We start from the raw sequence: 55903 nt of genomic DNA on the forward strand, positions 1-55903 counted from the left end.
CCTATGTAGCCGCCAGCCAAGGCGTGGCGGCCATCGCGGGCGTGCGGGCAGGTCAGCGGGTAGGCGGGGGAAGGCGCCACGCCCGCCTGGGCACGGTTGATACGGTCGATCAGTTCGGCATCAAACGGCGCAACGAGCCACATGAATGCTTGCTCCTACGAGGCGACTCCCAACTGGAGCCGTTGCTGGAGCGCAATTGTGCGGGCCCTTGCCGTCCTCCCCAAGGCGGCCTTGCAATGCCAAACGCTTGTTACACCCCGTTACGCGGCGGCGTCGCATCGCCTGTGTCGGGGGTCAGGCGCAGCCAGCCTCCTGCCGGGTCAGCCCCCAGCAAGCCGGTTTGGCAGTAGAGAGTGAGCTTGTCGCGCGTGTCGGCGATGTCGAGGTTGCGCATCGTCAACTGCCCGATGCGGTCGCGTGGACTGAACGCAGCGGCGCCCTTTTCCATCGTCAGCCGCTCGGGGTGGTAGGTCAGATTGGGGCTTCGGGTGTCGAGGATCGAGTAGTCGTTGCCGCGGCGCAGCTCCAGCGTCACCTCCCCGGTGATGACGCGCGCCACCCAGCGCTGCGCCGCCTCGCGCAGCATGATGGCCTGCGGATCGAACCAGCGGCCCTGGTAGAGCAGGCGGCCGAGCTTGCGGCCATTGTCGCGGTACTGCTCGATGGTGTCCTCGTTGTGGATGCCGGTGAGCAGCCGCTCGTAGGCGATGAACAGCAGCGCCATGCCGGGGGCTTCGTAGATGCCGCGGCTCTTGGCCTCGATGATGCGGTTCTCGATCTGGTCGCTCATGCCCAGGCCGTGGCGCCCGCCGATGCGGTTGGCCTCGAGGAACAGCTCCACCAGGTCCGGGTATTCGCGCCCGTTCAAGGCCACCGGGCGGCCCTCCTCGAAGCGCACCGTGACCTCCTCGGGGCGGATGTCGCAGTCCTCGCGCCAGAACGGCACGCCCATGATCGGGTTGACGATGCGGATGCTGGCGCTCAGGTGCTCCAGATCCTTGGCCTCGTGCGTGGCGCCCAGCATGTTGCTGTCGGTGCTGTAGGCCTTTTCCACCGACATGCGGTACTCGAAGCCGTGACGGATCAGAAACTCGCTCATCTCTTTGCGGCCGCCCAGCTCGTCGATGAACGCCTGATCCAGCCACGGCTTGTAGATCTGCAGTCCGGGATTGGTCAGCAGGCCATAGCGGTAAAAGCGCTCGATGTCGTTGCCCTTGTAGGTGGAGCCGTCGCCCCAGATGTGGACGTCGTCCTCCTTCATGGCCGCCACCAGCATCGTGCCGGTCACGGCGCGACCCAGCGGCGTGGTGTTGAAGTAGGTCACGCCCGCGGTGCTGATGTGGAACGCCCCGCACTGCAGCGCCGCCAAGCCTTCGGCGGCCAGCTGCGGCCGGCAGTCCACCAGACGCGCCTTCTCGGCCCCGTAGGCCAGCGCGCGCTTCGGGATGGCATCGTAGTCCGGCTCGTCGGGCTGGCCCAGGTTGGCGGTGTAGGCATAAGGGATGGCGCCTTTCTGGCGCATCCACAGCAGCGCGGCGCTGGTGTCCAGGCCGCCGGAGAAGGCGATGCCGACCTTGCGGCCAACAGGCAAGCTTTGCAGGATGACGGACATGGTGGTTGGTTATGTAATCAAGCGTCAATCGTGAGGAGCGAACCCCGCCGGACGCCATATGACGTTAGCCCCGTTGGCGCACAGGCCGAGGCCGTGTGGCGGGGCGTCCGACGTGGTTGCCGCCCCCATTGTAGGGGGGCGAAGGCGTCTGGCCAGGCGCAGCCGGCGGCTCTAGTGTCGCTGCGCCCACGCCTGTGCATCGAAGCCTGCGCTGATGGCGCCATCGCTCCATTCCACCACCGGGCGGCGAATCACGCTGGGCTTGGCCAGCATCAGTGCGCGGGCGCTGGCGGCGTCGGTGACGCCGGCCCGCGTGGCTTCATCGAGTTGGCGCCAGGTGGCGCCACGGCGGTTCAGCAGCGCCTCCCATCCCAGCGCGGCCAACCATGCGTCCAGACGGCTCTCGGGCACGCCTTGCTTTTTGAAGTCGTGAAAGGTGTAAGCACGCTGCTGCGCTTGCAGCCACGCGCGCGCTTTTTTGACCGTCTCGCAGTTGGGGATGCCATACACGGTGATCATGGCCGCCATCGTAGCGCAGCGCAAGGCGGGCGGCGGTGTTGGCACAATGCGGGCGGTTCGCGTTGCCCCCCTCCAAGACCATGACCGACCCGACCCCGACCTCCGTCGATGCTCCGTCCGCCGATGCCCCGCTGGCCGTCTGGCTGGCGCATCTGGAGCGCCTGCACGGGCAGCGCATCACGCTCGGGCTGGAGCGCGTGCGCGCGGTGGCCGCGGTGATGGGCGCGGCGCTGCAGCCGGTCTGCCCGGTGATCACGGTGGCCGGCACCAACGGCAAGGGTTCCACCTGCGCGATGCTGGAGGCCATCGCCCGCGCCGCCGGCTACCGCACCGGGCTCTACACCTCGCCGCACCTGGTGCGCTTCGAGGAACGCGCGCGGCTGGACGGCCAGCCGCTGGCCGAGGCGCGGCTCGCGCCGTCGTTCGCGGCGGTGGAGGCGGCGCGCCGCGTCGCTGGCGACGTGGCGCTGAGCTACTTCGAGTTCACGACGCTGGCCTGCGTGCACGCGCTGCTGGCGCAGCGGCCCGAGGTGCTGATCCTGGAGGTCGGCATGGGCGGACGGCTCGACGCCGTCAACCTGTGGGACGCCGACTGCGCCGTCATCACCAGTATCGACCTCGACCACATGGAGTACCTCGGCCCCGACCGCGAGGCCATCGGCTACGAGAAGGCCGGCATCCTGCGCACCGGCCGGCCCGCCATCGTGGCCGACCCGGCGCCGCCGCGCAGCGTGATCGACCGCGCGCGCGAGATCGGCGCCGACCTGTGGCTCGCGGGGCGCGACTTCCGCCACGGCGGCGACCGTCAGCAGTGGCACTGGCAGGGACGCGCGCGTCGCTACGCCGGGCTGGCGTTTCCGGCGCTGCGCGGCGTCAACCAGCTGCTCAACGCCAGCGGCGCGCTGGCGGCGCTGGAGGCGCTGCGCGCGCGCCTGCCGGTCACCGCCCAGGCGGTGCGGCAGGGGCTGGCCACGGTGGAGTGGGCGGGGCGTTTCCAGGTGGTGCCGGGGCAGCCGGTGCTGGTGCTGGACGTGGCGCACAACCCGCACTCGGCGGCGGCGCTGGCGGACAACCTCGACGCGATGGGCTTTTACCCGCAGACGCTGGCGGTGTTCGGTGCCATGGCCGACAAGGACGTGGCGCCGATGCTGGCGCGGCTCGACGCGCTGGTGGACGGCTGGCATTTCTGCGACCTGCCGACGCCGCGCGCCGCGCCGGCCGAGGCGCTGCGCCAGCGCTGGCAGGGGCTGACGCGCCGCGCCGACGTGGCCGCGCAGGTGCACCCCGGGCCGGCCGAGGCGTTGGCCGCCGCCGTGGCCGCCGCGGACCCCGCTGGTAGAATCGTGGTCTTCGGATCGTTCTACACGGTGGGGGGCGTGCTGCAACATGGGTTGCCGCGCCTGGGCGCCAAGCACCTGCAAGCCTGAAGCATGTTCCAATTTGGCTCGCGCTCGTCCCGCGCCGCTGCCTCGTCGGCGGGCGATGCGCCCCCCGACGCCCCCAGCCTGGAGGCGCTGCGCCGCCAGGCGCGTCGCCGGTTGATCGGCGCGGCGGTGCTGGTCGGGGCCGCGGTGATCGTGCTGCCGTGGCTGCTGGAAGCGCAGCCGCGTCCGGTGCCGGTGGACGTGGCGATCGAGATCCCGCCGCGCGACGCCGCAGCGCCGCTGCCCGCGCCGGGCGTCGCGCCGGCCCCGGCGGCCGAGCCGGTGGAGCAGGTGGTGCTGCCGTCGCCGCGAGCGGCGCAGGCGCCAGCCCTCGCTGCCCCGGGCTCCCCGTCCGTGGCATCGGCGTCCCCGGCTGACTCGGCTGCTGCGCCCGCCCCGGCCCGTCCAGCGCCGCTGGCTGCGGTGTCGGCGCCGCAGCCTTCGGCCACAACGTCAGCCACGCCTCCTGGCCCGGCAATGGAGGCCGCGAAGGTGCGCGTCGTCGTGCAGGTCGGCGCCTACGCCGAGGCCGCGCGCGCGCAGGAAGTGCGTCGGCGGCTGGAAAGCGCTGGCCTCAAGACCTACACCCACGTCGCCGACACCCCTCAGGGCAAGCGTATCCGCGTGCGCGTGGGGCCGTTCGACAGCCGCGCCGAGGCCGAGAAGGTGGCCGAAAAGGTCAAGGCGTTGGGCCTGCCGGCGGCGGTGCTGACGCTGTGACGATGGCGCTGGTGGACTTGGGATTGCTCCTCGTGATGAGCGCCTCGGTGCTGATCGGCGGCTGGCGCGGCTTGCTGTTTGAGGCGGTGTCGTTGATGGGGTGGGTGGCGGCCTTTGTCGTCGCGCAGCACGCGGCGCTCCCCATCGGCCAGGCGCTGCCGCTGGAAGGCTGGGGCGAGCCGCTGCGCTACGCCGTCGGATTTGCGCTGGCGTTTGTGGCCGTGGCGCTGGCGGCCGGTTGGCTGGCTTGGCTGTTGCGCCGCGGGGCCATGGCCTTGGGCTTGCGTCCAGCCGATCGAGCGCTTGGCGCCCTGTTCGGCGCGTTGCGCGGGGTGGTGTTGTTGCTGGGGTTAACCTTGCTGGTCTGGCAAACTCCGTGGGCTCAATCGACGCCCTGGCGCGCGTCGGTGGGCGTGCGTTGGCTGGAGCAGGGCTTGCAGGCGTTGCGTCCTTACGTGCCGCCGCCGGCGGCGGTGTATTTTCCGTAACGAGCGGCAAGGGGCCGATTCATGTGTGGCATCGTCGGGGTGGTCAGCACCCAACCGGTCAACCAGCTGATCTATGACGCGCTGCTGCTGCTGCAGCATCGAGGGCAGGACGCTGCGGGCATCGTCACGCAGCTGGGGCACAAATTTTTCATGCACAAGGCCCGCGGCATGGTGCGCGACGTCTTTCGCACCCGCAACATGCGCGCGCTGCCCGGCAATTGCGGGCTCGGTCAGGTGCGCTACCCCACGGCCGGCAACGCCAACAGCGAGGAGGAGGCGCAGCCGTTCTACGTCAACGCGCCATTCGGCGTCGTGTTGGCGCACAACGGCAACCTGACCAACGCGCAGCAGCTGCGCCAGGAGCTGGTGCAGACCGACCACCGCCACATCAACACCGAGAGCGACTCCGAGGTGCTGCTCAACGTGCTGGCGCACGAGCTCGGGCGCGCTTCGCAGGGCGGCGCGCTGCAACTGGAGTCGATCTTCGCGGCGGTGGCGGCGGTGCACCGCCGCGTGCGCGGCAGCTACGCGGTGGTGGCGCTCATCGCCGGCCACGGCATGCTGGTGTTTCGCGACCCGTATGGCATCCGCCCGCTGTGCATCGGCCGCGGCCCGGACGGCACGGTGATGGCGGCCAGCGAGTCGGTGGCGCTAGAGGGCACCGGCCATCGTTTCGAGCGCGACGTCGCGCCGGGCGAAGCGATTTGGGTCACGCTCGATGGGCAACTTCACGCGCGCCAGTGCGCCGACGCCCCGCGTCACCACCCCTGCATCTTCGAGTTTGTCTATCTCGCGCGGCCCGATTCGGTGATCGACGGCATCTCGGTCTATCAAGCGCGGCTCAACATGGGCCAAGCGCTGGCCACGCGCGTGGTCTCCACCATGCCGCCCAGCGAGATCGACGCCGTGATCCCGATCCCCGAGTCCAGCCGCCCAGCGGCGATGGAGGTGGCGCGCCTGATTGGTCGTCCCTATCGCGAAGGTTTCGTGAAAAACCGCTACGTCGGGCGCACCTTCATCATGCCCGGGCAGGCGGTGCGCAAGAAGTCGGTGCGCCAGAAGCTCAACGTGATTGCCAGCGAGTTCGCCGGGCGCAACGTGCTGCTGGTGGACGACTCCATCGTGCGCGGCACCACCAGCCGCGAGATCGTGCAGATGGCGCGCGAGGCCGGCGCGCGCAAGGTCTATTTGGCCAGCGCCGCGCCGCCGGTGCGCTATCCAAATGTGTATGGTATCGACATGCCGACGCAGCAGGAGCTGGTCGCCCACGGTCGCTCGGTGGAGGAGGTGCGCCAGCTGATCGGCTGCGATGCCCTGATCTACCAAGATTTGGAGGCTATGAAGCGCGCGGTGGCGGCGCTCAACCCTCACCTGCAGGGGTTTGAGGCCTCGTGCTTTGATGGCCACTACATCACCGGCGATGTGACGCCTGAGCAGGTGGAGGCGATGAATGCGCCGCGTTGCATGCCTGCGCTCGAAGAAGACGACGGCGGCGGCTCGCGTTTGACGCTGCCCAGTGTTCAGGAGGTTTGACTGCGTGGCGCTGCATCCCGAAACCGCCGCGGTGCGCGTGGCCGTGCCGCGCTCGCCGTACGGCGAAAACGCCGAGGCGCTGTTTCTCACCAGCGGCTACGTGCAGCCCAGCGCCGAGGCCGCCGCGGCGCGCTTCGCCGGCGACGAGGACGGCTACACCTACGGCCGCTACGGCAACCCCACGACCGCCAGCTTCGAGCAGCGGCTCGCGGCGCTGGAAGGCACCGAGGCGGCGATCGCCACCTCCTCCGGCATGGCGGCGATCCTGATGCTGGCGCTGGGCTTGCTGCAGGCCGGCGACCACGTGGTCTGCTCGCGCTCGATGTTCGGCGCCACGATCAAGCTGATCGGCAGCGACCTGGCCAAGTTCGGCGTGCAGGCCACCTTCGTGCCGCAGACCGATCTGGACGCCTGGCGCGCGGCGGTCACACCCCGCACGCGCCTGCTGCTGGCCGAAACCCCCACCAACCCGCTGACCGAGGTCTGCGACATCGCGGCGCTGGCCGACATCGCCCACGCCGCCGGCGCCTGGCTGGCGGTGGACAACTGCTTTGCCACGCCGGCGCTGCAGCGCCCGGCCGAATTCGGCGCCGACATCGTCATCCACTCCGGCACCAAGTTCCTCGACGGGCAGGGGCGGGTGATGGCCGGCGCGCTGTGCGCCAGCCGCGCGCTGGTGGAGGAGAAGTTCCTGCCGGTGCTGCGCAGCGCCGGCATGACGCTGGCGCCGTTCAACGCCTGGGTGGTGCTCAAGGGCTTGGAGACGCTGCACCTGCGCGTGCGCGCGCAAAGCGCCACGGCGCTGGCGCTGGCGCAGTGGCTGCAGGCGCACCCGGCCGTGGCGCGCGTGCATTACCCCGGGCTGCCCGGCCACCCGCAGCACGCGCTGGCGATGCGCCAGCAGGGCGGCTGCGGTGGCGCCATCGTCGCCTTCGAGGTCAAGGCCACCGGCCCCGAGGAGGGCCGCGCGCGGGCGTTCGCGGTGCTGGATGCGCTGCGGCTGGCGTCGCTGTCCACCAACCTCGGCGACACCAAGACGCTGTGCTCGCATCCGGCCAGCACCTCGCACGGGCGCCTGACCGAGGCGCAGCGCCAGGACGCCGGCATCACGCAGGCGCTGATCCGCGTCTCGGTCGGGCTGGAGCATCTGGACGACCTCACCGCCGATCTGGCGCGCGGCCTGGACGCGCTCGTCTGACGCGCCGGAGCCACCTTCCGATTCCGATCCATCATGACGCCACGAGTCCGCACCCGCTTCGCCCCGTCGCCGACGGGCTTCATCCACCTCGGCAACATCCGCTCGGCCCTCTACCCGTGGGCATTCGCGCGCGCGCACGGCGGCGACTTCATCCTGCGCATCGAGGACACCGACCAGGAGCGCTCCACCGACGAGGCGGTGCGCGTGATCCTGGAGGCGATGGAGTGGCTGGGCCTCACCCCCGACGAGGGGCCGTACTACCAGATGCAGCGCATGGAGCGCTACCGCGAGGTCATCGCGCAGATGCTGCAGGCGGGGCTGGCCTACCACTGCTACATGACGCCTGAGGAGCTCGACGCCCTGCGCGAGCGTCAGATGGCCGCCAAGCTCAAGCCGCGCTACGACGGCACCTGGCGCCCGGAGCCGGGCAAGGTGCTGCCGACGCCGCCCAGCGGCGTGCTGCCGGTGATCCGCTTCAAGAATCCGCTGTCGGGCAGCGTCGTGTGGGACGACAAGGTCAAGGGCCGCATCGAGATCCGCAACGACGAGCTCGACGACCTGGTCATCGCGCGCCAGGCGCCGGTGGGCGAGATCGGCGTGCCGACCTACAACTTCTGCGTCGTCGTGGACGACATCGACATGCGCATCACGCACGTCATCCGCGGCGACGACCACGTCAACAACACCCCGCGCCAGATCAACATCATCCGCGCGCTCGGCCACGAGCCGCCGGTGTACGCCCACCTGCCCACCGTGCTCAACGAGCAGGGCGAGAAGATGAGCAAGCGCCACGGCGCCAAGCCGGTGACGTGGTACCGCGACGCGGGCTTTTTGCCCGACGCCATGATCAACTACCTGGCGCGGCTGGGCTGGAGTCACGGCGACGACGAGATCTTCACGCGCGAGCAGTTCCTGCAGTGGTTCGACCTCGACCACCTGGGCAGGAGCGCGGCGCAGTTCGACGAGGCTAAGCTGCGCTGGGTCAACGCGCAGCACCTGAAGATGACGCCCAACGAGCGGCTGGCGCCGCTGGTGGCCGAGCAGCTGGCGCGCCGCGGCGTGCAGGCCGACGAGCGGCTGCCGGCGATCTGCGGCCTGTTCAAGGACCGTTGCGACACCACGGCGGCGCTGGCGGACTGGGCGCAGCCCTACTACTTGGCGCCGACGCCGCGCGCCGAGGACTTGGCGCAGCACGTCACCGGCGCGGTGCGCCCGGCGCTGGCGGAACTGCGTCAGCGCCTGGCCGACGCGCCGTGGACGGCGGCCGACATCGCCGCGGCATTGAAGGCGACCCTTGCCGCCCACGGCCTGAAGATGCCGCAGCTGGCCATGCCGGTGCGCGTGCTGGTGATGGGCGTGGCGCAGACCCCGTCGGTGGACGCGGTGCTGGCGCTGCATCGGCGCGAGGACGTGCTGGCGCGGCTGGCTGCGGTCTGAAGACGCTGGCGCTGGCAAGGTCGGACGGCCTTTTTGCAGCCGAGGCCGAAAACGTGTCGAATTTATGGCTATAATTCAAATCTCGACAGCGCACGATGGCTCAAAGGCGTTAACGCTTAAGCCGTCCAAGCTTCGATTCCCGTGGGGGTATAGCTCAGCTGGGAGAGCGCTTGCATGGCATGCAAGAGGTCAGCGGTTCGATCCCGCTTACCTCCACCACCGGATACCCGACCCTATCGTCTAGAGGCCTAGGACATCACCCTTTCACGGTGAGTACCGGGGTTCGAATCCCCGTAGGGTCGCCACGGATTTTGCTGGAGCGGTAGTTCAGTTGGTTAGAATACCGGCCTGTCACGCCGGGGGTCGCGGGTTCGAGCCCCGTCCGCTCCGCCAGTCGTTTGTGACTCGACGACCCTATCGTCTAGAGGCCTAGGACATCACCCTTTCACGGTGAGAACCGGGGTTCGAATCCCCGTAGGGTCGCCATTGATCGTGCTGGAGCGGTAGTTCAGTTGGTTAGAATACCGGCCTGTCACGCCGGGGGTCGCGGGTTCGAGCCCCGTCCGCTCCGCCAGCGCGAATCAACCGCAAGCCGACCACCGCCCGCGCGGTGGTTTTTTTACGGGCGCGCCGTCGGCATGACCGCAGGGGCTCAACCGCATGGTGTTCTTGGGTATTGAAACCTCGTGCGACGAGACCGGTGTCGGCGTGGTGCGGGCGTGCGGCTCGCAGCCGCCTCAGCTGCTGGGCGCGGCCTTGCACAGCCAGGTCGCCATGCACCGCAATTACGGCGGCGTGGTGCCGGAGCTGGCCAGCCGCGACCACATCCGCCGACTGCTGCCTCTGCTGGACGAGGCGCTGGGGCAGGCCGGCTTGACGCTGCACGATGTGCAGGCGGTGGCTTACACGCGCGGCCCGGGTTTGGCCGGGGCGCTGCTGGTTGGGGCCGGCGTGGCCTGCGCGCTGGCCTGCGCGCTGCAAGTGCCGGCGCTGGGCGTGCACCACCTCGAGGGGCATTTGTTGTCACCGTTTTTGAGCGCCGACCCGCCCGCGTTTCCATTCGTGGCGTTGTTGGTCTCCGGCGGACACACCCAGTTGATGCGGGTCGAGGGCGTGGGGCGTTACCAGCTTTTGGGGGAGACCATCGACGACGCCGCCGGCGAGGCGTTTGACAAAGCCGCCAAAGTGCTGGGGCTGGGCTACCCTGGCGGGCCGGCGCTGGCGCGGCTGGCCGAGCAGGGCGATCCGGCGGCGTTTGCGCTGCCGCGCCCGCTGTTGCACAGCGGCGGCCTGGATTTTTCTTTTGCCGGGCTCAAGACCGCGGTGCTGACGCAAGCGCGCAAGTTGGGCCCGGAGCTGGCCGCGCGCAAGGCCGACCTGGCCGCCTCCACGCAGGCGGCGATCGTCGAAGTGCTGGTGCATAAGGCGTTGGCGGCGCTGCGCTTGACGGGCCTGAAACGGTTGGTGGTGGCTGGCGGTGTGGGCGCCAACCAGTGGTTGCGGGCTCAGCTTGCGCAGGCGTGCGCGCGCCAGGGGGTGCGGGTGCATTACCCGGAGCTGACGCTGTGCACGGACAACGGCGCGATGATCGCGCTGGCCGCTGCCATGCGCTGGCAGGCCGGCGGCTGGCTGCCGCAAGGCGACGGTTGGGCGTTCGATGTCAAACCGCGCTGGCCGCTGGAGCCATGGTCGCTGGCGGCGCCGGCGCGTTAGCCGACTTAAGACCCCACTCGGCTGGCGCACCTCTATCTGTAATTATGAATTACGAAATGCTACAATCGCCGTGCATGTCAACCTGATCGACTTGTTGTCCACGGAGCAAGCATGACCCCAAGTCTGGCAACCATTTCATCCAAACCAACGCGCCGCGCTGCGCTGGGAGCCCTGGCGGGGCTGGCGGGGGCGTGGGCAGCCTCGGCCTTCGCAGCGTCTGCTCGCGCTGCGGCGCCTATTCGTGTGGCGTTGGTGGAGGCGCTGTCCGGCCCGATAGGCAACGCGGGCGAGGCGGTTTTTCGCAACTTGGTCTGGGCATGCGAGCGGGTCAACGCGCGCGGCGGCGTCGATCTGGGCGGGGGCGTGCGCCGACCGCTGCAGATTGTGCGCTACGACAGCAAAGGTCAGCCGCAGGAGGCGCTGTCGGCGTTGCAGGCGGCGCTGGACGATGGCATCACCATCGTCGCTCAGGGCAATTCCTCGGCGGTGGCGGCGGCGTTGATCGAGGCCATCCATCGCCACAACGAGCGTGATCCGCGGCGTCAAGTCGTGTTCCTCAACTACGCGGCGGTCGATCCGGTGTTGACCAATGAACGCTGCAGCTTTTGGCACTTCCGCTTTGACGCGCACGCCGATATGCGCATGGCGGCGCTGATGGGGGTGTTGCGGCGCGACGCCGAGGTCAAAAGCGTTTACTTGATCGGGCAAGATTACAGCTTTGGTCAAGCGGTGTTGCGCGAGGCGCGGCGTCAACTCGCGCTGCAGCGTCCCGATGTGCGCATCGCGGGCGAGGACTTGCACCCCCTGGCCCGCGTCAAAGACTTTGCGCCTTACGTGACCAAGATCAAGGCCAGCGGCGCGCAGGCCGTCATCACGGGCAACTGGGGCAACGACTTGACACTGCTGGTGCGCGCGGCGCGCGAGCTGCAATTCGAGGGCAAGTTTTACACTTTTTACGGCAACGCACTGGGTGCGCCGGCGGCCATTGGCGAGGCCGGCGTCGGCAAGGTGATCGCGGTGGCGGACTGGTTTCCAAACGCCCCTGGGGAGGAGTCGCGCCGCCTGGTGGAGGCGTTTCGCCAGCGCTTTCCGAATCCGGCAGATGATTACATCCACTTGCGCATGCAGCTGATGATCGAGGCGCTGGCGCAGGCGCTGGCGCGCGCGGCGCGTGCAGGCGGTGCGCTCGGGCCTGATGGCGCGCCGACGGCGCTGGCGCTGGCGCGCGCACTGGAGCAGGCCGATGTCACCCTGGCTGGTCAGCGCCTGCGCATGCGCGCCGAGGATCATCAAGCGCAGCAACCCTTGATGGTGGCGGTCATGGAGCGTCAAGGCGCCCCGGGCGTGCCGTTTGATGTGGAGGGTTCAGGCTACGGTTTTCGGGTGTTGCAGCGCATCGAGGCGGACGAGGCGCAGCAGCCTCACACTTGCCGCATGACTCGACCCGCCGCGGCGGGCGCTGAGAAGATATAATCCTAAGCTTACCTGGCCTTTGGCAAGTAGAGGCTAGGCGCACGTGACGTTGCGGCAACAAAAGGCGCGGTCAGTCCTCATGGCTGCGCGTGCTGCGTGTCACGCAAGTTGGCAAGGAGTTGATAGGCATGATCACATCGAAGGATAAAGCGCAGGTCATTGCAGAGCACGCCCGCGGCGAGCGCGACACCGGCAGCCCCGAGGTCCAGGTGGCGCTGCTGACGGCGCGCATCAACGACTTGACGCCGCATTTCAAGGCGCACCCGAAAGATCACCACGGTCGTCGCGGCCTGCTCAAGCTCGTCAGCCGCCGCCGCAAACTGCTGGACTACCTCAAGTCGAAGGATGCGCAGCGGTATCTGGCGTTGATTCAGAAGCTGGGTTTGCGCAAGTAAGATTAAGATACGCCACGCTTGCACGGTGGCGTGGATGGCTTGATGAGGCTGCCGGCGCCCGGGTTATTTGCCGCGGGCGCCTTTTGTCATCCAAACCCGTTCGAGCGATGGTTGGTCCTCTTGTCGCCGCCCAGAGCGAAGCTGTGTCATTCCAGCGCTGGCTGCACGCCGGCTCGCGCTGGAATGGCATCGTGTTCTGAGCAGGCGACGTCCCTTGAAGGAATCGTTCCATGAGCCTGTTTCAGAAACACACCAAAACTTTTCAGTGGGGCCGTCATACGGTCACCATGGAGACTGGCGAGATCGCCCGCCAGGCCACCGGCGCCGTGCTGCTCGACATGGACGGCACCGTCGTGCTGGCCACCGTCGTCGCCCGTCCCGAAGCCAAGCCGGGCCAGGACTTCTTCCCGCTGACAGTCGATTACGTCGAAAAAGCCTATGCTGCCGGCAAGATTCCCGGCAGCTTTTTCAAGCGCGAAGGTCGCCCGAGCGAATACGAGACGCTGACCAGCCGCCTGATCGACCGCCCGATCCGGCCGCTGTTTCCGGACGGCTTTTTCAACGAGGTGCAGATCGTTGTCCACACGCTGTCGCTGAACCCGGACGTCGATGCCGACATCCCGGCGATGATTGCCTCCAGCGCCGCGCTGGCCATCAGCGGCATCCCGTTCAACGGGCCGATTGGTGCGGCGCGCGTCGGCTACATCAACGGCGAGTATGTGCTCAACCCCGGGCCGGCGCAGCGCGCCAACTCGCGTCTGGATCTGGTGGTGGCCGGCACCGAATCGGCGGTGCTGATGGTGGAATCGGAGGCCGATCAGCTGCCCGAAGATGTGATGCTGGAGGCCGTCATGTTCGGCCACGAGCAGGGCAAGGTGGTCATCGAAGCCATCCACGACCTCGTGCGCGTGGCCGGCAAGCCGGCGTGGGACTGGCAGCCGCCGCCGCGCGACGAGGCACTGATCGCCAAGGTCACCGAGCTGGGCGAGCAGCGGCTGCGCGCGGCCTACCAGATCCGCAACAAGCAGGCCCGCACGCAAGCGTTGCGCGAAGCTTACGCGGCGGTCAAGGCCGGCTTGACGGAGCAGGGCGTCGCGTTCGACGAGGTCAAGGTTGACGGCCTGCTGTTCGAGATCGAGGCGCGCATCGTGCGCCAGCAGATCCTCAGCGGTGAGCCGCGCATCGACGGCCGCGACACGCGCACCGTGCGCCCGATCGAGATCCGCACCGGCTTGCTGCCGCGCACCCACGGCTCGGCGCTGTTCACGCGCGGCGAGACGCAGGCGCTGGTGATCGCCACGCTGGGCACCGAGCGCGACGCGCAGATCATCGACGCGCTGTCGGGTGAATACCAGGACCGCTTCATGCTGCACTACAACATGCCGCCGTTTGCCACCGGCGAGACGGGGCGGGTCGGCGCGCCGAAGCGGCGCGAGATCGGCCACGGTCGCCTGGCCAAGCGGGCGCTGGTGGCCTGTCTGCCAAGCAAGGATGAGTTCCCCTACACCATCCGCGTCGTCTCCGAGATCACCGAGTCCAACGGTTCCTCGTCGATGGCCACCGTTTGCGGCGGGTGCCTCGCGCTGATGGACGCCGGCGTGCCGATGAAGGCGCACGTGGCCGGCATCGCCATGGGCCTGATCAAGGAAGGCAACAAGTTCGCGGTGCTGACCGACATCCTGGGTGACGAGGACCACCTCGGCGACATGGATTTCAAGGTCGCCGGCACCACGCAGGGCGTCACGGCGCTGCAGATGGACATCAAGATCCAGGGCATCACCAAGGAGATCATGCAGGTGGCGCTGGCCCAGGCCAAGGAGGCGCGCCTGCACATCCTGGCCAAGATGCAAGAAGCCATCGCGGGTGCGCGCGAAGAGATTTCGATCTACGCCCCGCGGCTTTATACGATGAAGATCAACCCGGAGCGCATCCGCGACGTGATCGGCAAGGGCGGCGCCACCATCCGCGCCATTACCGAGGAGACCGGCACGACGATCGACATTGCCGAAGACGGCACCATCACCATTGCCTCCACCGACGCCGACCGCGCCGCGCTGGCGCGCAAGCGCATCGAGGAGCTGACCGCCGAGGTGGAAGTGGGGCAAGTCTATGAAGGCACGGTCACCAAGCTGCTCGACTTTGGCGCCCTGGTCAACATCCTGCCGGGTCGCGATGGTCTGCTGCACATCAGCCAAATCGCCAACCAGCGCATCGAAAAGGTCAGCGACGTGCTGCAAGAGGGCCAAGTGGTCAAGGTCAAGGTCATCGAGACCGACGACAAAGGCCGCGTCAAGCTGTCGATGCGCGCGCTGCTGGAGCCCGGCGCGCAGGCGGCGCAGCAGCAGCAACAGCAGCAGCAGTGACGCACGGTTCCACGACGGCGCGCGGGGGACGGCGATGGCTCACCTGATGAACGCGATTGAGATCAGCGCCCCGGGCGCGCCCGACGTGCTGCGGCTGGCGCAGCGCCCTAGGCCGCAGCCGCGCGACGGCGAGGTGCTGATCCGCGTGAGCGCCAGCGGCGTCAACCGCCCCGACGTGCTGCAGCGCCGCGGCGCCTACCCGCCGCCGCCCGGCGCCTCCGACGTGCCGGGGCTGGAGGTGGCCGGCGCCATCGAGAGCGGCGACGTCAAGGCGATGGAGGCTGCCGGGCTGCGCATCGGCCAGCGCGTCTGCGCGCTGCTGGCCGGCGGCGGCTACGCCGAATATTGCGTCGCACCGGTCGGCCAGGTGCTGCCGGTGCCGCGCGGCTGGACCGACGTCGAGGCCGCCGGGCTGCCGGAGACCTTTTTCACCGTCTGGAGCAACGTGTTCGACCGCGGCCGGCTGCAGGCCGGCGAGACGTTGCTCGTGCACGGGGGCGCCAGCGGCATCGGCGTGGCGGCGATCCAGATGGCGCGCGCCTTTGGCGCGCGCGTGCTTGTCACCGTCGGCAGCCGCGACAAGGCAGAGGCCTGTCGGCAACTCGGGGCTGAGCACGCGATCCTCTACCGCGAGCAGGATTTCGTCGCCGAGGTGCAGCGCCTGACCGCCGGCCGCGGCGCCGACGTCATCCTCGACATGGTCGCCGGCCCCTACGTGGAGCGCGAGATCGGCTGTCTGGCCGACGATGGTCGGCTGGTCATCATCGCGGTGCAGGGTGGCGCCGAGGCGCGCTTCGACGCCGGCCAGGTGCTGCGCCGGCGGCTGACCATCACCGGCTCGACGCTGCGGCCGCGCCCGGTGGCGTTCAAGGCGGCGATCGCGCACGCGCTGCGCCAGCGGGTCTGGCCGCTGTTGGAATCGGGAGCGATCCGTCCGGTGGTGCACCGTGTGCTGCCGGCGGCGCAGGCCGCCGAGGCGCATGCCTTGATGGAGTCCGGCGCGCACATCGGCAAAATCATTCTGGATTGGACGGCGCCGCCGTCCTGAACACGCTCTGGAGGACGCTTTCGTGACGCGCAAGCTGATTGCAGGCAACTGGAAGATGAACGGCAGCCTCGAGGCCAACGAGGCGCTGCTGCGCGCTGTGCTGGCCGGATTGCCAGCGGCGCTTGGGGCCGATGTGGCGGTGTGTGTGCCGGCGCCTTACTTGGCGCAGGTGCAGGCGCTGTGCCAGGGCAGCCCGGTGGCCTGGGGCGCGCAGGACGTCTCTGCGCACGAGCGCGGCGCTTACACCGGCGAAGTGAGCGCCGCGATGCTGTGCGACTTTGGTTGCCGCTACGTCATCGTTGGCCATTCGGAGCGGCGTCAATACCACGGTGAGACCGATGAGGTGGTCGCGGCCAAGGCGCAGCGGGCGCTGTCCGCGGGTTTGACGCCGATCGTCTGCGTCGGCGAAACCCAGGCGCAGCGCGACGCAGGGCAGACGGAAACGGTGGTGCAACGCCAGCTCGCCGCCGTGTTGCAGTCCGTGGGCGCTGCGGCAGCCGGCATGGTGGTCGCCTACGAGCCGGTGTGGGCGATCGGCACGGGCCGCACCGCTACGCCAGAGCAGGCGCAGGCGGTGCACGCGCTGCTGCGCGCGCAGCTGCGCGCGGCGCTGCCGGATGATCGAGCGGTGCGCATCCTCTATGGTGGCAGCATGAACGCCAGCAACGCCGCGGCGCTGCTGGCTCAGCCCGACATCGACGGCGGTCTGGTTGGCGGGGCCTCCCTGAAGGCGGACGAATTTCTGCGCATCGTGGCCGCCGCAGCTTGATGCGGCTCGATCGATGGGCCGGGCCGCCCGCGGGTGAGGCAGGCTGTTTGGCCAGCGCGGTCGATCTTTCTCGAACCCAAGAAAGGGCAAGCATGAACGTTTTGCATACGCTGCTGGTGATCGTGCAAGTGCTGTCGGCGCTGGCGATGATTGGCTTGGTGCTGGTGCAGCATGGCAAAGGGGCCGATGCGGGCGCGGCCTTTGGCGGCACCTCCGCCAGCCTGTTCGGCGCCAGCGGCGGGGCCAATTTTTTGTCCCGCAGCACCGCGGTGCTGGCCACGGTGTTTTTGGCTTCCACCTTGGGGTTGGCCTTCATCGGCTATCAGCGTCCCCAAGCCGCCGCACCTGGCTCCAGCGTGCTGGAGCGGGCTGCGCCACCGGCGCCGGCGGCCCCGGCTGCGCCAGCCGCGCCGCCTGCAGGCGCAGCCGATCAGGCGTCGCAAATTCCGGGCAAGTGAAGGTGGCAAACGGGCTGTGACGAAGGGCCCGTCAAGCGCTGGGTTTTCCGGCTACAATTCGCGGGTTCGTCGTCGATGGATGCGCTGCGCAGCCGGTGAGGTGCAGCCAGATCCGGCCCTCGACGATGCCGCCCTTGCCGACGTGGTGGAATTGGTAGACACGCTATCTTGAGGGGGTAGTGGCGAAAGCTGTGCGAGTTCGAGTCTCGCCGTCGGCACCACAGAACCATCACAACAAGGGCGCCTTCAGGGCGCCTTTTTTCGGAGACGACCGTGAGCCTCGAGCAGTATCTGCCCGTGTTGCTGTTCCTATTGGTGGGATTGGCGGTGGGCGTGCTCCCTCAAGTGGTGGGCTATCTGCTCGGGCCGCAGCGTCCCGACCCTGAAAAAAACTCCCCCTACGAATGCGGCTTCGAGGCGTTTGAAGACGCGCGCATGAAGTTCGACGTGCGCTACTACCTCGTGGCTATCCTGTTCATTCTGTTCGATCTCGAAATTGCCTTCCTGATCCCGTGGGCGGTGGCGTTTGCCGATATTGGCGCCACGGGCTTTTGGGCCGGGGTCATGTTTTTGATGATCCTGGTGGTGGGCTTTGTTTACGAATGGAAAAAAGGGGCGCTGGACTGGGAGTGAGCATTGAGGCTCTCCCGCCGGCGCTCGCGCGCCGTCCGACAGCTTAGGACGGCGCAGGCCAGGAGCAGACGCATGATCGAGGGTGTGTTCAAGCAGGGTTTTCTCACCACCAGCTACGACGCGGTGGTGAATTGGGCCAAGACCGGCTCCCTGTGGCCGATGACGTTTGGTCTGGCGTGCTGCGCGGTCGAAATGATGCACGCGGCCACCGCGCGCTACGACATCGCCCGCTTCGGCGCCGAGGTGTTCCGCGCCAGCCCGCGCCAGTCGGATTTGATGATCGTGGCCGGCACGCTGTGCAACAAGATGGCCCCCGCGCTGCGCAAGGTGTATGACCAGATGGCCGAGCCGCGCTGGGTCATCAGCATGGGCTCGTGCGCCAACGGCGGCGGCTACTACCACTACAGCTACAGCGTGGTGCGCGGCTGCGACCGTATCGTGCCGGTGGACGTTTACGTGCCGGGCTGCCCGCCGACGGCGGAAGCGCTGCTGTACGGGATCATCCAGCTGCAGCACAAGATCCGGCGCACGCAAACCATCGCGCGCGTCTGACGGACAAGGCTGGGCAGGAGGGGCAAGCGATGACACAAAGCTTGGATGTCGGGCGCTGGGCCGCGCTGGCGCAGCAGACCGAGCGCCCAGCGCCGGAGGCGGTGCATGACGCCGTGCAGGCGGCGCTGGACGGTCTCGAGGCGCGCGTGGAGCTGCAGCGCGGCGAAGTCACAGCGGTCGTGCCGGCGGCGCGCTACCACGAGGCGATGCTGAGGTTGCGCGACGCCGACGGCTGCCGCTTCGAGCAGCTGATCGATTTATGCGGGGTGGATTACTCCACCTACGGCGACGGCCGCTGGGAAGGCCCGCGCTTTGCGGTGGTGGTGCATCTGCTGTCGGTGACCTTGAACCAGCGGGTTCGGGTGCGCACATTCTGCCCGGATGATGACTTCCCCATGATCGATTCGGTGGTTGATGTGTGGCCTTCCGCGAATTGGTATGAGCGCGAAGCGTTCGACCTGTTCGGCATCGTCTTCGAGGGCCACCCCGACCTGCGCCGCATCCTGACCGACTACGGCTTCATTGGGCACCCGTTCCGCAAGGATTTCCCGCTGTCCGGGCACGTCGAGATGCGCTACGACCCTGAGCGGCGCCGCGTGGTGTATGAACCCGTGACGATCGAGCCGCGCGAAATCACCCCGCGCATCATTCGCGAGGACGCCTACGGGGGGCTGCACTAAACGGCGCGCCTGCGGCGCCCGAGCTGGATCGCAGACATGGCAGAGATCAAGAACTACACCCTCAACTTCGGCCCGCAGCACCCCGCCGCCCACGGTGTGCTGCGCCTGGTGCTGGAGCTCGACGGCGAGGTCGTGCAGCGCGCCGACCCGCACATCGGCTTGCTGCACCGCGCCACCGAGAAGCTCGCCGAGCACAAGACGTATATCCAGTCGCTGCCCTACATGGACCGGCTGGACTACGTCTCGATGATGTGCAACGAGCACGCCTACTGTCTGGCGATAGAGAAGTTGCTCGGCATCGAGGTGCCGATCCGCGCGCAATACATCCGCGTGATGTTCGCCGAAATCACGCGGCTGCTGAATCACTTGATGTGGCTCGGCTCGCACGGCAACGACTGCGGCAGCTCCACTATTCTCCTCTACTGCTTCCGCGAGCGCGAGGATCTGTTCGACATGTATGAGGCGGTGTCTGGCGCGCGCATGCATGCGGCTTACTTCCGCCCGGGCGGGGTGTATCGTGACCTGCCGGACACGATGCCGCAGCACAAGCCCAGCCGCGTGCGCAGCGCCCGCGCCACCGAGGAGCTCAACCGCAACCGCCAGGGCTCGCTGCTGGACTTCATCGACGACTTCACGCAGCGCTTCCCCAAGTACCTGGACGAATACCACACGCTGCTGACCGACAACCGCATCTGGAAGCAGCGCACGGTTGGCATCGGCGTCGTGCCGCCGGAGAAGGCGCTGGCGCTGGGCATGACCGGCCCGATGCTGCGCGGCTCCGGCATCCCGTGGGATTTGCGCAAGAAGCAGCCGTACGAGGTCTATGATCGGCTGGATTTCGATATTCCAGTCGGCACCAATGGCGACACCTACGATCGCTACTTGGTGCGCATGGAAGAAATGCGCCAGTCCAACCGCATCATCAAGCAATGCGTGGATTGGCTGCGCGCCAACCCCGGCCCGGTCATCACCGATAACCTGAAGGTGGCGCCGCCGAAGCGCGAGGCGATGAAGGCCGACATGGAGGCCCTCATTCACCACTTCAAGCTGTTCACCGAGGGCTTCCACGTGCCGCCCGGCGAGGCCTACGCCGCGGTGGAACACCCCAAGGGCGAGTTTGGCATTTACCTGATCAGCGACGGCGCCAACAAGCCCTATCGCCTCAAGATCCGCGCGCCGGGGTTTGCGCACCTCTCGACGCTGGACGAGCTGGCCCGCGGGCACATGCTGGCCGACGCGGTGGCTATCATCGGCACGCTGGACATCGTGTTTGGAGAGATCGACCGATGAGCACCGACACCCCCCGCCCCGTCGAGCCGATGGCGCTGTCGGAGGCGACCAAGCAGCGCTTTGCGCGCGAGGTGGCCAAGTACCCGGCGGATCAGCGGCAGTCGGCCGTGATGGCGTGCCTGGCCATCATCCAGCAAGAGCAGGGCTGGGTCAGCCCCGCGGCGGAGCTGGCGGTGGCCGACTACCTTGGCATGGCGCCGATGGCCGTGCACGAGGTCACGACCTTCTACAACATGTTCAACACCCAGCCGGTGGGGCGTTTCAAGATCAACGTCTGCACCAACCTGCCGTGCGCGCTGCGCGACGGGGCGCGCACGCTGAAGCTGCTGGCCGACAAGCTCGGCGTGGAGCCGGGCGGCACCACCGCCGACGGCTGTTTCACGCTGCAGCAATCGGAGTGCCTGGGCGCGTGCGCCGACGCGCCGGTGCTGCTGGTCAACGACCGGCACATGTGCAGCTTCATGACGCCGGAGAGGCTGGATCAGCTGATCGAGGGGCTGCGCGCGGCGGCTGCGGAGGAGCGGGCATGAAGGTCGAGGCTTTGCTGAAGCAGTTCCAGGCCACTGGGGTGCAGACCTGCTTCCACGGGCGCCACATTCAGCCGCAGATTTACGCCGGGCTTGACGGCACCAATTGGCGGCTGAAAGACTACGAGGCCCGCGGCGGCTACCAGGCGCTGCGCAAGGTGCTCGGCAAGGATGGCGGGCCGGGCATGACGCCGGATGAGGTCATTGCCGAGGTCAAGACCAGCGCCCTGCGCGGTCGCGGCGGCGCGGGCTTTCCCACGGGCCTCAAGTGGAGCTTCATGCCGCGGCAGTTCCCGGGGCAGAAATACCTGGTCTGCAACTCTGACGAGGGCGAGCCCGGCACGTGCAAGGACCGCGACATCCTGATGCACAACCCGCACATCGTCATCGAGGGCATGCTGATCGCCGCCTACGCGATCGGCGCTTCGGTCGGCTACAACTACATCCACGGCGAGATCTTCCAAGTTTATGAGCGCTTTGAAGAAGCGTTGGAAGAGGCGCGCGCCGCCGGCTACCTCGGCGACAACATCCTTGGCAGCGGCTTCAGCTTCCAGCTCTACGCCCACCATGGCTGGGGCGCTTACATCTGCGGCGAGGAGACGGCGCTGCTGGAGTCGTTGGAAGGCAAGAAGGGCCAGCCGCGCTTCAAGCCGCCGTTCCCAGCGAGTTTTGGCCTCTACGGCAAGCCGACCACCATCAACAACACCGAGACGTTCGCCGCGGTGCCGTGGATCATCCGCCACGGCGGCCAGGCCTACCTGGAGGTCGGCAAGCCCAACAACGGCGGCACCAAGATCTTCTCGGTCAGCGGCGACGTCGAGCGCCCCGGCAACTACGAGATCCCGCTGGGTACGCCGTTTGCCAAGCTGCTGGAACTCGCCGGCGGCGTGCGCGGCGGGCGCAAGCTCAAGGCTGTGATCCCCGGCGGTTCCTCGGCGCCGGTGCTGCCGGCCGAGATCATGATGGACTTGACGATGGACTACGACGCCATCGCCAAGGCCGGCTCGATGCTGGGCTCCGGCGCCGTCATCGTCATGGACGAGACGCGCTGCATGGTCAAGTCGCTGCAGCGGCTAAGCTACTTCTACATGCACGAATCGTGCGGCCAGTGCACGCCGTGCCGCGAAGGCACCGGCTGGCTGTGGCGCGTGGTGGATCGGATCGAGCGCGGGCTGGGTCGTCCGCAGGATCTGGAGCTGCTCGACAACGTCGCCGAAAACATCATGGGCCGCACGATCTGCGCGCTGGGGGATGCGGCGGCGATGCCGGTGCGCGGGATGATCAAGCACTTCCGCCACGAATTCGAGTACCACGTCGAACACAAGACCTGCATGGTTCCGGCCTATGTCTGAGGGAAGCCCCGCCATGGTGGAAATCGAAATCGACGGCCAAAAGGTGGCGGTGCCGCCCGGCAGCATGGTCATGCATGCGGCCGAGAAGGCCGGTGTCTATATCCCGCACTTCTGTTACCACAAGAAGCTGTCGATCGCGGCCAACTGCCGCATGTGCCTGGTCGATATTGAAAAGGCCCCCAAGCCGATGCCGGCCTGCGCCACGCCGGTGGCGATGGGCATGGTGGTGCGCACCAAGAGCGACAAGGCGGTCAAGGCGCAGAAGGCGGTGATGGAGTTTTTGCTCATCAACCACCCGCTGGACTGCCCGATTTGCGATCAAGGCGGCGAGTGCCAACTGCAAGATTTGGCGGTGGGCTACGGCGGCACGCGCTCGCGTTACGAGGAGGAAAAGCGCGTCGTCTTTCACAAGAACGTCGGGCCGCTCATCGCCATGGAGGAGATGAGCCGCTGCATCCACTGCACCCGCTGCGTGCGCTTCGGGCAGGAGATCGCCGGCGTCATGGAGCTCGGCATGAGCCACCGCGGCGAGCATTCCGAGATCGAAACTTTCCTCGGCGCCTCGGTGGATTCCGAGTTGTCAGGCAACATGATCGACTTGTGCCCGGTGGGAGCGCTGACCAGCAAGCCGTTCCGCTACGCGGCGCGCACGTGGGAGCTGGCGCGGCGCCGCAGCATCAGCCCGCACGATTCCACCGGCGCCAACCTCGTCGTGCAGGTCAAGGGCGACCGCGTGCTGCGCGTCGTTCCTTACGAGAACGAGGCTGTCAACGAATGCTGGATCGCCGATCGTGACCGCTTTAGTTACGAGGCGCTCAACAGCCCCGACCGCTTGACCCAGCCGATGGTCAAGCAAGGAGGGCAGTGGAACGAAGTGGACTGGAAGACGGCCCTGGAATTCGTCGCCCAGGGCCTACAGGGCGTGCGCGAGCGCCACGGCGCCGGCGCGCTCGGCCTGCTGGCCAGCCCGCACGCCACGGTGGAGGAGCTGTGGCTGGCGCGCGCGTTGATGGCGGGGCTCGGCAGCTCCAACATCGACCACCGCCTGCGCAGCCACGCATTCGATCACGCCGCGCCGGCCGGGCGGGCGCGCTGGCTCGGGCTGCCGATTGCCGAACTGTCCTCGCTTGACCGCGCGCTGGTGGTCGGCTCCAACCTGCGCAAGGATCATCCGCTGTTCGCGCAGCGCATCCGCCAGGCGGTGCGCAAGGGTGCACAGGTCTCGGCGCTGGCGGCGCAGCGGCCGGACTGGGCGATGCCGTTGCACGCGGTGCTGCAGGCGCCGGCCACGCACTGGGCCGAGACGTTGGCGCGCGTGGCGGTGGCGCTGGCCGAGGCGCTGGGCGTGGCGCGCCCGGCCGGCACCGAGGGCGTGACGGCCGACGAGACGGCGCGCGCCATCGCCGCCTCGTTGCGCGGCGGCGAGCGCAAGGCGGTGCTGCTCGGCAACGCGGCGGCGCACCACGAACGGGCCGCGAGCCTGCTGGCGCTGGCGCAGTGGATCGCGCAGCACACCGGCGCGCGCTGGGGCTACCTGACGGAGGCCGCCAACACGGTGGGCGCGCAGCTGGTCGGCGCGCTGCCGGGCGAGGGTGGGCTGGATGCGCAGCGCATGCTCGGCGGGGGTCTCAAGGCTGCCGTGCTGCTCGGCGTGGAGCCGGGCGCCGACACCGCCGGCGACGGGGCGGCGCTGCGCGAGGCCGAGCTGGTGGTGACGCTGAGCCCGTTCAAGACCAACCTCGAGCTCAGCGACGTGCTGCTGCCGGTGGCGCCGTTCACTGAGACCTCGGGCTCGTTTGTCAACGCTGAGGGACGGCTGCAGAGCTTCCAGGCGGTGGTCAAGCCGCTGGGGCAGACGCGCCCGGCGTGGAAGGTGCTGCGGGTGCTGGGCAACCTGCTGCAGCTGAGCGGCTTCGACTTCGAATCGTCGGCGCAGGTGCTGGCTGCGGCGCTGCCGGGCGTGGCCGACGGCGGCTTCGTGCCGGCGGCGCGGCTGGACAACGCGACGACGGCGCCGATCGACCTGACGCCGGCGCAGCGCGTGCCGTGCGTGGCCTCCATCTACCAGCTTGACGCGTTGGTGCGCCGCGCGCCGGCGCTGCAGGCCACCGCCGACGCCCGCGCCGCGCGTGTCGCTGCCGCTGAAGGAGTGTGCGCATGATCGACGCCATCTACCAAGGGGGCTTGGGTCTGAGTCAAGCGGCGTGGTGGACGCAGGCCGGCTGGCCCGTGCTGTGGATCCTGATCAAGATTGCGGTGCTGCTGACTCCCCTGATGCTGTTGGTTGCCTACCTGACATGGTGGGAACGGCGTCTGCTGGCGTGGATGCAGGTGCGACTCGGTCCCAATCGCGTTGGGCCGTTTGGGCTGCTGCAGCCGATTGCGGACGCGCTCAAGCTCCTGACCAAAGAGCTGATTCGTCCGACCGCGGCCAATGGCGGGCTGTTTCGCCTGGGGCCGGTGCTGGCCATCATGCCGGCGCTGGCCGCGTGGGTGGCGGTGCCGTTTGGGCCCGACGTGGTGCTGGCCAACGTCAACGCCGGTTTGTTGGTGATTTTGGCCATCACCTCAATCGAGGTCTATGGCATCATCATTGCCGGCTGGGCGTCCAATTCCAAATACGCCTTTCTTGGCGCACTGCGTGCGTCAGCCCAGATGGTCAGTTATGAAATCGCCATCGGCTTTTGCTTCTTGGTGGTGGTGATGACGGCCGGCAGCTTGAATCTGGCGGACATCGTGGCCTCGCAATCGCGCGGTGTGGGCGCCGAGATGGGGTTGAGCTTTCTCTCGTGGAATTGGCTGCCGCTGTTGCCGATTTTTATGGTTTACTTGATTTCGGCGGTGGCGGAAACCAACCGTCACCCGTTCGACGTGGTCGAGGGCGAAGCTGAGATCGTGGCCGGCCACATGGTTGAGTATTCCGGCATGGGCTTCGCAATCTTCTTCCTGGCCGAGTACGCCAGCATGTGGCTGGTTTCGATCCTGGCGGTGCTGATGTTCTTGGGCGGCTGGCTGCCGCCAATCGACCATCCGGTTTTCCACGCAGTGCCAGGCTGGATTTGGCTGGGTCTCAAAACGTTCATCGTGGTGTCGATGTTCATCTGGATTCGCGCAACATTCCCGCGTTTCCGTTATGACCAGATTATGCGGCTGGGATGGAAAATCTTCATTCCAGTTACGCTGGTTTGGCTGCTGTTGGTGGGTGCTGTCATGCAGACACCGTGGAATCCTTGGAAATAAACCTGGAGGCACGCCGCATGTCCGCCAATGCCGTCGCGCCGTTTTCGCTGAAAGATTTCTTCAAGAGCTTTCTGCTCCTGGAGCTGTTCAAGGGCATGGCCCTGACCGGTCGTTACGCGCTGCGCCCCAAGGTCACGCTGCAGTATCCGGAAGAAAAAACGCCGCTGTCGCCGCGTTTTCGCGGCCTGCACGCGCAGCGTCGTTATCCCAACGGCGAGGAGCGTTGCATCGCCTGCAAGTTGTGCGAAGCCGTGTGCCCGGCGATGGCCATCACGATTGAGTCGGCTCAGCGCGAGGATGGCACGCGCCGCACCACGCGCTACGACATTGACCTGACCAAGTGCATCTTCTGCGGTTTTTGCGAAGAGGCCTGTCCGGTCGATGCGATCGTCGAGACGCACATCTTTGAATACCACGGAGAAAAGCGCGGCGACCTCTATTTCACCAAAGAGATGTTGCTGGCGGTGGGCGATCGCTACGAAAAAGAAATCGCCGCGGCAAAAGCAGCCGATGCCAAATACCGCTAAACTTCAAGCCGCCTCCTGACCGGATTGACCATGGACTTTGTTGCCGGCTTTTTTTATGTTTTTTCAGCGGTGCTGCTGTTTTCCGCATTGCGCGTGATCACGGCGCGCAACCCGGTGCATGCGGTGTTGTATTTGATGCTGGCGTTTTCGCAGGCGGCGGCGCTGTGGTTGTTGCTGAAAGCCGAGTTTCTCGGCATTGCGCTGGTTTTGGTGTATCTCGGCGCGGTGATGGTGCTGTTTCTGTTTGTCGTCATGATGCTGGATCTCAACGTCGATGCCATGCGCGCTGGCTTTTGGCGCCATCTGCCGCTGGCGCTTATTCTGGGCGGGGTGGTCAGCATCGAGTTGATCGCCGTGGTGTGGGCGGGTTTTCCCACCGCCGTGGCGGATCCTTCGGTGGCTGCGCGCGCCATGCATGCACCGGATCACAACAACACTTACGAGTTGGGGCGGCTGTTGTTCAGTGAATACCTTTACCCTGTGCAGGCGGCAGCCGTGATCCTGTTGGTGGCGATGGTGGCGGCGATTGCGCTGACGCTGCGCGGGCGTAAGGACACCAAGACGATCGATCCCGGCGTGCAGGTGCGGGTCAAGGCTGAGCAGCGGCTGCGGGTGCTGCCGGTGCCGGCGGCCCGGGTGGCGGCGCCCGCGTCCACGCCGCAGAAGGAGGAGGGGGCATGAGCTCGCTCGGTGCTTTGAGCGTTGGCCATTTTTTGGCCGTGGGTGCGCTGCTGTTTGCGCTGTCCGTGGTTGGTATTTTTCTCAATCGCAAGAATCTGATCGTGCTGCTGATGGCCATCGAGCTGATGCTGCTGGCGGTCAATCTCAATTTCGTCGCCTTCGCCCACTACCTTGGTGATTTGCACGGACAGGTGTTCGTGTTTTTCATCCTGACCGTGGCCGCGGCCGAATCGGCGATCGGTTTGGCGATTCTGGTGCTGTTGTTCCGCAACCAAGCTTCGATTGACGTGGAGTCGTTGCACAGCCTGAAGGGCTGATCGATCAGTCGGCCTTCCATCGACGGCGCAAAACATCATGACCACTCTCTCTGCAAGCATGCTGCTGGCCGTGCCGCTGGCGCCTCTCGCTGGCGCCGCTGCGGCCGGTATTTTGGGGACCCGCCTCGGTGGCAACGTGCTGGGTCGGCGCGCCGCGCACAGCTTGACCATCCTGGGCGTGCTGGTGTCGTTCATCCTGTCGGCGATCACGCTCAAGCGCGTCGCGCTCGACGACGCCTACTTCGACCAGACGATTTACGAGTGGATGGTCATCGGCGGCCTGAAGATGGAGATTGGCTTCCTGGTCGATGGCCTGACCGCGATGATGATGTGCGTGGTGACCTTCGTGTCGCTGATGGTGCACATCTACACCATCGGCTACATGGAGGACGACCCGGGCTACAACCGCTTCTTCGCCTACATCTCGCTGTTCACGTTCTCGATGCTCATGCTGGTCATGAGCAACAACCTGCTGCAGCTGTTCTTCGGCTGGGAGGCGGTGGGCCTGGTGTCGTACCTACTGATCGGCTTCTGGTTCAACAGGCCGACGGCGATCTTCGCCAACATGAAGGCCTTTCTCGTCAACCGGGTCGGCGACTTCGGCTTCATCCTCGGCATCGGGCTGCTGGCGGCCTACACCGGCACGCTGAACTACAACGAGATCTTCGACCAGGCCGACAAGCTCGCCACGATCGAATTCCCGTGGTACGTCTTCGGGCAGGAGGCGATGCTGGTGACGGTGATCGGCATCTGCCTGTTCATCGGCGCGATGGGCAAGAGCGCGCAGTTTCCGCTGCACGTCTGGCTGCCGGACTCGATGGAAGGCCCCACGCCGATCTCGGCGCTGATCCACGCCGCGACGATGGTGACGGCCGGCATCTTCATGGTCGCGCGCATGTCGCCGATCTACGAGCTGTCGGATGCGGCGCTGAACTTCATCCTGGTGATCGGCGCCATCACCGCGCTGTTCATGGGGTTCCTTGGCATCATCCAGAACGACATCAAACGCGTGGTGGCGTATTCGACGCTGTCGCAGCTCGGCTACATGACGGTGGCGCTGGGCGCGTCGGCCTACTCGGTGGCGGTGTTCCACCTGATGACGCACGCGTTCTTCAAGGCGCTGCTGTTCCTGGCGGCCGGCTCGGTCATCATCGGCATGCATCACAACCAGGACATCCGCTGGATGGGCGGCGTGCGCAAGTACATGCCGATCACCTGGATCACCTTCCTGCTCGGCACGCTGGCGCTGATCGGCACGCCGTTGTTCTCCGGCTTCTATTCGAAGGACGCGATCATCGAGGCGGTGCACTTCAGCAACCTGCCGGCCTCGGGCTTCGCGTACGCCGCGGTGCTGGCCGGGGTGTTCGTGACGGCGTTCTACTCGTTCCGCGTGTACTTCCTGGTCTTCCACGGCGCCGAGCGCTACGACCAGAACCCGGACGCGCACCACGGCCACCATGACGACCACGGCGATGGCAAGCCGCACGAGTCGCCGTGGGTGGTGACCGCGCCGCTGCTGCTGCTGGCGGTGCCGTCGGTGGTGATCGGCTACTTGACGATCCAGCCGATGCTGTTTGGCGAGTTCCTCGCTGCCTCGATCGAGGTGCACGCCGACCAGCACCCGGCGATGGCCAAGTTCGCGGAAATCTTCCACGGCCCGCTGGCGATGGCGCTGCACGCCTTCAGCACGCCGCCGTTCTACCTGGCGCTGGCCGGGGCGGTGTCGGCCTGGTACCTCTACATGGTGCGGCCTGAGCTGCCTGGCCGCATCGCGCAGGCGCTGCGGCCGCTGGTGGTGGTGCTGGAAAACAAGTACTACATGGACTGGATCAACGAGCACGTCATCGCGCGCGCCGCGCGCGCCATCGGTGTGGGACTGTGGAAGGGGGGGGACCGCGGCGTCATCGAGACCGGCGTGGTCAACCTGAGCTGGAAGGTCGTCGGCGCGCTGGCCGCGGTGGTGCGGCGGCTGCAAACCGGCTTCCTGTACCACTACGCTTTCGTGATGATCGTCGGCGTGGTGGCGCTGATGACCACCTACGTCTGGCTCGCCCGCTGAGGAGAACGCACGCATGGGTCTGCTGAGTCTGGCGATCTGGACGCCGATCGCTTTCGGGACGGTGCTGCTGGCGCTGGGGCGCGACGAGCACGCGCGCGCCGTGCGCTGGATCGCGCTGGTGGGGGCGCTGCTGGGGCTGGCGGTGACGGTGCCGCTGGTGGCCGGCTTCGACGCCTCCTCCGCCGCGATGCAGTTCGTCGAGAAGGCGCCGTGGATCGAGCGCTTCAACGTCCACTACCACCTCGGGGTCGACGGCATCTCGCTGTGGCTGGTGCCGCTGACGGCGTTCATCACGGTGATCGTCGTGCTGGCCGGCTGGGAGGTGATCACCGAGCGCGTCAACCAGTACATGGGCGCGTTCCTGATCCTGTCGGGCCTGATGATCGGCGTGTTCGCGGCGCTGGACGCGATGCTGTTCTACATCTTCTTCGAGGCCACGCTCATCCCGATGTACATCATCATCGGCATCTGGGGCGGCCCGAACAAGATCTACGCCGCGTTCAAGTTTTTCCTCTACACGCTGCTGGGCTCGCTGCTGATGCTGGTGGCGCTGGTCTACCTCTACAACGTCTCCGGCAGCTTCGACCTGGCGACGTGGTGGGCGCTGCCGCTGCCGGCGGGCGTGCAGACGGCGCTGTTCTTCGCGTTCTTCGCGGCGTTCGCGGTCAAGGTGCCGATGTGGCCGGTGCACACCTGGCTGCCGGACGTGCACGTGGAGGCGCCCACCGGCGGCTCAGCGGTGCTGGCGGCGATCATGCTCAAGCTCGGCGCCTACGGCTTCCTGCGCTTCTCGCTGCCGATCACGCCGGATGCGTCGCACGAGTGGGCGCCGCTGGTCATCGGCCTGTCGCTGGTGGCCGTCATCTACGTCGGCCTGGTGGCGATGGTGCAGCATGATATGAAAAAGCTTGTGGCCTACTCGTCGGTGGCGCACATGGGCTTCGTCACGCTGGGCTTTTTCCTGTTCAACGACCTGGGCGTCAGCGGCGGCCTGGTGCAGATGATCGCGCACGGCTTTGTGTCGGCGGCGATGTTCCTGTGCATCGGCGTGCTCTATGACCGCGTGCATTCGCGCGAGATCAAGGACTACGGCGGGGTGCTCAACACGATGCCGGCGTTCGGGGCGTTCGCGGCGCTGTTCGTGATGGCCAACGCCGGCCTGCCGGGCACGGCCGGCTTCGTCGGCGAGTGGATGGTGATCCTGGCCGCGGTGCGCGAGAACTTCTGGATCGGTCTGCTGGCAGCGACCTCGCTGATCCTTGGCGCGGCGTATTCGCTGTGGATGTTCAAGCGCGTCTATCTTGGCGCGCCGGTGCACGAGCACGTCAAGGTGCTGAAGGATCTCAACGCCCGCGAGTACCTGATCTTGGCGCTGCTGGCGTTGATGGTGCTCTACCTCGGCATCCATCCGAAGCCGTTTACGGACGCCATGGAGCCGTCGGTGCAGCAATTGCTGCGCCACGTGGCCGTCTCCAAGCTGATTTGAACCGACTGGGCCACCGGTCCAACTTGACAGCCTGACCAAGAAAGCGACTTGCCGATGATCGATGCCATCAGTTGGGCGACCGCCGCACCGGAATTGCTGCTGTTGGTGATGGCGTGCGTGATCGCCCTGTTCGACCTTTTTGTCGATAGCCCGCATCGCGAAGCGACTTACCGCCTGACGCTGCTGACCCTGGCGGCGGTGGCGGGCCTGGAAGGCTACCTTGCCGTCAGCGGCGCCACCTTGGTGGGGTTTGGCGGCATGATCGTCAGCGACCCGATGGCGGCGTGGCTCAAAGCCTTTGCCAGCGTGGCCTTGATGGTGACGCTGGTGTATGCCCGCCCGTATGCGGGCGCGCGCGACATGCTGCGCGGCGGCGAGCTGTTCACGCTGTCGATGTTCGCGCTGCTGGGCATGTTCATCATGATCAGCGGCCACCACTTTTTGGTGCTGTACCTCGGCCTGGAGTTGCTGACGCTGTCGAGCTACGCGCTGGTGGCGCTGCGCCGTGACGATGCGCGTGCCACCGAGGCGGCGATGAAATATTTTGTGCTTGGCGCGCTGGCCAGCGGCTTTTTGCTCTACGGCCTGTCGCTGGTGTATGGCGCCACCGGCAGCTTGCACGTGCCGACGGTGGCGCAGGCGGTGGCCGCTGGCGTGCGCGAGCCGCTGGTGTTGACGCTGGGCGTGGTGTTCGTCGTCGCCGGGCTGGCGTTCAAGCTCGGCGTGGTGCCGTTTCACATGTGGGTGCCGGACATTTATCACGGGGCGCCGACCGCCATTACGCTGCTGATCGGTGGCGCGCCCAAGCTTGCGGCGTTTGCGATCTTGGTGAGGCTGCTGGCCGAGAGCCTGCCCGGCGTGGCGACGGACTGGGAGTCGATGCTGGCGGTGCTGGCGGTGCTGTCGCTGGTGGTCGGCAACCTGGCCGCGGTGGCGCAGCGCAACGTCAAGCGGATGCTGGCGTTTTCCACCATTGCGCAGATGGGCTTTATGCTGCTGGCGTTGGTTGGCGGCATCGGCGGCGGCGCCGGCTTGGCCGGCGAAGCCTGGGGCGCCGCGATGTTCTACGTCGTCACCTATGTGCTGACGACGCTGGCCACCTTCGGCGTGATGCTGCTGCTGACGCGCACCGGTTTTGAGTCGGAGGAGCTGGGGGATTTTGCTGGTCTCAACCAGCGCAGTCCGCTGTATGCCGGCGTGATGGCGGCCTGCTTGCTGTCGCTGGCCGGCATCCCGCCGCTGGTTGGCTTTTACGCCAAGTTGGCGGTGTTGCAGGCGCTGCTGGCGGTTGGGGGAGGGCTTTACGTAGGGCTGGCGGTGTTTGCCGTGCTGGCCTCGCTGGTCGGCGCGTTCTACTACATTCGCCTGATTAAGGTGATGTATTTCGATGCCCCGCAGCAAAGCGCGCCGATCGAGGCGCCGCTGGAAGTGCGTGCGGTGCTGTCGGCCAATGGCGCGCTGGTGTTGCTGCTGGGGCTGTTGCCGGGCGGGCTGATGGCGCTGTGCGTCCAGGCCGTGCGCGCGGTCTTGTAACGCCGGCTACACTCCCGGCATGAGTCTGCAAGCCGCCGTCTGGCTGGTCATCGTTTTGGCTCTCGTGGGGGCCAATTTGCCGTTCATCAACCAACGCTGGTTGGCAGTGCTGCCGGCGCGGGGGGGTGTGAAGCCTTTGTGGGGCCGGCTGCTGGAGCTGGCGCTGTTTTATTTTCTGGTGGGCGCGGTCGCGCTGGCCCTGGAAGCCCATCTGGGTCAAATCTATCCGCAGCGCTGGGAGTTTTATGCCGTCACCGCGTCGATGTTTGCGACCTTGGCCTTCCCGGGCTTCGTCTGGCGCTATTTGGTGCGGCGTTAAATACCGTGCATTTCGATCCTCAACCTGACCATTTGGTGGAAACCCCGCTGCGGCAGGAGACGCTGTGGCAGGGCAGCTTTTTGTCGCTGCATCGCGACGAGGTGCGCCTGCCCGATGGCGGTACGGCGCGGCGCGTGTACCTGACCCACCCCGGCGCGGTGATGGTGGTGCCGCTGCTGGACGATGGCCGGCTGGTGGTGGAGCGCCAGTATCGTTACGCCGTTCGACGCGCGTTCATGGAGTTTCCCGCGGGCAAGCTCGATGCCGGCGAGGGCGGCTGGGCGTGCGCCGCGCGCGAGCTGCGCGAGGAGACCGGCTACCAGGCCGACGAGTGGGCGCGCGCCGGCGTGCTGCACCCCTGCATTGGCTACGCCAATGAGGTCATCGAAATCTGGTTTGCGCGCGGGCTGCGCCACGGTGCGCGCACGCTGGACGAAGGCGAATTCCTCGACGTGCTGGCGCTGACGCCGCAGGAGCTATTGGACGCGGTGGCGCGCGGCGACCTCACCGACGGCAAAACCCTGGTTGGGTTGCTGTGGTGGCAAAACGTGGCCAGCGGGCGCTTCGTCCTCGACTGGCGTCCGGCTGCGCACTGGGCACCCTCGGCCAGTGGTGGCGCATCATGAAGGTGCTGGATTTGAGCTGCGCGCACGGCCACGTGTTCGAAGGGTGGTTCGCTTCCGAAGAGGACTACCGCCAACAGCGCGAGCGCGGCCTGATCGAATGCCCAGTGTGCGGCGACCGTGCGATCGACAAGCGCCTAAGCGCCCCCTATGTGCAGACGCGCCGGGTCGCAGAGCAGCCCAACGCTGCCGCTTCGGTTGCCGATCCGCAAGCGGCGCAACTGGCTGAGCAGCTGCGCCGCTTGCGCGCGTGGGTGCGCTCAGCAGAGGATGTGGGGGAGCGTTTCGCTGCCGAAGCGCGCGCGATGCACGAAGGCCACGCGCCGGCGCGGCGCATTCGCGGGCGCGCGAGTCTGGCCGAAGCCGTCGAGTTGTGGGAGGAGGGCATCGCGGCGCTGCCGCTGCCCGACAGCCCGCTGCTGGATGACCAAGCGCTGCACTGAGAGCGCCTGGCCTGAGGCCCTTGGAGCGGCGGTCGAGCATCGTCCCGTTGCTTTATGGATACAGTCCGCGCAAGTCTCGCGCGCGCAAAATGCGCTCGCAGGCCACGATGAAGGTGGCGGTGCGCAGCGTCACGCCCTTGTCATCGGCCACCTGCCAGACGGCGTCCAGCGCTCCCTTCATGACGGCCACCAGGCGCTCGTTGATCTCCTGCTCGCTCCAGAAGAAGCTGGAGAAGTCCTGCACCCACTCGAAATAGCTCACCGTCACGCCGCCGGCATTGGCGATGACGTCGGGCACCACCAGCACGCCGCGCTCGGTCAGGATGTCGTCCGCGGCCGGCGTGGTGGGGCCGTTGGCGCCTTCGATGATCAGCCGCGCCTGGATGCGGCCGGCGTTGGCCTCGGTGATCTGCTGCTCCAGCGCCGCGGGGATCAGGATGTCGCACGGCGTGTCCCAGAACGCATCGCGCGCCAGCGGCTCGGCCTCGGCAAAGCCCGCGACGCTGCCAGTGGCCTTGACGTGGCGCAGCAGCGCCGGGATGTCGAGCCCCGCCTCGCGGTAGAGGCAGCCGGCGTGGTCCTGCACCGCCACCACGCGCGCGCCGGCCTCGGCGAACAGCCGCGCCGCGATGCCGCCGACGTTGCCGAAACCCTGCACCGCCACGCGCGCGCCGGCCACGTCCAGCCCGATGCGCCGCGCCGCCTCCGCGCCGACGGTGAAGACGCCGCGGCCGGTGGCCTCATGCCGCCCCAGCGAGCCGCCCAGGCTGATCGGCTTGCCGGTGACGACGCCGGTGACGGTCTCGCCGACGTTCATGGAGTAGGTGTCCATCATCCACGCCATCACGCGCTCGTTGGTGTTGACGTCGGGGGCGGGGATGTCCTTGGTCGGGCCGATGATGAGGCCGATCTCGCTGGTGTAGCGCCGCGTCAGACGCTCCAGCTCCGGCAGCGACAGGCGCTTCGGATCGACGCGGATGCCGCCCTTGGCGCCGCCGAACGGCACGTTGACGGCGGCGTTCTTGATCGACATCCAGGCTGCCAGCGCCATCACCTCCGACAGCGTGACGTCCTGGTGGTAGCGCACGCCGCCCTTGCCGGGGCCGCGCGAGGTGTTGTGCTGCACGCGATAGCCTTCAAAGTGCGCCACCGTGCCATCGTCCATTTGGATCGGCACATCGACCACCAAAATGCGCTTGGGGCGCTTTAAGGTTTCGACCCAGCGCGCCAAATTGCCCAGATAAGGCGTGACGCGATCGACCTGTTGCAGGAAAATGCCCCAAGGGCCGAGATGATGGACGTCCAGGTAGGACGGCAAGGCATGGGGTTGGGCCACGCCGGGGACGGTGTCGCTCATGGCAAACCGCATCAGTGGTTGAACACGGCGTGCAGCTTAGCGGCGGGCAGGAGTGTTGTCCAACGCCAGTGTGAGATGAGGCCATGCAGGCCATGCATAGCTCGCAAGGGTTCTTTTTTTACAACCATGGACCATGCATTTTCGACCGGCAAGCCAGCTGAGGCGCCCGGGCCGTGCGCCGACTGCGGCCAAGAGGTGAGCGTTTCCAATTCGCCGGCGGCGTTGTCGGGCCTTCAGCCGGCAAGGTTGCGGGCTTGGTTTGCCAACCCGCCTGAATGGCAGCCTGATGCGTGGGCGCAGGATACGCCGCCCGCCGGCGCGCGCCGCTGCGCGGCGGTGCTGCTTGGCCTGGTGGCGCGGGCCCAGCCCAGTGTGCTGATGATCCGCCGCCCGGCCCACATGCGCACCCACGCTGGCCAAATTGCATTGCCGGGCGGACAATGGGACCCTGAGGATCAAGGCGATCCGTGGCGCTGCGCGCTGCGCGAGGCGCAGGAAGAAGTTGGCCTTGACCCCCGCCAAGTGCAGCGCCTGGGTGAGCTGCCGATTCACCGCACCCACACCGGCTTTGACATCACTCCGGTGGTGGCCTGGGTCCAACCCAGCCCGTCTTGGCGCGCCCACCCGCAAGAGGTGCAGGAGGTGTTCGAAGTGCCGTTGCACTTTGTGCTTGATTCCGCCCACCACCATCGGCACGAAGGGTGGATCGGCGGGCAGCAGCGCCGCTGGTGGTCGATGCCTTACCGCGACGAGGGCGGACAGGAACGGCTTATCTGGGGAGCCACCGCGGCCATTTTGCGTAACTTTTATCTTTTCGTGCGGGCGGCCAGCGCCGCTATGATGCGGGCATGACGCTGTTTGCCCTGCTGCTGACGCTGTTGATCGATCAAGCCTGGCGCCCGGCGCTGGCGTGGCAGCCAACGTGGAACGCGTGGGGCTGGTGCGATGTGGTGCGTCGTCAGCTCGATGCGGGGCACAGCGCCCATGGCTGGCTGGTCTGGGCCGCCGCGGTCGGCGTGCCGGCCCTGGCAGTCGCCGCGGTGCACCACCTGTTGTGGCAACTGCATGGATTGCTGGCTTTTGCCTGGAACGTGATGGTCCTGGTGGCCACGCTGGGCTTTCGTCACTTTAGCCACCCGTTCACCGAAATTCGCCTGGCGCTGGAAAGCGGCGATGAAGGGCGCGCGCGCGCGCTGTTTGCGCAATGGCGCGGCGGCACGGCGGTGGATTGGCCGCGCCAGGAGTTGCTGCGCCGCGTGATTGCCTATGCTGCGTTGGACGCCCATCGATACGTGCTGGGGGTGGCGGTGGCTTTTGTGCTGCTGGCGGCGCTGGGGCTGGGGCCGGCCGGCGCGTTGGCGTATCGACTGGCGCAGCGGTTGGCCCAGCAGTGGGGGGGGCCGAGCGGCCCGGCCGAGGGTGATGTCGTCAGCCCGGCGGTGGCCGCAGCCGCGCGGCTAGGGTGGCATGCGATCGATGCTTTGCCCGCGCGCGCCTCGGCGCTGGCGTTTGCGGTGGTGGGGCGCTTTGAGGACGTGCTGGAGCGTTGGCGCGTGCACGCCACCGGCTGGCTGGATCCTAGCGACCCTTTGCTGCTGGCGGCGGTGGAAGGGGCGATCCACGTGCGTTTGCTGCCGCGCGAGCCCGGGGAGGCCGGGCTGGTCGGTGAAGGCAGCGAACCGCAACTGAATCACCTGGCGGCGCTGGTGGGGCTGGTGTGGCGCAGCGTCGTGCTGGGGCTGCTGGTGCTGGCGTTGGCGTTGTTGGTGCGGTTGTTTTGACCCTCAGCCTCGCGCAAGCTGTGTTGCGTTCGTTCAGGCTCAGCCGTGTGCTGGGCGCGCCGCCAGCTCCTCATAGAGGTTGACGTAAAGCTGCCAGCGCCGCGGTGACAGGGGCCCATGCGGCTGCAGCGCCGCGCGCACCGCGCAGCCCGGCTCCTGCCGGTGCGTGCAGTCGAGGAAGCGGCATCCGCCCAGGTGCGCCGCGAGGTCCGGCATCAGCGCCGCCAGCCGCCGCGGGTCCAGGTGGTGCAGCCCGAAGGCGTGAAAGCCCGGCGAGTCGATCAGGGCGCCGTGGCGCGCCGCATCCAGCCAGTACCACGTGGTGTGCGTGGTGGTGTGGCGGCCTGTGCCGAGTGCCCGCGAGATCGTCTGCGTCTGCGCCTGCGCGCCCGGCGCCAGGCGGTTGACCAGCGTGCTCTTGCCGACGCCGGAGGCCCCCATCACCAGTGTGACGCGCCCCCGCAGCCGCGCGGCCAGCGCCTCGAGCCCTGGGTCAGCGGGGTCGAGCAGCGCCAGCGGCAGCACCGTCTCGCCCATCGCGCGGTACGGCTCCAGCCGCTGCCAGGCCTCGTCGAACGCCGGCTGCACGTCGCGCTTGTTCAGCGCCACCAGCGCTTCCACGCCGGCGTCGCGCGCGGCGATCAGCGCGCGCGCCAGCTGTTCCTCCGACATCGCTGGCTCGGCGGCCAGCAGCACCAGCACCTGATCAACGTTGGCGGCGAACACCTTGGTGCGCAGCTCGTCCTGCCGGCGCAGCACGTTGCGCCGCGGCAGGACGGCCTCGATGACGCCGTCGTCCCCGCTGGGCTGCCAGCGCACGCGGTCGCCCACCACCGCCTCATGGCGCTTGCCGCGCGCGTGGCAGCGCGTGCGCGCGCCCGCGGCATCCTCCACCAGCAGGTGGCGCCCGTAGGCGGCCACCACCAGCCCTTCGCGCAGCGGGGCGGACGCGGCGTCGGTGCGGGCAGGGTGTTGGCGCCTCATGCGGCCTGCGGCACGGGGTCGCCCAAGCGCTGCAGGCGCTGCAGCAGCGGCGGGTGGCTGTAGAAGAAGCGCACATACCACGGGTCGGGCGTCAGCGTGGCGGCGTTGTCGCGGTGCAGGATCAGCAGCGCCTCGCGCAGCGCCGCCGCGCTGGTGTGCCGGGCGGCGAAGGCGTCAGCGGCGAACTCGTCGCGGCGCGACAGCGCCGCGCCCAGCGGCGCGATGAACACGCCCGCCAGCGGCAAAACCAGCAAGAACAGAATCAACGCCAGCGCGGCGTTGCCGCCCAGCAGGTCCGGCGTGACGCCCAGGCCGAAATAGAACCACGGCTGCTGCGCCAGCCAGCCCAGCAGCGCCCAAGCCACGGCGCTGGCGGCGGCCAGCCACGCCAGCCGGCGCGGGATGTGCCCGAGCCGCGCGTGGCCGAGCTCGTGCGCCAGTACGGCCTCCACCTGTGGCGGGCTGAGCTGTTGCAGCAGCGTGTCGAACAGCACCACCCGCTTGGCCGTGCCGAGCCCCGTGAAGTAGGCGTTGGCGTGCGCGCTGCGGCGGCTGCCGTCCATCACGAACAGCCCTTCGGCGCGAAAGCCGCAGCGCTCAAGCAACCGCTGCAGCCGCTCGCGCAGCGCCGCGTCGGCCACCGGCTCGAAGCGGTTGAACAGCGGCGCGATCCAGCGCGGCGCCACCACCATCAGCGCGAGGCTGAACGCCATCCACAGCGCCCACGCCCACAGCCACCACCAAGGGCCGGTGCGCTCCATCAGCGCCAGCAGCAGCGCCACCAGCGGCAGGCCCAGCGCCGCGCCCACCAGCGTGCCCTTGACGCCGTCGGCCAGCCACAGGCGCAGCGTCGTGCGGTTGAAGCCGAAGCGCTGCTCGAGCCGGAACGTGCGCCACCACGCCAGCGGCAGCTCCAGCAGCGCGCCGATGACGAAGAACGCCGCCACCAGCGCCACCTGCTGCGGCAGGCCCGGGCCGAGCCACGCCAGCAGCGCCTGGTGCAGCGCCTCCAGCCCGCCCAGCAGCGTCCAGCCGGTGACCAGCGCTGCCTGCAGCAGCGCCTCCCACAGGCTCAGGCGCGTGCGCGCCAGCGTGTAGTCGGCGGCGCGGCGGTGCGCCTCGGCGCTGACGTGGCCGTCGAGTTCCGGCGGCACGCGGTCGCGCCAGCGCGCCACGTGGCGCATCTGGCGCGCCAGCAGCCAGGTGCGCAGCGCCAGCTGCGCCAGCAGCAGCGCGACAAAAGCAAGGCTCAACGCCAGCTCAGGGGGTAGGGTAACCTCCATGAACGGCGAGTCTAGATCAAAGCCGCGCGCCAGATCGGCGACAATGGCGGCATGAACGACGCCGCCCCCCTGCCCGAGACGTTGGACACCGAGGCGCTAGCGCTGCCGCGCAGCGACCAGAACCTGGTGTGGATCGATTGCGAGATGACCGGCCTGGATCCGGAGCGCGACCGGCTGCTGGAGATCGCGGTGATTGTCACCGGCCCGCAGCTGACGCCGCGCATCGAAGGGCCGGTGCTGGTGATCCACCAGGACGAGGCGGTGCTGGACGCGATGGACAGCTGGAACAAGGGCACGCACGGCAAAAGCGGGCTGATCGACAAGGTGCGCGCCAGCACGCTGACCGAGGCGCAGGCCGAGGATATCCTGCTCGAGTTCATCGCGCGCTACGTGCCGAAAAACAGCTCGCCGATGTGCGGCAACAGCATCGGACAGGATCGGCGCTTTTTGGTGCGCTACATGCCCCGGCTGGAGGCGTTCTTCCACTACCGCAACCTGGACGTCAGCACGCTAAAAGAGCTGGCCAAGCGCTGGCGTCCGGAGATTTACAAAGCCTTCCAGAAGCAGCAGCGCCACACGGCGCTGGCCGATGTGCACGAGTCCATCGACGAGCTGGAGCACTACCGGCGGCATTTTCTGCGCATGGCCGAATAAGCGGGTTGGGATGCAACCGTCATGGATGCGGTGACCGCGGCGGTTTTGTGCGATAATGACCAGCGCAGCGGGTAAAGAACCCGCTGCTTTTTTATTCGATCATTGCATCTGCTGCTGGCGCGGTCCACGACGGGAACAGGCGCGGGGTGGTCGGTGTAATGTCTGCCCCACTCCCAAGGAGCCTTTCCCTTGAACACCGATTCTTTACACGCCAATTCGAGTGCGCCCGCCTCGGCAGCGGGGTTTGCCGCCCTGGGGCTGCATCCCGCTTTGCTGCGGGCCGTGGCGGAGCGCGGCTTTGAGACCCCCACCGCGGTGCAGCAGCAAGCCATCCCACTAGCGCTGCCGCAAGCCGACGGCGGCTGCGCCGACTTGATCGTTTGCAGCCAGACCGGCAGCGGCAAAACCGCAGCTTACCTGCTGCCCCTGCTGCATGGGTTGTTGCAGACGTCTGGCGCGGCGGCGACGGCGTCGATAAAAGCGTTCGGCAAGCCTGCCGAGTCAGCAGCGCGCCCATCGGTCTTGGTGTTGTGCCCGACGCGCGAGCTGGCGCAACAGGTGGGGCGCGACGCCGTCGAGCTGCTGCGCCATGCCCGCTTCCTGCGGGTGGCGACGGTGGTAGGCGGTTTGCCATACCGGCAGCAACTTCAGCGGCTAAGCGGCGTGCACCTGCTGGTGGCCACGCCGGGCCGCCTGCTGGATTTGCAGCGCAGCGGCCGCCTGCGGCTCGATGCCGTGCAGCACTTGGTGTTGGACGAAGCCGACCGCATGCTGGATCTGGGCTTTGCCGACGATCTGGCGGCCATCCATACGCTGACCGCGGCGCGACGGCAGACCTTGATGTTTTCCGCCACCATGGCGCCGCCGGTGCAGCGCCTGGCTGCGGGCGTGATGCGCACGCCGCGCCAGGTGATGCTGGCCACGCCGCAGCAGCGGCACGCCCACATTGAGCAGCGCCTGCATTGGTGTGACGACGCGCAGCACAAGCGCCGACTGCTGCACCACTGGCTGCGCGACGCCACGCTGCAGCAGGCGATTGTGTTTGCCAGCACGCAAGTGGAGTGCGACGCGCTGGCCGATGAGTTGCAACAGGCAGGCTTTGCCGCGGTGGCCCTGCACGGCGCCATGCCGCAAGGGGTGCGTCAGCGCCGTCTGCAGGCGCTGCGCGAAGGGCGCGTGCAAATTTTGGTGGCCACCGATGTGGCCGCCCGCGGCATCGATGTGCCCAGCATCTCGCACGTATTCAATTACGGCCTGCCGATGAAGGCCGAGGACTACGTGCACCGCATCGGGCGCACTGGCCGCGCGGGTCGCCAAGGGGTGGCCGTGACGATGGCCGAGCCGCGCGACCGACGCCGCTTGGCCGCCATTGAAGCGCTGCGGCGCGAGCCGATTCCGGAGCACACGGTGGCGGGCTTGGAGCCGCAACGCACCGTGTCGCGGCAAGAGCGTCAACGCGCCCCCCGCGGCCGCCGGTCAACCCTGCATTCGCGCTCGTCCGCCCGGTCGTCTCAAGGCGGGGGGCTGGCCGGTCACCGGCCCCCGAAAGCCGCGGTGCGACGCTCAGGCTGATCCCCCGAGGCGGGGCGGCGCCGGCGTCACATCAGCACGTGCTCGCCGGCGTTGTTGACGCCCAAGATGACGTAGTTCACCCGGCGAATGTCCATCAGCTGCGTGCCGCCGGCGTAGCTGATGGAGCTTTGCAGGTCTTCTTCCATTTCGCGCAGGGTGTCGGCCAGCTTGCCTTTGATCGGCTCCAGAATGCGCTTGCCTTCGATGTGGCGGCGCTCGCCTTTGTTGAAGTCCGAGGCCGAGCCGTAATACTCTTTGTAGAGCTTGCCATCCACTTCCACCGTTTGCCCGGGCGACTCCTCGTGGCCGGCCAGCAGCGAGCCGATCATGACCATCGTCGCGCCAAAGCGGATGCTCTTGGCGATGTCGCCGTGCTCGCGAATACCGCCATCGGCGATGATGGGCTTGGTGGCCACGCGCGCGCACCATTTCAGCGCCGACAGCTGCCAGCCGCCGGTGCCAAAGCCGGTCTTCATCCGCGTGATGCAGACCTTGCCCGGGCCGATGCCGACCTTGGTGGCATCAGCGCCCCAATGTTCGAGGTCGATGACCGCCTCCGGCGTGCCAATGTTGCCGGCGATCACGAAGCTGCCCGGCAGCCGCTCTTTGAGCAGCGCGATCATGCGCTGCACGCTGTCGGCATGGCCGTGAGCGATGTCGATGGTGATGTATTCAGGGGTGAGCCCCTCGGCCGCCAGGCGCTGCACCGTCTGCACATCGTGGGGCTTGACGCCCAGCGAAATCGAGGCATACAGCCCGCGGGCATGCATGCGCCGGGCAAACGCGACGCTGTCCACGTCAAACCGGTGCATGATGTAGAAATAGCCGTGGCTGGCCAGCCACTCGGCCAACGGCTCGCTGATGACCGTCTTCATGTTGGCTGGCACCACCGGCAAGCGAAAGCGCCGCGGCCCCAGCGTGACGCTGGTGTCGCACTGAGAGCGGCTGTCCACCCGGCATTTGCGGGGCAGCAGCCAAACATGTTCGTAATCAAAGATTTCCACGGCGTCGGGCAGGGCACAAAAAACCGGGCCGCCTCATGCGGGCCCGGTGCTTGATTCTAGCCCGCTGGTGCTAGGATCGCAGCGTCCGATTCCATGGGGCTGCTGGTCGTGCGTTTGGGTATGAACCCCTCCACCCTGATTGGCATGGTCGCCAGCGTGGCGTTGCTGGCGGTGCTGATCTTCTTCGCCGCGGACGATCCCTGGCTGTTTGTCGATCTGCCGGGGCTGGGCATCGTCCTGGTCGGCACGATGGCCGCCACCTTTCTCAGCTATCCGATGAAGGAGGTGCTGCGCGTCTTCGGCCTGATGCGCATCGTCATGCGCAACGAGCGGCTCTACACGCAGCGCGACATCGAAGAGCTGGTGGACATCTCGCGTCTGTGGATGCGCGACGACCCGGTGGCGGTGGAGCGCGCGCTGCCACGCGTGAAAAACCCTTTTTTGCGCACCGGCGTGCAGCTGGTGATCGACCGCATCCCGGAAGAAGATATCCTGGACCTGCTGCAGTGGCGCATCTCGCGCATGAAGGCCAAGGAAGCCGCTGAGGCGCAGCTGTTTCGCGTCATGGCCAGCTACGCGCCGGCTTTTGGCATGATTGGCACGTTGGTGGGGCTGATCAACCTGATGGACGTGGTGGCCAGCGGCGATCTGGTGGTCATCGGGCGTCAGTTGGCGGTGGCGCTGATGACCACGTTTTACGGCATCCTGCTGGCCAACTTGGTCTTCAAGCCGATTGCGGTTAAGCTGGAGCGGCGCACCGAGCAGCGCATCGTGTTGATGAACATGGTGCTGCAGGGCATTTCGATGATGTGCGCCAAGCGCAGCCCGTCGTTGATGCGCGAGACGCTGCATTCGTTCGTGGCGCATGTCGAGGATGAGATCGACGACCGCGGCGCCGCGCCAGGCGGCGGCCATGGCGCGCGCTCCGGCGCTTCGGCTGGCGGCGCGCGTCCGCCGCAAGGGTGAAGCGGGATGCCCGAGTCTGCTGCGCCGCCTCCTGCCAGCAGCCGCGTCGCTGCGAGCGGTTCGCCGATGCCCACCCCGGCGCGGCTCAGTCCGCTGCAGCGCGGGCGCTTCCAACGCTGGCACGCCGAGCCCGATCCGCCGCAGGAAGAAGAAGGCTGGCTGCTGACCTACCTCGACGTGATGACGCTGCTGCTGGTGATGCTGGTGGTGATGCTGGCGTTTTCCGAACCGATCACGCGCAAGCCGCCGCTGGGTCGCCCGTCGGCGATCGCCAGCGGCTCGGCTGAGGCCGCGGGCCGCCAGCCGCCGCTGCCGCCGGCGGGCGGCAACGTGGCGCCGCCGCTGGCGCCCTCGCAGGCCGCCAGCCAGGGGCCTGGGCCGCACCCGCCGCCGGCCCCCCCCAGCGGCGGCGCTGCCGCGCCCGCCACGGCAGGGCAAGCCGCCGCGCCCGAAGCCGCCGCCCCCATCATCGACGACAGCGTGACGCTGTTGCGCCGCGACGATGGGCTGATTTTCCGCATTCCATCCGAAGTGTTGTTTGCCCCGGGCGAAGCCGAGCTGACGCCCGCCGGCAAGACCGTCATCGACCGCCTGCTGCCGGCGCTTAACCGGCTGCCGGACTACACGGTGGTCGTGGAGGGCCACACCGACAACGTGCCGATTCAAAACGCGCGTTTTCCGTCCAACTGGGAGCTGTCGGCGGCGCGCGCCAGCAGCGTCGTGCGCCACTTGGAGGCGCGCGGCATCAACCCCACGCGCCTGCGCGCCACCGGCTTGGCCGACACGCGCCCGATCGCCCCCAACGACACCGCAGCCAGCCGGGCGCAAAACCGCCGCGTGGAGATCACGCTGGAGCCGCCGCTGCGTCCAGCCCGCTGATCGGGCCTTCGTTGAGCGCGGACTGAGCGAGGCCGCGCCTACAATGCCGCGCATGAACGACGCCCTGGCCTGGCCGCAGGAGGGCGGCGACGCGCGCGCTGCCCCGGCCCTGTCTCCCGACCATCCACTGCTGCGCGGGCTCAACCCCGAGCAGCTGGCGGCCGTGACGTTGCCGCCGCGCCACGCGCTGGTGCTGGCCGGCGCCGGCTCGGGCAAGACGCGCGTGCTGACGACGCGCATCGCCTGGCTGCTGGCCACCGGGCAGGTCGGCCCCGGCGGCGTGCTGGCGGTGACCTTCACCAACAAAGCCGCGCGCGAGATGCTGACGCGCCTGACCGCCATGCTGCCGCTGAACGTGCGCGGCATGTGGATCGGCACCTTCCACGGGCTGTGCCATCGGCTGCTGCGCGCGCACCACGCCTCGGCGGGTTTGCCGGCGACGTTTCAAATCCTGGATACGCAGGATCAGCTCAGCGCCGTCAAGCGACTGCTGAAGGCCGCCGGCGTGGACGAGGAACGGTTGGCGTCCAAAGAGCTGCAGGCGTTCATCAACCACGCCAAAGAAGACGGCTTGCGCCCGCATGATCTGGTGCCCCGCGACCCGCACACGCGCCTGAAAATCGAGCTTTACCAGCGCTACGAGGAGCAATGCCAGCGCGAGGGCGTGGTGGACTTCGGCGAGCTGATGCTGCGCAGCTACGAGCTGCTGCGCGACCACCGGCCCCTGCGCGAGCATTACCAGCGGCGCTTCCGCCACATCCTCATCGACGAGTTCCAGGACACCAACCGGCTGCAGTATGCGTGGCTGAAGCTGCTGGCCGGCGAGGTCGAGGACGGTCGCTTCTTGCCGTGCGGCAACGCGGTGATGGCCGTCGGCGACGACGACCAGAGCATCTACGCCTTCCGCGGCGCGCGCGTCGGCAACATGGCCGACTTCGTGCGCGAGTTCGGCATCGAGGCGCCGATCAAGCTGGAGCAGAACTACCGCAGCGTCGGCCACGTGCTGCGGGCGGCCAACCACCTGATCGAGCACAACCGCCAGCGCCTCGGCAAGCGGCTGCGCACCGAGCGCGGCGACGGCGAACCCCTGCGCGTGGTGGAGCTGGCCAGCGACTTTGAGGAGGCGCAGTGGGTGGTGGAGGAGATCCGCCAGCTGCTGCGCGACGGCGTGCCGGCGCACGAGATCGCCGTGCTCTACCGCAGCAACGCGCAGAGCCGCGCGCTGGAGGGGGCGCTGTTCCAGGCCGGCGTGCCGTACCGCGTCTGGGGCGGGCTGCGCTTCTTCGAGCGCGCCGAGGTCAAGCACGCGCTGGCCTACCTGCGCCTGCTGGACAACCCGCGCGACGACACGAGCTTTTTGCGCGTCGTCAACTTTCCGCCGCGCGGCATTGGCGCGCGCACGGTCGAGCAGCTGCAGCAGGCCGCGCGCGAGGCCGGCTGCGCGCTGGCCGATGCGGTGACGTTGGTGGGGGGCCGCGGCGGCGCGGCGCTGACCGCCTTTGTGGCCCAGCTGGACGTGATGCGCGAGCGCGGCGCGGGGCTGGCGCTCGCGGATCTCGTGCGCACGGTGCTGGACGACAGCGGGTTGCTGGCGCACTACCGCGGCGAGCGCGACGGCGCTGAGCGCATCGAGAACCTGGAGGAGCTGGTCGCCGCCGCGCACGCCTTCGTGCAGCAAGAGGGCTTTGGCCGCGATGCGCCGGGCGCGGCGCCGGTTGCCGATGCCGACGGTGAGACCACCAGTCCGCTTGCGGCGTTCCTGACGCACGCGGCGCTGGAGTCCGGCGACCACCAGGCGCAGGCCGGGCAGGAGGCCGTGCAGCTGATGACCGTGCACGCCGCCAAGGGGCTGGAGTTCGATGCCGTCTTCATCACCGGGCTGGAGGAGGGGCTGTTTCCGCACGAGAACAGCCTGACCGCGCACGACGGCCTGGAGGAAGAGCGGCGGCTGATGTATGTGGCGATCACGCGCGCGCGCCAGCGCCTCTACCTGACGTGGGCGCAGACGCGCATGTTTCACGGCAGCACCCGCTACCACATCCCAAGCCGCTTCCTCGACGAGCTACCGGCCGATAGTCTGCAGTGGCTGAGCCCCCCGCGCGGGCGCGGCTGGGGTGCGCCGCAGCCAGCCTGGGGCCGCAGTGCGCTGGGGCAGGACGACGTCCGCCCAGCCGGTCTGGCCGGCCTGCCGCCGGCCGCCGCTGCGGCGCCGCAGGCGCCGGTCAGCGCCGCCGGCGCCGCGATCCGCACCGGCATGGCGGTGTTCCACCCCAAGTTCGGCGAAGGGCAGGTGCTGGCGGTGGAGGGTCGCGGCGCGGACGCGCGCGCGCACGTGCACTTCCGCCGCCACGGCCCCAAATGGTTGGCGCTGGCGGTGGCGCGGCTGACGCCGGTGGAGTGATGGCGCGGGTGGCGTGAAACCGTCGCCTACGCCACCGGCGTGCCGTCGTCGTGGACGAAGCTGTCGCGGAAGGTGTAATACAGCGACGTGAAGAACGCTGCGCTCAGCAGCGAGGCCACCGGAAACATCAGCGCCTGGATCAGCGTGGCGCCGCCCACGATGCTGCTGAGCAGCACCAGCAGCAGCGCCACGGCGAAGAACACCGCCGCCCAGCCGAGGATGAACACCGCCAGCGCCGCCTTGTTGGCCCAGCAGGCCACGAAGCTGAAGAACAGCGCCTTGACCGGGTGCACGCCATGCCAGTGCACCAGCGCCGGCGCGTGCCAGAACAGCAGCCCGAGCGGCAGGTAGAGCACCGCCTGCCATGCCAGGTTGCGCAGCAGCACCGGGTCATCAAGCCGCGGGCGGCCGTCCTCGCCTGGCGTCAGGCCCTCGGCGCCGCCGCCAGCCAACAGCGTGGCCAGCGCGATCACCAGCAGCGAGCCGACCGCATACAGGCCGCCCAGCAGCAGCATCGCGCGCGCGCGCTCGCGCCCGGCTTGAAACGCGCTGGCCAGCACGGTGGGCATCGGAAAGCGTCCGCGCTCGGCCTGCTGCGTGGCGGCCATGATGCCAAGGGTGGCCGCCGGCAGCAGCGCCAGCGCCAGCGGCGCGCCCAGCAACGGAATCATGGCCAGCACGCTGACCAGCAAGATGAACATGAAAAACAGCCCGGCCATCGCCAGCGGCTGGCGTGCAAACGTGCGCAGCCCCTGCCGCACCCACAGCCAGCCGGTGCGCGCCGGCACGCGTTGCAGCCTCATGCGCCGGCCTCCGCGCGGCGCGCGCGCAGCACGCGCTCGAAGTGCGTCGGGTCGTGCGGCTTGAGCACGCTGGCCGGCCGCGGCAGATACCAGTCCCACAGCCGCGAGATCCAGAAGCGCAGCGCCCCGGCGCGGCGCAGCGCCGGCAGCAGCGCGCGCTCCTCCGCCGTAAGGGGGCGTACCGCTTCGTAGGCTTGCAGCAGCGCCTGCGTGCGCGCCGCGTCGGCGGCGCCGCTGGCCAGGTCGATGCACCAGTCGTTGAGCGTGACCGACAGGTCGAACAGCCAGGTGTCGCAGCCGGCGAAGTAGAAGTCGAACACGCCGCTCAAGCGCCCGTCGTCGAACATGACGTTGTCGCGGAACAGGTCGGCGTGCACCGGCCCGCGCGGCAGGCGCCGGTAGGCGTCGCTGGCAGCCACGGCGTTCTGGTAGGCAAGCTCGTCCTGCAGCAGCGCGGCCTGCTGCGGCTGCAGGTGCGGCAGCACCACCGGCACGGTCTCGTTCCACCACGCCAGCCCGCGCAGGTTGGGCTGCTGGCGCGGGTAATCCTGCGCCGCCAGATGCATGCGCGCCAGCATCGCGCCGACCTGCGCGCAGTGCGCCGGGCCTGGGTCGAGCACGCTGGCGCCGCGCAGCCGATTGACCACCGCGGCCGGCTTGCCGCGCACGGTGTGCAGGATCTGGCCGCTGGCGTCGGCCTGCGGATCCGGCACCGGGATGCCCTTGCCGGCCAGGTGCTTCATCAGGTGCAGGTAAAACGGCAGCTGCGCGTGCGTGAGGCGCTCAAACAAGGTCAACACCCACTCCAGGCGCTGGCCATCGCGTTCGGTGCTGACGAAATAGTTGGTGTTCTCGATGCCGCCGGCGCAACCGACCATGTCCGTCAGCCGGCCCAGACCCAGCTGCTGCATCAACGTGGCCGCTTCCTCGCGGCTGACCTCCGTGAAGACCGCCATGGCCTCAGAACGCCAGCACGCGCCACTGGCGCTGACCGGCGCCGCTGCGCCGGTCATCCTGAGCTGGGTCGATCGGACGCACCTCGTAGCCCGGCACCGCCGAGCGCGTCTGCACCTCGATGCTGCGGGTGCGTCCGCCGATGCGCAACTCTTCGATGCGGCTGTATCCGTCGGCGTGGATCAGACGCTCGACTTTTGGCTCAGGTCCACCCGATGGGGGGGTGCGCACGCCCGATTCCCCCGCGGGCTGCGCGCAAGCCCAGCCGCAAACTGCGAAGATGATGATCATCAGCCAAGCGCGGCGTTGGGCGGGGTGAGCTCGGTATGGCATACCCCTGCATTGTAGGCAATGTCGCCGCAAAGCTGCGGATACGATAGCGGCAATGGACGAAGCCCACGATGATGCCCCGCTGCTGGTGCTGGTGGACGGCTCCAGCTACCTCTATCGCGCCTACCATGCGATGCCGGATCTGCGCGCGGTGCCGGGCGACCCGGCGAGCCCGCCCACCGGCGCCATCCGCGGCATGCTCAACATGCTGCAGGCGCTGGCCAAGACCCATCCGACCGAGCACCTGGCGGTGGTGTTCGACGCGCCGGGGCCGACGTTTCGCGAGGCGCTCTACCCGGACTACAAGGCGCACCGCGCGCCAATGCCGGACGACCTGCGCGCGCAGATCGAGCCGATCCTGGAGGTGATCGGGCTGCAGGGCTGGCCGGTGCTGCGCGTGCCGGGGGTGGAGGCCGACGACGTCATCGGCACGCTGGCGCGGCTGGCCGCGCAGCAGGGCTGGCGCGTCGTCATTTCCAGCGGCGACAAGGACCTGAGCCAGCTGGTCGATGAGCGCATCACCATCGTGGACACGATGAGCGGCAAAGTGCGCGACGCCGCCGGGGTGGAGGCGGAGTTCGGCGTGCCGCCGCGGCTGATGCTGGATTTCCAGACGCTGGTCGGCGACGCGGTGGACAACGTGCCGGGCGTGGACAAGGTCGGCCCGAAGACGGCGGCCAAGTGGCTGCAGGCCTATGGATCGCTGGACGGCATCGTGGCGCACGCGCACGAGATCAAGGGCGCCGCCGGCGAGCACCTGCGCCGGGCGCTGGACTGGCTGCCGAAGGGCCGCGAGCTGCTGCGCATCCGCACCGACTGCGACCTGGCCGCGCACGTGCCGGGGTGGCCGAGCCTGGAGGCGCTGCGCCGCCGCCCGGCCGACACGGCGGGCTTGCGCGCGTTCTACGAGCGCTACGGCTTTCGCAGCCTGGCGCGCGCGCTGGACGAGGAGGCTGGCGCGCCGGATGCCCCGGCGCAGGCGGCGCTGCCGATGCAGGCGGCGCCGCTGCGCTGCACGGTGGTGCAGGACCGCGCCACGCTGCAGGCGTGGGTCGAGCGCCTGCGCGCGGCGCCGCTGGCGGCGCTGGACGCCGAGACCACCTCGCTGGACGAACTGCAGGCGCGGCTGGTCGGGCTGTCGCTGGCGGTGGCGCCGGGCGAGGCGGCCTACATCCCGCTGGCGCACGAAGGGCCGGATCGCCCCGCGCAGCTGCCGCTGGAGGAGGTGCTGCAGGCGCTGCGGCCGTGGCTGGAGGACGCCGCCGCGCCCAAGCTCGGCCAGCACGTCAAGTATGACCTGCACGTGCTGGCCAACCATGGGATTGCCGTGCGTGGTTACGTCCACGACACCCTGCTGCAGAGCTACGTGCTGGAGGCGCACAAGCCGCACAACCTCGACAGCCTGGCCGAGCGGCACCTGGGCCGCAAGGGCCTGACCTACGAGCAGGTCTGCGGCAAGGGGGCGCAGCAGATCCCCTTCGCGCAGGTGCCGCTGGAGCGCGCCGCCGCCTACGCCTGCGAGGACGCCGAGATGTGCCTGGCGGTGCACGGCGTGCTGTGGCCGCGCCTGCAGGCCGAGCCGGCGCTGCAGCGCATCTACCGGCTGGAGATGGACGTCACGCACGTGCTGCTGCGCATGGAGCGCCACGGCGTGCTGATCGACGCCGCGGAGCTGCGCCGCCAGAGCGAGGAGCTGGGACGGCGCATCGCCGAGCTGGAGGCCGAGGCGCACGCGCTGGCAGGGCAGCCGTTCAACCTCGGCTCGCCGAAGCAGATCGCCGAGGTCTTCTACGGCAGGCTCGGCCTGCCGGTGCTGAAGAAGACCGCCACCGGCGCGCCCAGTACCGACGAGGAGGTGCTGGAAAAGCTCGCCGAGGACTATCCGCTGCCGGCCAAGGTGCTGCAGCACCGCAGCCTGGCCAAGCTCAAGAGCACCTACACCGACAAGCTGCCGGCCATGGTCAACCCCGCTACCGGGCGCGTGCACACGCACTACGCGCAGGCGGTGGCCGTCACCGGGCGGCTGGCCAGCAACGAGCCGAACCTGCAGAACATCCCGATCCGCACGCCGGAGGGGCGGCGCATCCGGCGCGCCTTCATCGCCCCGCCGGGCTGGCGGATCGCCAGCGCCGACTACTCGCAGATCGAGCTGCGCATCATGGCGCACCTGAGCGAAGACGCCGCGCTGCTGAAGGCGTTCGCCGAGGGGCAGGACGTGCACCGCGCCACCGCGGCCGAGGTGTTCGGCCTGCCGCCCGAGGCTGTCAGCCCCGAGCAGCGCCGCTACGCCAAGACGATCAACTTCGGCCTGATCTACGGTATGAGCGCCTACGGGCTGGCCAAAGCGCTGGGCATCGACGCCACCGCGGCGAAGAACTACATCGAGCGCTACTTCGAGCGCTTTGCCGGCGTGCGCGCCTACATGGAGCGCACCCGCGCCCAGGCCAAGGCGCGCGGCTGGGTGGAGACGGTGTTCGGCCGGCGCCTGTTCCTGCCGGAGATCAACTCGCCCAACGGGCCGCGCCGCAGCGCCGCCGAGCGCGCCGCGATCAACGCGCCGATGCAGGGCACCGCCGCCGACCTGATCAAGATGAGCATGGTGGCGGTGCAGCGCGCGCTGGACGAGGCGGGCCTGCGCACCCGCATGATCCTGCAGGTGCACGACGAGCTGGTGTTCGAGGTGCCCGAGGACGAGCTGGAATGGGTGCGGCGCGAGGTGCCGCGCCTGATGGCCGGCGTGGCCACGCTGCGCGTGCCGCTGGTGGCCGAAGTCGGCATCGGGCCCAACTGGGAGCAGGCGCACTGAGGCGAGCCGGACTCAAGCGTCGGTTGCGCGCAGGCTAGCGCTCGCCTCCAGACTTGACAGTCTAAGGCTTAACCCAGACGATTCGGCCCAGTCCACGGGTTCAACTCGACAGCATGCCCCCTGCTCAAACGCGTCCTTACCTTGAACGCTTTTTTGACGGCGAGCTGGATCGATTGGGCGGCTGCATCCGTTGCCGCGGCGCGCAGGCGTGGCACGGCGCGCTGCGCATGGCGTTTCAGCCGATTGTCGATGTGGGCGAACGTTCGGTGTTCGCCTACGAAGCGCTGGTGCGAGGGCCCGAGGGCGAGCCTGCGGGCGCGGTGCTGGCCACGGTCGCAGACCATCAGCTTTACGCTTTCGATCAGACCTGCCGCGTGCTGGCGATCGCTACCGCGCAACGGTTGGGCCTGACGACGCGGCTGTCGATCAATTTTTTGCCCAACGCGGTTTATGAGCCCGCCACCTGCATCCGGCTCACGCTGGCGGCGGCGCACAAGGTTGGTTTTGATCCGCAGCGGCTGGTGTTCGAAATGACGGAGGCGGAAAAGATCCGCGACCCGCAGCACGCGCTGTCCATCGTGCGCGATTACCAAAGCCGCGGCTTTTTGACCGCCATCGACGACTTTGGCGCCGGCTACTCGGGGTTGAACCTGCTGGCGGAGTTTCAGCCGCAGCTGGTCAAGTTGGACATGGCGCTGGTGCGCGACATCGACCGCCACCGCGCGCGCCAGGCCATCGTCGGCGGGGTGCTGGGCGCCTGCGCCGCGCTGGGCGTGCGCGTCATCGCCGAAGGGGTGGAGACGCGCGCCGAGTACGACCAGCTGCGCGCGATGGGCGTGACGCTGTTCCAGGGCTACCTGGTCGCGCGTCCGGCGCTGGAGGCGCTGCCGCAGCCCGACTGGCGCGCGCTCGACTGAATCGCCGTCGCTACACCGAGCGCGCGCACGGCAGCCCCGGCGTGGTGCACCACTCGCTCCAGCCGCCGGCCATCAGCGCCGGCGCCGGCAAGCCCGCAAGAAGCAACGCCACCACGTGTGGCACGGCGCTGACGCCGCTGCCGCAATGGACGATGACCCGGGCCGGATCGCGGCCGGCCAGCAGCCGCTGCCACTCGGCGCGCAGCGCGTCGGCTGGCTTGTAGCGGCCGTCGGCGCCGAAGTTGTCGGTGAACGGGCGGTTCAGCGCCCCGGGGATGTGTCCGGCCACCGGGTCGAGCGGCTCGGTTTCGCCGCGATAGCGCACCGCCGCGCGCGCATCCACCAGCGTGATGCCCGGTTGGCCCAGTCGCGCGGCCACTTCGGCCACTGTCACCAGCGCCACCCGCGGCGCGGCCAAGGTCAAATCGCCAACCGGTCGTGGCGGCGCCGGCCCAGGCCCGGTGGCGACGGCGCCGCCTGCGGCCAGCCAGGCCGGCCAGCCCCCGTCCAGCAGCCGCACGTCGCGCAGCCCGCACCAGCGCGCCAGCCACCACAGCCGCCCGGCGATCATGCCGCCCTGGCGGTCGTAGGCCACCAGGGTATCCCCCTGGCGCATACCCCAGGCGCGCAGACGCTGCAAGAATGCCTCGCGTGTCGGCAGCGGATGGCGTCCGCCGCTGGCGCAAGGCTCAGCCGGGCCCGCGCTTAAATCGTCGTCCAAATGAGCGTAATGGGCGCCGGGGATGTGCCCTTCAGCATACTGCCACCCGCCCGCAGCCGGGTCGGTCAGCTCAAAGCTGCAATCCACCACGCACAAGGCCTCTTGCGCCTCGAGCCGCTGGCGCAGCGTGGGCGCGTCGATCAGCGGGTGGATATCGTCGTTGACGGACGAGGCGGGCAAGGCGGTCATGTCACGCATGCTCCTCGGCCGGCAAGCGTGGCGCGGCGCGCTGGCGCAGAAACGTGGCCGCCGCGCCACTGGCCACGATCAGCCCGATGCCGATCCAGCCGCTGGCCGGCAGCCGGTCGTCGAACAGCAGCAACCCATACAGCGCCGCAAACGCGATGCCGAAGTATTGCAGGTTGGCCGCCAAAAGCGTTGCGCCACTGGCGTAAGCGCGCGTCATGCACAGTTGCCCGAGCATCGCCAGCAGTCCGATTGGCAGCAGCCACAGCGCCTCCTCGCGCAGCAGGGGGCTGGCGCCCAGCGCGAGCGTGCCTGCAAAGCCCACCACCGCAGCGGCCACCGAGAACCAAAACACCGTGCGCGTTTCGGGCTCGCCTGCGCGCGCCAGCGCCGCCACCTGCAGGTAGGCCAGCGCGGCGCTCAACCCCGACAGCAGACCACTCAAGCCTCCCCAAGCCGCCGCGCCGTCGAAGGTGGGACGCAGCACCAGCACGACGCCGCCAAAGCCGACCAACACCGTGATCATCAGCGGCGCTTGATGGCGCAGCGGCTGCCCCTGGCGTTGCAGCAGCACGGCGCCGCCGACCAAAAAAGCCGCCACCCAGATGCTGCTCATGTAGTTGAGCGTCATGGCAGTGGGCAGCGGCAGCACCGCGATGGCGTAAAACCAACTCAGCAGCGAGACCGTGCCCACGAGGCTGCGCCATAGATGCATGGCCGGCACCCGCGTGGCCAGCGACACGCCGCGCCAGCGCGCCAGCAGGGCCAAAACCAGCGCGCCGATCGCGCCGCGGTAGCCCACGATTTCCAGCGTGTGGAAATAGGGCGCGGCCATCTTGATGCACACGCCCATGGAGGCAAAAAAACCCGCACCGGCCACCATCCACAGCGCCTGCGAGGTCGATGCTGGCGCTGCCTGAGGGGTGGCGGCTGACACCGGGGTCGGTTGGACAGTGGCCAGAGCTCAAACCTCGAAGTGGCCTTGCGCTGGCAGTCCCATCTTGGCCCGATACCACTCGTGAAAGTGCTGCATGCCGTCTTCCATCGGGCTTTGGTAGGGCCCCACTTCGCTGGTGCCGCGCTGCAGCAGCGCTTTGCGCCCGGCGTCCATGCGCTCGGCGATCTCGTCGTCCTCGGCGGCGGTTTCCATGTAAGCGGCGCGCTGCGCCTCCATGAATTCCGGCTCGAACGCGGCGATCTCTTCGGGGTAATAAAACTCCACCAGGTTGAGCGTCTTGTCCACGGCGATCGGGTGCAGGGTGGAGATCACCAGCACGTGCGGATACCACTCCACCATGATGTGCGGGTAGTAGGTCAGCCATACTGCACCGTGCTGCGGTAGGCGACCCTCGCGGTGGCGCATCAGCACCTCGTGCCAGCGCTGATACACCGGGCTGCCGGCTTTGGCGGCGAGGTTCTGCACCCCCACCGTCTGCACCGAGTATTCCCTGGCGAACTGCCAGCGCAGGTCGTCGCAGGTGACGAAGTTGCCCAGCCCCGGGTGGAACGGCACGACGTGGTAGTCCTCCAGATAGACCTCGATGAAGGTCTTCCAGTTGTAGTGGCACTCGTGCAGTTCGACGTGGCCGAGCACCATGCCGTCGAAGTTGAACGCGTCGCCCACCGCCATGCCGGCGAGATCTGCGGCGATGTCGCGCCCGTTGTCCTCGAACAGCAGGCCGTTCCACTCGCGCAGCTGCCAGCGCTGCAGGTTCAGGCACGGATCCTGCGCGAAGTGCGGCGCGCCGACCAGCGTGCCGATTTCGGCCATGCCGCGCTGGCCGCCGCTGTAGGTCCAGCGGTGCAGCGGGCAGACGATGTGGCCGCCGGCGTGCGCCTTGCCTTCGCTGGCCAGGTTGCCGCGGCCCTTGAGCATCACCGCCTGGCGGTGGCGGCAGACGTTGCTGATGAGCTCCACGCCGCGCTCGGTACGCACCAGCGCGCGGCCCTCGCCCTCCTGCGGCAGCGCGAAGTAGTCGCCGGGGTTTGGCACCGCGTTGGCATGCCCCACGTAGCGGGGCCCGGACTGAAAGATGGTCTCCAGCTCGCGCTGGAACAGCGCCTCATCGAAATAGACGGAGACCGGCAGCTGGCTGCGTGCCTGCTGCGTCGTTAGGCTCAAGTCCGACATGATGCACAGACCTCGACTCGATCCCGCCGCCAGGCGGGGTTGCGCGCACCGCGCCGCCACGATGCGCCAACTAGGGAACGATAGGGTGAGCGGCACCTCCTGGTTTGCAAAGCATTGCCCCCGCGAGCAAGGCTAACCACCTTGTGCGCGGGGGCATCAGGGATTTTACCGAGGGTGAGGGCGCCCGGCAAGCGCTTGTGGTGCAGGCGCGGCGTGATCGGCTTCGGTTGGCGCAACGCGCGGGGCGCGCACGGTAAAGCGCGCGCCTTGGCCGAGGGCGCTGTCCACCTCGATGCTGCCGCCCAGCACCCGCTCCACGATGTTGTGCACGATGTGCATGCCCAGGCCGCTGCCGCCTTGGCCGAGTTTGGTGGTGAAAAACGGCTCGAAGATGCGGCGGCGCACTTCCTCGGTCATGCCGCGGCCGTCGTCGCTGACGCGCAGCCACCAATGGGTGGCGTCGGCGCCGGCTTCGATGGCGATGCGCCCGTGCGGCAGCCCTTCCAGTCCGTGCAGCAAAGCGTTTTGAATGAGGTTGGTCAGCACTTGGCCCAACGGGCCGGGGTAACTGTCCAGCTCGATGCCGCTGGGCACGTGGACGGCCACCTCCACCGGGGCATGCTTGAGCTGCGGGTGCAGCGTCAGCAAGATTTCCTGCACCACCTCATCCAGGGTGAAGCGGCGCCGCTGCGAGCTGGTTTGGTCAACCGCCACTTGTTTGAAGCTGGTGACCAGCTCGGCGGCGCGCTGCAAGTTGTGCTC

The 55903-nt window shown here is 68.2% G+C and carries 53 protein-coding genes and 6 tRNA genes (2 of these 59 cut by a window edge); 45 read left to right on the forward strand and 14 right to left on the reverse strand.

The window, feature by feature from the left end; all coding sequences use genetic code 11:
- The 3 genes from Talka_RS00535 to Talka_RS00545 all read right to left on the reverse strand — a co-directional run.
- Positions 1-143, reverse strand: partial view of a hypothetical protein gene (locus Talka_RS00535; RefSeq protein WP_143889076.1) — the start only. The gene continues 298 nt to the left of window position 1, outside the view; the window shows 143 of its 441 coding nt (coding positions 1-143); its start codon is at positions 141-143; its stop codon lies off the left edge, out of view.
- A 107-nt stretch (positions 144-250) separates the two neighbouring features.
- On the reverse strand, positions 251-1612 hold the full coding sequence (argG, locus tag Talka_RS00540) for an argininosuccinate synthase (protein WP_143889077.1): 1362 nt from the start codon (positions 1610-1612) through the stop codon (positions 251-253).
- A 171-nt stretch (positions 1613-1783) separates the two neighbouring features.
- Positions 1784-2131, reverse strand: a complete 348-nt coding sequence (locus Talka_RS00545) for an ArsC family reductase (RefSeq protein ID WP_143889078.1) — start codon at positions 2129-2131, stop codon at positions 1784-1786.
- Between the two features lie 80 nt (positions 2132-2211).
- Between Talka_RS00545 and folC the strand changes: the two genes are divergently transcribed.
- The 36 genes from folC (at position 2212) to Talka_RS00725 (ending at position 33412) form a co-directional block, all read left to right on the forward strand.
- Entirely contained in the window at positions 2212-3558 is a 1347-nt protein-coding gene (folC, locus tag Talka_RS00550) for a bifunctional tetrahydrofolate synthase/dihydrofolate synthase (RefSeq protein WP_143889079.1), read from the forward strand.
- Between the two features lie 3 nt (positions 3559-3561).
- Complete coding sequence (locus Talka_RS00555) at positions 3562-4275, forward strand: SPOR domain-containing protein (RefSeq protein WP_143889080.1); 714 nt, start codon at positions 3562-3564, stop codon at positions 4273-4275.
- Positions 4276-4277: 2 nt separating this feature from the next.
- On the forward strand, positions 4278-4763 hold the full coding sequence (locus tag Talka_RS00560; RefSeq protein ID WP_143889081.1) for a CvpA family protein: 486 nt from the start codon (positions 4278-4280) through the stop codon (positions 4761-4763).
- Between the two features lie 21 nt (positions 4764-4784).
- Positions 4785-6296 (forward strand): amidophosphoribosyltransferase, encoded by a 1512-nt coding sequence (gene purF / locus Talka_RS00565; RefSeq protein WP_143889082.1) that lies wholly within the window; start codon positions 4785-4787, stop codon positions 6294-6296.
- Positions 6297-6300: 4 nt separating this feature from the next.
- Complete coding sequence (locus tag Talka_RS00570) at positions 6301-7494, forward strand: O-succinylhomoserine sulfhydrylase (protein ID WP_246100506.1); 1194 nt, start codon at positions 6301-6303, stop codon at positions 7492-7494.
- A gap of 33 nt (positions 7495-7527) precedes the next feature.
- Positions 7528-8931, forward strand: a complete 1404-nt coding sequence (gene gltX, locus Talka_RS00575; protein ID WP_143889084.1) for a glutamate--tRNA ligase — start codon at positions 7528-7530, stop codon at positions 8929-8931.
- A gap of 143 nt (positions 8932-9074) precedes the next feature.
- Positions 9075-9150, forward strand: a tRNA-Ala gene (locus Talka_RS00580).
- A 10-nt stretch (positions 9151-9160) separates the two neighbouring features.
- A tRNA-Glu gene (locus Talka_RS00585) sits at positions 9161-9236 on the forward strand.
- A gap of 11 nt (positions 9237-9247) precedes the next feature.
- Positions 9248-9324 (forward strand) — tRNA-Asp (locus Talka_RS00590).
- A gap of 17 nt (positions 9325-9341) precedes the next feature.
- Positions 9342-9417 (forward strand) — tRNA-Glu (locus Talka_RS00595).
- Positions 9418-9428: 11 nt separating this feature from the next.
- Positions 9429-9505: transfer RNA gene (locus Talka_RS00600), tRNA-Asp, on the forward strand.
- A gap of 86 nt (positions 9506-9591) precedes the next feature.
- Complete coding sequence (tsaD, locus tag Talka_RS00605) at positions 9592-10644, forward strand: tRNA (adenosine(37)-N6)-threonylcarbamoyltransferase complex transferase subunit TsaD (RefSeq protein ID WP_143889085.1); 1053 nt, start codon at positions 9592-9594, stop codon at positions 10642-10644.
- Positions 10645-10755: 111 nt separating this feature from the next.
- Complete coding sequence (locus Talka_RS00610; protein ID WP_143889086.1) at positions 10756-12117, forward strand: branched-chain amino acid ABC transporter substrate-binding protein; 1362 nt, start codon at positions 10756-10758, stop codon at positions 12115-12117.
- Between the two features lie 128 nt (positions 12118-12245).
- Entirely contained in the window at positions 12246-12512 is a 267-nt protein-coding gene (gene rpsO / locus Talka_RS00615; protein ID WP_143889441.1) for a 30S ribosomal protein S15, read from the forward strand.
- A 230-nt stretch (positions 12513-12742) separates the two neighbouring features.
- Positions 12743-14875, forward strand: a complete 2133-nt coding sequence (gene pnp, locus Talka_RS00620; protein WP_143889087.1) for a polyribonucleotide nucleotidyltransferase — start codon at positions 12743-12745, stop codon at positions 14873-14875.
- Positions 14876-14921: 46 nt separating this feature from the next.
- On the forward strand, positions 14922-15923 hold the full coding sequence (locus Talka_RS00625; protein WP_246100507.1) for an NAD(P)H-quinone oxidoreductase: 1002 nt from the start codon (positions 14922-14924) through the stop codon (positions 15921-15923).
- Between the two features lie 22 nt (positions 15924-15945).
- The gene (tpiA, locus tag Talka_RS00630) at positions 15946-16692 is read left to right on the forward strand and encodes a triose-phosphate isomerase (protein WP_143889089.1); all 747 of its coding nucleotides are present in this window, start codon (positions 15946-15948) and stop codon (positions 16690-16692) included.
- A gap of 92 nt (positions 16693-16784) precedes the next feature.
- Positions 16785-17150 (forward strand): preprotein translocase subunit SecG, encoded by a 366-nt coding sequence (gene secG, locus Talka_RS00635; RefSeq protein ID WP_143889090.1) that lies wholly within the window; start codon positions 16785-16787, stop codon positions 17148-17150.
- Positions 17151-17286: 136 nt separating this feature from the next.
- A tRNA-Leu gene (locus Talka_RS00640) sits at positions 17287-17371 on the forward strand.
- Positions 17372-17423: 52 nt separating this feature from the next.
- Entirely contained in the window at positions 17424-17783 is a 360-nt protein-coding gene (locus tag Talka_RS00645; RefSeq protein WP_143889091.1) for an NADH-quinone oxidoreductase subunit A, read from the forward strand.
- A 72-nt stretch (positions 17784-17855) separates the two neighbouring features.
- Entirely contained in the window at positions 17856-18335 is a 480-nt protein-coding gene (locus Talka_RS00650; RefSeq protein ID WP_143889092.1) for a NuoB/complex I 20 kDa subunit family protein, read from the forward strand.
- 29 nt (positions 18336-18364) lie between these two features.
- On the forward strand, positions 18365-19015 hold the full coding sequence (locus Talka_RS00655) for an NADH-quinone oxidoreductase subunit C (RefSeq protein ID WP_143889093.1): 651 nt from the start codon (positions 18365-18367) through the stop codon (positions 19013-19015).
- Positions 19016-19051: 36 nt separating this feature from the next.
- Complete coding sequence (locus Talka_RS00660; RefSeq protein ID WP_143889094.1) at positions 19052-20305, forward strand: NADH-quinone oxidoreductase subunit D; 1254 nt, start codon at positions 19052-19054, stop codon at positions 20303-20305.
- The gene (nuoE, locus tag Talka_RS00665; protein ID WP_246100508.1) at positions 20302-20835 is read left to right on the forward strand and encodes an NADH-quinone oxidoreductase subunit NuoE; all 534 of its coding nucleotides are present in this window, start codon (positions 20302-20304) and stop codon (positions 20833-20835) included. Before Talka_RS00660 ends, nuoE begins: the two co-directional genes overlap by 4 nt.
- The gene (gene nuoF, locus Talka_RS00670; protein WP_143889095.1) at positions 20832-22184 is read left to right on the forward strand and encodes an NADH-quinone oxidoreductase subunit NuoF; all 1353 of its coding nucleotides are present in this window, start codon (positions 20832-20834) and stop codon (positions 22182-22184) included. The genes nuoE and nuoF overlap by 4 nt, the downstream gene beginning before the upstream one ends.
- 13 nt (positions 22185-22197) lie before the next feature.
- Positions 22198-24345 carry an NADH-quinone oxidoreductase subunit NuoG gene (gene nuoG / locus Talka_RS00675; RefSeq protein WP_143889096.1) on the forward strand — a complete coding sequence of 716 codons (2148 nt, stop codon included), beginning with the start codon at positions 22198-22200 and terminating at the stop codon, positions 24343-24345.
- On the forward strand, positions 24342-25424 hold the full coding sequence (gene nuoH / locus Talka_RS00680; RefSeq protein WP_143889097.1) for an NADH-quinone oxidoreductase subunit NuoH: 1083 nt from the start codon (positions 24342-24344) through the stop codon (positions 25422-25424). Before nuoG ends, nuoH begins: the two co-directional genes overlap by 4 nt.
- 17 nt (positions 25425-25441) lie before the next feature.
- Positions 25442-25951, forward strand: coding sequence for an NADH-quinone oxidoreductase subunit NuoI (gene nuoI / locus Talka_RS00685; RefSeq protein ID WP_143889443.1), 510 nt, complete (start codon positions 25442-25444; stop codon positions 25949-25951).
- A 30-nt stretch (positions 25952-25981) separates the two neighbouring features.
- Entirely contained in the window at positions 25982-26632 is a 651-nt protein-coding gene (locus Talka_RS00690) for an NADH-quinone oxidoreductase subunit J (RefSeq protein ID WP_143889098.1), read from the forward strand.
- Positions 26629-26949, forward strand: coding sequence for an NADH-quinone oxidoreductase subunit NuoK (nuoK, locus tag Talka_RS00695; RefSeq protein WP_143889099.1), 321 nt, complete (start codon positions 26629-26631; stop codon positions 26947-26949). The genes Talka_RS00690 and nuoK overlap by 4 nt, the downstream gene beginning before the upstream one ends.
- A 34-nt stretch (positions 26950-26983) precedes the next feature.
- A complete protein-coding gene (nuoL, locus tag Talka_RS00700) occupies positions 26984-29008 on the forward strand; it encodes an NADH-quinone oxidoreductase subunit L (protein WP_143889100.1) in 2025 nt (674 codons plus the stop codon).
- Between the two features lie 13 nt (positions 29009-29021).
- The gene (locus tag Talka_RS00705) at positions 29022-30494 is read left to right on the forward strand and encodes an NADH-quinone oxidoreductase subunit M (protein ID WP_143889101.1); all 1473 of its coding nucleotides are present in this window, start codon (positions 29022-29024) and stop codon (positions 30492-30494) included.
- Positions 30495-30548: 54 nt separating this feature from the next.
- Complete coding sequence (gene nuoN / locus Talka_RS00710) at positions 30549-32027, forward strand: NADH-quinone oxidoreductase subunit NuoN (protein ID WP_143889102.1); 1479 nt, start codon at positions 30549-30551, stop codon at positions 32025-32027.
- 19 nt (positions 32028-32046) lie between these two features.
- A complete protein-coding gene (locus tag Talka_RS00715; protein ID WP_143889103.1) occupies positions 32047-32346 on the forward strand; it encodes a DUF2818 family protein in 300 nt (99 codons plus the stop codon).
- A 35-nt stretch (positions 32347-32381) separates the two neighbouring features.
- Entirely contained in the window at positions 32382-32972 is a 591-nt protein-coding gene (locus Talka_RS00720) for an NUDIX domain-containing protein (protein ID WP_246100509.1), read from the forward strand.
- Positions 32969-33412: a DUF1178 family protein gene (locus Talka_RS00725; protein ID WP_143889105.1), complete on the forward strand. Its 444-nt coding sequence runs from the start codon at positions 32969-32971 to the stop codon at positions 33410-33412. Before Talka_RS00720 ends, Talka_RS00725 begins: the two co-directional genes overlap by 4 nt.
- Before the next feature lie 52 nt (positions 33413-33464).
- On the opposite strand, the gene Talka_RS00730 is transcribed toward Talka_RS00725, so the two are convergent.
- Entirely contained in the window at positions 33465-34769 is a 1305-nt protein-coding gene (locus Talka_RS00730; protein WP_143889106.1) for a Glu/Leu/Phe/Val family dehydrogenase, read from the reverse strand.
- A gap of 126 nt (positions 34770-34895) precedes the next feature.
- Between Talka_RS00730 and Talka_RS00735 the strand changes: the two genes are divergently transcribed.
- Together Talka_RS00735 and Talka_RS00740 are read left to right on the forward strand one after the other, a co-directional pair.
- Positions 34896-35621 (forward strand): CoA pyrophosphatase, encoded by a 726-nt coding sequence (locus tag Talka_RS00735; protein ID WP_221933827.1) that lies wholly within the window; start codon positions 34896-34898, stop codon positions 35619-35621.
- Positions 35618-36550, forward strand: a complete 933-nt coding sequence (locus Talka_RS00740; protein WP_143889108.1) for a CobD/CbiB family protein — start codon at positions 35618-35620, stop codon at positions 36548-36550. The genes Talka_RS00735 and Talka_RS00740 overlap by 4 nt, the downstream gene beginning before the upstream one ends.
- A 39-nt stretch (positions 36551-36589) precedes the next feature.
- Here the strand turns inward: Talka_RS00740 and rsgA are convergent, their stop codons facing one another.
- Both rsgA and Talka_RS00750 read right to left on the reverse strand, forming a co-directional pair.
- Positions 36590-37534 (reverse strand): ribosome small subunit-dependent GTPase A, encoded by a 945-nt coding sequence (gene rsgA, locus Talka_RS00745; RefSeq protein ID WP_143889109.1) that lies wholly within the window; start codon positions 37532-37534, stop codon positions 36590-36592.
- Positions 37531-38817 carry a M48 family metallopeptidase gene (locus Talka_RS00750; protein ID WP_143889110.1) on the reverse strand — a complete coding sequence of 429 codons (1287 nt, stop codon included), beginning with the start codon at positions 38815-38817 and terminating at the stop codon, positions 37531-37533. Before Talka_RS00750 ends, rsgA begins: the two co-directional genes overlap by 4 nt.
- A gap of 51 nt (positions 38818-38868) precedes the next feature.
- On the opposite strand from Talka_RS00750, the gene orn reads away from it, so the two are divergent.
- Positions 38869-39471 (forward strand): oligoribonuclease, encoded by a 603-nt coding sequence (orn, locus tag Talka_RS00755; RefSeq protein ID WP_143889111.1) that lies wholly within the window; start codon positions 38869-38871, stop codon positions 39469-39471.
- Between the two features lie 189 nt (positions 39472-39660).
- Positions 39661-41043, forward strand: coding sequence for a DEAD/DEAH box helicase (locus Talka_RS00760; RefSeq protein WP_246100510.1), 1383 nt, complete (start codon positions 39661-39663; stop codon positions 41041-41043).
- Between the two features lie 26 nt (positions 41044-41069).
- Here the strand turns inward: Talka_RS00760 and Talka_RS00765 are convergent, their stop codons facing one another.
- The gene (locus tag Talka_RS00765; protein WP_143889113.1) at positions 41070-42047 is read right to left on the reverse strand and encodes a GMP reductase; all 978 of its coding nucleotides are present in this window, start codon (positions 42045-42047) and stop codon (positions 41070-41072) included.
- A gap of 120 nt (positions 42048-42167) precedes the next feature.
- On the opposite strand from Talka_RS00765, the gene Talka_RS00770 reads away from it, so the two are divergent.
- The 3 genes from Talka_RS00770 to Talka_RS00780 all read left to right on the forward strand — a co-directional run bounded on the left by Talka_RS00770 (position 42168) and on the right by Talka_RS00780 (position 46293).
- On the forward strand, positions 42168-43013 hold the full coding sequence (locus tag Talka_RS00770) for a motility protein A (protein ID WP_143889444.1): 846 nt from the start codon (positions 42168-42170) through the stop codon (positions 43011-43013).
- A gap of 66 nt (positions 43014-43079) precedes the next feature.
- Complete coding sequence (locus Talka_RS00775) at positions 43080-43892, forward strand: OmpA/MotB family protein (RefSeq protein ID WP_143889114.1); 813 nt, start codon at positions 43080-43082, stop codon at positions 43890-43892.
- Positions 43893-43944: 52 nt separating this feature from the next.
- A complete protein-coding gene (locus tag Talka_RS00780; protein WP_143889115.1) occupies positions 43945-46293 on the forward strand; it encodes a UvrD-helicase domain-containing protein in 2349 nt (782 codons plus the stop codon).
- Positions 46294-46319: 26 nt separating this feature from the next.
- On the opposite strand, the gene Talka_RS00785 is transcribed toward Talka_RS00780, so the two are convergent.
- From Talka_RS00785 to Talka_RS00795, 3 genes are read right to left on the reverse strand one after another with little or no spacing between them, the layout of a single operon-like run.
- Positions 46320-47096, reverse strand: a complete 777-nt coding sequence (locus Talka_RS00785) for a BPSS1780 family membrane protein (protein WP_143889116.1) — start codon at positions 47094-47096, stop codon at positions 46320-46322.
- Positions 47093-48052: a homoserine kinase gene (locus tag Talka_RS00790; RefSeq protein WP_143889117.1), complete on the reverse strand. Its 960-nt coding sequence runs from the start codon at positions 48050-48052 to the stop codon at positions 47093-47095. The genes Talka_RS00785 and Talka_RS00790 overlap by 4 nt, the downstream gene beginning before the upstream one ends.
- Positions 48053-48056: 4 nt before the next feature.
- Positions 48057-48341 (reverse strand): hypothetical protein, encoded by a 285-nt coding sequence (locus Talka_RS00795; protein WP_221933828.1) that lies wholly within the window; start codon positions 48339-48341, stop codon positions 48057-48059.
- A gap of 94 nt (positions 48342-48435) precedes the next feature.
- On the opposite strand from Talka_RS00795, the gene polA reads away from it, so the two are divergent.
- Entirely contained in the window at positions 48436-51186 is a 2751-nt protein-coding gene (gene polA, locus Talka_RS00800) for a DNA polymerase I (RefSeq protein WP_143889119.1), read from the forward strand.
- Between the two features lie 113 nt (positions 51187-51299).
- Entirely contained in the window at positions 51300-52103 is an 804-nt protein-coding gene (locus Talka_RS00805; protein ID WP_221933829.1) for an EAL domain-containing protein, read from the forward strand.
- Between the two features lie 10 nt (positions 52104-52113).
- On the opposite strand, the gene Talka_RS00810 is transcribed toward Talka_RS00805, so the two are convergent.
- From Talka_RS00810 to Talka_RS00825, 4 genes are all read right to left on the reverse strand, one after another.
- Positions 52114-53013 carry a sulfurtransferase gene (locus tag Talka_RS00810; protein WP_143889120.1) on the reverse strand — a complete coding sequence of 300 codons (900 nt, stop codon included), beginning with the start codon at positions 53011-53013 and terminating at the stop codon, positions 52114-52116.
- Between the two features lies 1 nt (position 53014).
- Positions 53015-53893, reverse strand: a complete 879-nt coding sequence (locus Talka_RS00815) for a DMT family transporter (protein WP_143889446.1) — start codon at positions 53891-53893, stop codon at positions 53015-53017.
- Between the two features lie 81 nt (positions 53894-53974).
- Positions 53975-55141: an aromatic ring-hydroxylating oxygenase subunit alpha gene (locus tag Talka_RS00820; protein WP_143889121.1), complete on the reverse strand. Its 1167-nt coding sequence runs from the start codon at positions 55139-55141 to the stop codon at positions 53975-53977.
- Positions 55142-55306: 165 nt separating this feature from the next.
- Positions 55307-55903: the final stretch of an ATP-binding protein gene (locus tag Talka_RS00825; protein ID WP_185970008.1), read on the reverse strand. 1809 nt of this gene lie beyond the right edge of the window; 597 of the gene's 2406 nt are visible here — the last part of the coding sequence; the start codon falls outside the window, past its right edge; the stop codon is at positions 55307-55309.

Source organism: Tepidimonas alkaliphilus (genome assembly GCF_007556595.1).
Taxonomy (GTDB): Bacteria; Pseudomonadota; Gammaproteobacteria; order Burkholderiales; family Burkholderiaceae_C; genus Tepidimonas; species Tepidimonas alkaliphila.

Bases quoted from the DNA above. Each gene is read 5' to 3' on its own strand.
- argG (WP_143889077.1), bottom strand. From the start codon at position 1,612: ATGTCCGTCATCCTGCAAAGCTTGCCTGTTGGCCGCAAGGTCGGCATC.
- Talka_RS00545 (WP_143889078.1), bottom strand. From the start codon at position 2,131: ATGATCACCGTGTATGGCATCCCCAACTGCGAGACGGTCAAAAAAGCG.
- folC (WP_143889079.1), top strand. From the start codon at position 2,212: ATGACCGACCCGACCCCGACCTCCGTCGATGCTCCGTCCGCCGATGCC.
- Talka_RS00555 (WP_143889080.1), top strand. From the start codon at position 3,562: ATGTTCCAATTTGGCTCGCGCTCGTCCCGCGCCGCTGCCTCGTCGGCG.
- Talka_RS00560 (WP_143889081.1), top strand. From the start codon at position 4,278: ATGGCGCTGGTGGACTTGGGATTGCTCCTCGTGATGAGCGCCTCGGTG.
- purF (WP_143889082.1), top strand. From the start codon at position 4,785: ATGTGTGGCATCGTCGGGGTGGTCAGCACCCAACCGGTCAACCAGCTG.
- gltX (WP_143889084.1), top strand. From the start codon at position 7,528: ATGACGCCACGAGTCCGCACCCGCTTCGCCCCGTCGCCGACGGGCTTC.
- tsaD (WP_143889085.1), top strand. From the start codon at position 9,592: ATGGTGTTCTTGGGTATTGAAACCTCGTGCGACGAGACCGGTGTCGGC.
- Talka_RS00610 (WP_143889086.1), top strand. From the start codon at position 10,756: ATGACCCCAAGTCTGGCAACCATTTCATCCAAACCAACGCGCCGCGCT.
- rpsO (WP_143889441.1), top strand. From the start codon at position 12,246: ATGATCACATCGAAGGATAAAGCGCAGGTCATTGCAGAGCACGCCCGC.
- pnp (WP_143889087.1), top strand. From the start codon at position 12,743: ATGAGCCTGTTTCAGAAACACACCAAAACTTTTCAGTGGGGCCGTCAT.
- Talka_RS00625 (WP_246100507.1), top strand. From the start codon at position 14,922: ATGAACGCGATTGAGATCAGCGCCCCGGGCGCGCCCGACGTGCTGCGG.
- secG (WP_143889090.1), top strand. From the start codon at position 16,785: ATGAACGTTTTGCATACGCTGCTGGTGATCGTGCAAGTGCTGTCGGCG.
- Talka_RS00650 (WP_143889092.1), top strand. From the start codon at position 17,856: ATGATCGAGGGTGTGTTCAAGCAGGGTTTTCTCACCACCAGCTACGAC.
- Talka_RS00655 (WP_143889093.1), top strand. From the start codon at position 18,365: ATGACACAAAGCTTGGATGTCGGGCGCTGGGCCGCGCTGGCGCAGCAG.
- Talka_RS00660 (WP_143889094.1), top strand. From the start codon at position 19,052: ATGGCAGAGATCAAGAACTACACCCTCAACTTCGGCCCGCAGCACCCC.
- nuoE (WP_246100508.1), top strand. From the start codon at position 20,302: ATGAGCACCGACACCCCCCGCCCCGTCGAGCCGATGGCGCTGTCGGAG.
- nuoF (WP_143889095.1), top strand. From the start codon at position 20,832: ATGAAGGTCGAGGCTTTGCTGAAGCAGTTCCAGGCCACTGGGGTGCAG.
- nuoG (WP_143889096.1), top strand. From the start codon at position 22,198: ATGGTGGAAATCGAAATCGACGGCCAAAAGGTGGCGGTGCCGCCCGGC.
- nuoH (WP_143889097.1), top strand. From the start codon at position 24,342: ATGATCGACGCCATCTACCAAGGGGGCTTGGGTCTGAGTCAAGCGGCG.
- nuoI (WP_143889443.1), top strand. From the start codon at position 25,442: ATGTCCGCCAATGCCGTCGCGCCGTTTTCGCTGAAAGATTTCTTCAAG.
- Talka_RS00690 (WP_143889098.1), top strand. From the start codon at position 25,982: ATGGACTTTGTTGCCGGCTTTTTTTATGTTTTTTCAGCGGTGCTGCTG.
- nuoK (WP_143889099.1), top strand. From the start codon at position 26,629: ATGAGCTCGCTCGGTGCTTTGAGCGTTGGCCATTTTTTGGCCGTGGGT.
- Talka_RS00705 (WP_143889101.1), top strand. From the start codon at position 29,022: ATGGGTCTGCTGAGTCTGGCGATCTGGACGCCGATCGCTTTCGGGACG.
- nuoN (WP_143889102.1), top strand. From the start codon at position 30,549: ATGATCGATGCCATCAGTTGGGCGACCGCCGCACCGGAATTGCTGCTG.
- Talka_RS00715 (WP_143889103.1), top strand. From the start codon at position 32,047: ATGAGTCTGCAAGCCGCCGTCTGGCTGGTCATCGTTTTGGCTCTCGTG.
- Talka_RS00725 (WP_143889105.1), top strand. From the start codon at position 32,969: ATGAAGGTGCTGGATTTGAGCTGCGCGCACGGCCACGTGTTCGAAGGG.
- Talka_RS00730 (WP_143889106.1), bottom strand. From the start codon at position 34,769: ATGAGCGACACCGTCCCCGGCGTGGCCCAACCCCATGCCTTGCCGTCC.
- Talka_RS00735 (WP_221933827.1), top strand. From the start codon at position 34,896: ATGGACCATGCATTTTCGACCGGCAAGCCAGCTGAGGCGCCCGGGCCG.
- Talka_RS00740 (WP_143889108.1), top strand. From the start codon at position 35,618: ATGACGCTGTTTGCCCTGCTGCTGACGCTGTTGATCGATCAAGCCTGG.
- rsgA (WP_143889109.1), bottom strand. From the start codon at position 37,534: ATGAGGCGCCAACACCCTGCCCGCACCGACGCCGCGTCCGCCCCGCTG.
- Talka_RS00750 (WP_143889110.1), bottom strand. From the start codon at position 38,817: ATGGAGGTTACCCTACCCCCTGAGCTGGCGTTGAGCCTTGCTTTTGTC.
- orn (WP_143889111.1), top strand. From the start codon at position 38,869: ATGAACGACGCCGCCCCCCTGCCCGAGACGTTGGACACCGAGGCGCTA.
- Talka_RS00770 (WP_143889444.1), top strand. From the start codon at position 42,168: ATGAACCCCTCCACCCTGATTGGCATGGTCGCCAGCGTGGCGTTGCTG.
- Talka_RS00775 (WP_143889114.1), top strand. From the start codon at position 43,080: ATGCCCACCCCGGCGCGGCTCAGTCCGCTGCAGCGCGGGCGCTTCCAA.
- Talka_RS00780 (WP_143889115.1), top strand. From the start codon at position 43,945: ATGAACGACGCCCTGGCCTGGCCGCAGGAGGGCGGCGACGCGCGCGCT.
- Talka_RS00785 (WP_143889116.1), bottom strand. From the start codon at position 47,096: ATGAGGCTGCAACGCGTGCCGGCGCGCACCGGCTGGCTGTGGGTGCGG.
- Talka_RS00790 (WP_143889117.1), bottom strand. From the start codon at position 48,052: ATGGCGGTCTTCACGGAGGTCAGCCGCGAGGAAGCGGCCACGTTGATG.
- Talka_RS00795 (WP_221933828.1), bottom strand. From the start codon at position 48,341: ATGATCATCATCTTCGCAGTTTGCGGCTGGGCTTGCGCGCAGCCCGCG.
- polA (WP_143889119.1), top strand. From the start codon at position 48,436: ATGGACGAAGCCCACGATGATGCCCCGCTGCTGGTGCTGGTGGACGGC.
- Talka_RS00805 (WP_221933829.1), top strand. From the start codon at position 51,300: ATGCCCCCTGCTCAAACGCGTCCTTACCTTGAACGCTTTTTTGACGGC.
- Talka_RS00810 (WP_143889120.1), bottom strand. From the start codon at position 53,013: ATGACCGCCTTGCCCGCCTCGTCCGTCAACGACGATATCCACCCGCTG.
- Talka_RS00815 (WP_143889446.1), bottom strand. From the start codon at position 53,893: ATGGTGGCCGGTGCGGGTTTTTTTGCCTCCATGGGCGTGTGCATCAAG.
- Talka_RS00820 (WP_143889121.1), bottom strand. From the start codon at position 55,141: ATGTCGGACTTGAGCCTAACGACGCAGCAGGCACGCAGCCAGCTGCCG.